The sequence below is a fragment of the Staphylococcus condimenti genome (assembly GCF_001618885.1).
Classification (GTDB): domain Bacteria; phylum Bacillota; class Bacilli; order Staphylococcales; family Staphylococcaceae; genus Staphylococcus; species Staphylococcus condimenti.
Genome location: NZ_CP015114.1, coordinates 1209811 through 1267481, shown reverse-complemented (window position 1 = coordinate 1267481; position 57671 = coordinate 1209811). Strand labels below are relative to the sequence as shown.

Here is a 57671-nt window from a genome sequence, read left to right as displayed (position 1 = left end):
AAAATGGGCACCTACCTTTATCAAATTACCTATAAGGAGCTGACATAAGTGAATATTATTGATCAAGTCAAACAAACATTAATTGAAGAAATCACAGCAAGTGTTAAAGCCGCTGGACTTGCAGAAGAAGTTCCTGAAGTCAAAGTGGAAATTCCAAAAGACCCTAAAAATGGGGATTACTCAACAAACATTGCGATGGTACTTACTAAAATTGCAAAACGCAATCCACGTGAAATCGCACAAGCGATTGTGGACCATTTAGATAAATCTAAAGCAAATGTTGAAAAAATTGAAATTGCAGGTCCTGGTTTTATTAATTTCTATCTTAACAATCAATATTTAACTGCAGTAATTCCAGAAGCTTTAGAAAAAGATGAAGCTTTCGGACGTAATGAAAATCCGAAACATCAAAAAGTATTAGTTGAATATGTTTCAGCTAACCCGACTGGCGACTTGCATATCGGACATGCACGTAACGCAGCTGTCGGTGATACTTTAAGTAATATTTTAGATGCAGCAGGCTATGATGTGACACGTGAATATTACATTAATGATGCAGGTAATCAAATTACGAATTTAGCGCATTCTATCGAAGCGCGTTATGACCAAGCAATGGGCCGAGAAACAGAACTTCCTGCTGATGGTTACTACGGTAAAGATATTATTAATATTGGTAAAGATTTAGCAGAAAAACGTCCTGAATTGAAAGATCTTCCTGAAGATGAAAGATTGAAAGTCTTTAGACAATTAGGCGTTGATTATGAAATGGAAAAATTGAAAAAAGACCTTGCTGATTTCAATACTCACTTTGATGGCTGGTTCAGTGAAACAACACTGTATGATAAAGGTGAAATCAAAAAAGTATTAGAATTGATGAAAGAAAATGGTTATACGTACGAAGCAGACGGTGCGACTTGGTTACGTACAACAGACTTTAATGATGACAAAGACCGTGTCATTATTAAAAAAGACGGTTCTTACACTTATTTCTTGCCAGATGTTGCTTATCACTATGACAAATTCCATCGTGACGGTGGCCAAGATATCTTGATTAATTTATTTGGTGCAGACCACCATGGTTATATCAACCGTTTGAAAGCATCTGTTGAAACATATGGTATTGACGCAGATCGTTTGGAAATTCAAATTATGCAGATGGTACGTTTAATGCAAGATGGTGAAGAAGTGAAAATGAGTAAACGTACTGGTAATGCGATTACACTTCGTGAAATCATGGATGAAGTCGGTATTGACGCAGCGCGTTACTTCTTAACAATGCGCAGCCCGGATACACATTTTGATTTCGATATGGAATTAGCAAAAGAAAATTCAGCGGAAAACCCTGTGTATTATGCACAATATGCACATGCGCGTATTTCTTCAATTTTAAAACAAGCTGGCGAACGTGGTATCACACCTTCTGAAAATGCAGATTTCAGTGTGATTACAAACGATAAAGCTATTGATCTATTGAAAAAAGTAGCTGAATTCGAACCGATGATTGAAAGTGCTGCAGAACATCGTGCACCGCATCGTGTTACAAATTATATTCAAGAACTTGCATCAGCATTCCATAAATTCTATAATGCTGACAAAGTTTTAACAGATGATGATAAGAAAACACAAGCTTATGTTTCAATGATTGCAGCTGTACAAATTACGTTACGTAATGCATTAGCTTTAGTAGGTGTATCTGCACCGCATAATATGTAAATTGTATTCTCTAGAAGCACTTTTAAAGTGCTTCTTTTTTTATATCTTCTTTTGTTAAACTCCCTATTTCAACGCTTCTCAAATATGCTAAAATGAGATTTACAATACAATAAAATAATAGGAGAAACAAATGAAACAAAAATTATGGGTTTTCTTAATCGTCATTATCTTAATCGCTGCAGGATGTTCTGCGCCAACAAAAACAGATAAGAAGGACAATCAGGACAAAGCTGAGAATGCTCAAAAGTCTAAACCTAAGTATCATCGTATTATTTCGTTGATGCCTAGCAATACTGAAATTTTATATCAACTTGGTCTCGGTGATGATATTGTGGGTGTCTCAACTGTTGATGATTATCCTAACGATGTAAAACATAAGCAGAAATTTGACGCGATGAAGCTGAACAAAGAGCAGTTGTTAAAAGCCAAGCCAGATTTGATTGTCGCGCATGAATCGCAAAAAGGAATGGATGGAAAAGTACTGCAATCTTTAAAAAATAAAGGTATTAAAGTGGTATATATTAAAGATGCAAAGACGTTAGATGAAATTTATGATACTTTTAAACAAGTCGGCAAAGTTACTGGTCGTGAATCTCAAGCCAGTACATTGGTTTATGATACAAAACATCGTGTCGATGTGGTATTGAAAGATGTACCAAAGCATGAGAAGAAACCGACTGTCTTTTTAGAAGTTTCGCATGAACCTGAAATTTATACGGCAGGAAAAGATACATTCTTTAATTATATGTTAGAGAAGTTGAATGCAGAAAATAGTTTTAACGACGTTACGGGTTGGAAGAAAGTAAGTAAAGAAAGTATTATTAAAAAGAATCCGAATGTGTTAATCACGACAGAAGGTATTTCACGCTCAGAATATTTGAAAGTCATTCGAAAACGCGGCGGCTTTGAAGATTTAGAGGCAGTGAAGAAAGGAAGAGTTGAAGCGGTGGATGGCGACAAAATTTCACGTCCAGGTCCACGTATTGATCAAGGGCTGGAAGAGTTGCGTGACGCGATTTACCGTGATGAATAAATGATATGAGAGATAAAAAAATCATTTTGAGTTGGATGATTGCGCTTGTTTGCAGTATTGCAATCAGTCTTTTATGGCATCTTGGCAGCTGGTCAGATCCTTTAAATAACAGTATTTTATTAGAAGTGCGTTTACCGAGAATGTTAGAAGCATTATTAGCCGGTATCGGTCTTTCAATTGCTGGGCAAATGTTTCAGACAGTATTAAATAATCCGCTTGCAGACAGCTTAACGCTTGGACTTGCGAGCGGTTCTGTCTTAGGTTCGGGGATTGCAGTTTTTATAGGTTTAACGAGTTTATGGATACCGCTAGCATCTATGATAGCGAGTGTTTTAACACTTATGATTGTACTTACTTTAACATCAATCATGTCAAAAGGTTATCCGATGCGTGCCTTGATTTTATCAGGCATTATGATTGGGGCATTGTTTAACGCATTTCTTTATTTGTTGGTTTTATTAGATGAACGTCGGCTTAAAAATATAGTGATGTATATGTTTGGAGGCTTTTCAGCGGCAGAAATGCGCGAAGTTTTTGTAATGACTCCTGTTATAGCAATATGTTTAGTTTTATTGATTTTGCTGCTTCCTAAAATCAAATTATTGCAAGTCGGTGCTTTAAAAGCGCAATCTTTGAGTTTAAATGTAACGCAAGTGATGTATAGTGTGTTGGCAATTGCTTCTATCATGACAGCAGTGATTATTTCTTACACTGGCATTATAGGATTTATCGGCATGATTGTACCTCAACTGATACGCAGAACTTATCGCTTTAAACTTGGCGGTCAACTGTTGTTAAATGGTATGATTGGGGGAACAGTTATGGTATTAGCGGATAGTTTAGGAGCACAGCTTCTTGTGCCGACTGAAATACCAGCAAGTATTATTCTCGCATTATTAGGTATTCCGGTTTTGGGGTATTTAATAGCGACACAGCCGCGTTAGAAGGGTTAATCTTTTTTAAAAAGAGAAAATAAAAGATTAAAGCATGCTCATGCACGCAATTTATAGGAGAGAAGAAGCTATGAGTTTAGAAGGAATTAAAGCAGTTGTCTTTGACTTAGAAGGTACATTGTTGGATCGTAAAAAATCGAGAGATAAATTTATAGAAGAGCAGTATGAGCGTTTTCATGACTACTTTGTACATATTCAAGCACAAGATTTTAAAAAGCAGTTTATTGAATTAGATGATGATGAAGATCATGATAAACCTGAATTGTATAAAGCGATTATTAAGCGATTCCATATTGACCGTTTATCTTGGAAAGATTTATTCTCTGATTTTGAGATGCATTTTTATCGTTATGTTTTCCCTTATCATGACACACAATATACATTAGAGCGTTTAGTGCAGCGAGGTTACTTGATAGGTGTCATTGCAAACGGCAAATCGCATATTAAACAATATCGTTTAGACAGCTTAGGCATTTTGTCTTATATCAACTTTTTGTCTACATCTGAAATGGTGGGTTATAGAAAACCGCACCCTAGAATTTTTGAAGATATCATTGAGCAATTAGGGGTCAAAGCTGAAGAAGTGATGTATGTCGGTGATGATGCGTTGAATGATGTAGCCCCTGCAAGAGCGATGGGTATGGTAAGTGTGTGGTTTAACCATGAAGATGAAGAAGTTGAGTTAGCACCTGAAGAACATGAAGTGGATTATGAGATTTCAACACTTGAAGAATTATTGGAGATACTTCCAGACGTAGCACCTAATCCTGAGGAGAGTGAAGAGGCAAATGGAACTATATACGACGAAAGATGATACGGCGCTTAATTACGAAACGATGGGAAGCGGCCAACCTATTGTGATGATACATTCGGCATTTGAAAATTATTCAATCTTTAATCAAATTGCTGAAAAATTATCAAGTTCATACCAAATTGTATTAATTGATTTACGTGGGCACGGATTTTCTGATAAACCGTTGCATATTAATTTTGAAACTTATGCTTCAGACATTAAAGAATTGATGGATTTTTTATACATTCGCCATGCTTTTTTTATCGGACAAGAATTAGGCAGTTCTATTGCGGCAGATTTTGCAGTTAAACACCCAGAATATACTGATGCACTTGTATTAGTTAATCCGACAAAGGTTCAAAAAGAATTGCCAGCTGAACGTTTATTTAAAAAATATGCTGATAAAATCAGAACTTGGGAAGATGAAAAACAAGAGAAATTTTTAGATAAACATACTTATGGTTCATTGAAAAAAATAAAAAAATTCTCGAAAAATGTTGCAGATACAACCGGGCTTATGACAGATTATGAAAAAGATGCTGTAGAACAATCATTTAAGAGAGATTATATCGGTTTAGAATTAAATGAAATTAAAGCGCCGACATTAATCATAGCAGGTAAATATGACGAGCGTTCTACATCAGAAGATATCGAAACATTTTTACATGAAATTCCAGACGCGCAATTAGAAACTTTTAAACAATCTGGTTTATATCCAATGGCTGAAGAAATGAGAGGATTTTTAGAAGTGATTACAGCTTTCTTCAATGTTAAGGAAGTAATGGAAGATGAGCAAAAAAGACTTCATAATTCAAATAAATAATATTAATTTTAATCATTATCGAAAGATTAATGAAATGACACAAAATTGAAAAATATTACAAAAAGTTACAACTTCAGACTGATTACTGTAATACTATTTCAGGGTATAGTAAAATTAAGTAAAGCACGAGATACAGAAATATAGATTACAAAGGAGTTAGTGCTTATGAAAAAAATATTATCAGCAGCTATCGTTTCTGCAACAGTTATCACTGGTTTAGGTGTCAGCCAAGCAGATGCAGCATCTGGCAATACCATTCAAAATGTTCAACAAATCCATCATGGTGATCAATCACTTGAGGGTGTAAAATTAGGTCAAAATATCCAAGATGTTCTAAAAAAACAAAAAGCGACTGGATATTCATACAAACCTGATAAGACTGAACACTATTATGAATTCAAAACGGCTAAAGGTTTAATGATTGTTACAGCCAATGGTAAAAAAGATAATGGTGTAATCACAGGTATTTCTATGGGATACAATAAACCTGACGGTCCTACATTCAAAGAAGTGCGTAATCAATTAGGAAATACTGTGAAATGGCGCTATCATTTTGATGATAGAACTGGCAATTTCGGTTACATTAAAGATGGAAAAACAACATATCAATTTGGTACAGAATCTCCAAAAGATAGAAACTTAAAACTTTATCGCATTGATATCGAAAAATAATAAATAATAGTAAGAGTTGCTGATTAAATAGAAATCAGCAACTCTTTTTAATTTCTAAAGTAGAAAAAATATCTGTGAAATGATAAATTGATAGAGATAGCAAACTAAAAGGAGATGCTTTATGCGACCGAATGATAAAATTTTATTGGAAAATATAGGTGATTATTTTAATTATAAAGGCCTATCTCCTAATATGATTGATGATATTAAAGAAAATTTAAGAGAAGATCTGCATAAATCAGAAGCAAAAGATGAGGATTATATTGAATATCGTCGTAAATCGCCAGCTGAAATAATTTTGACAATACAACGTAACTTATTCGGTCTTCAACTCAATCCGATTTTGTTTTTTATCGTAAACTTTCTTTTGATTTCGTATTTGTATGATAAGCAGTTTGTTCCATTTCAAGCAGCAACAGGATTATCAATTATTTATTGTCTGCTTGTATTGCCCGCAACTGTGATGATTTACTTCAGAATTGTGAAGAAAAATTATCTCTATAGTAATCGCATCGAAGTATTATTAGGATGGATGATTATTATCATCGCTGCAATATTAGTGGGATTACATGCGTTCAATATTGATTTAGGTGTATTTGTTGTTACAAAGTATGCTCATATATTTGTATTTTTTGCAGGAATAATCATTAGTATTGCTGGATTATATTTTAAACGGTTAGAGTTTACAGGTATAGGTTTATTATTAACACAAAAAACGATTGATGCAGTTATTGTAAATCCTAATGCAGCACAAATAGGTACAGTAATTATTTGGGTATTGATTTTAGCTGTAATTATTTATTATTCTATTAGACTATCCACAAGGGATAAATAAAACGAGGTCGAAATTCAACTGGTTTTAGTTGATTTCGACCTCGTTTGTATATAAAAAAGACTTTCAATCAATAGTTGAAAGTCCCCATAAAATAGAATTAGATTTTAACTTCTTTGTTAGCTTTTACAATGCGTTCGTTAATTCTGTTTAACAACTCATTAATTTTATCGCGTTGTTTACTATTAACTAAAATTAAAACTGTTCTTTCATCTTGTTCGTTACGTTTTTTATCGAAGTAATCTTCTTGAGAAAGATTTTTTACTGCTTTAACAACTTGTGGTTGTTTGTAGTTTAAGTGGTTGATAATATCTTTAAGATAGTATTCGCTATCATCAGATTGGCTGATGAAAGTTAAAACAGCAAACTCTTCAAAGCTGATTGAGAATTCTTTCTTGATGATACTTTTCATTTTATCTGCATAAGTTACCATAGCTAGTAAGTCAGATGAATTTTTAATTTTAGAAACGGCCATGCGTAATCCTCCCTTATTATAACAGTTCCCTATATTTATTAATAACGCTCACAAGCAAGCATTTATTAACACTAATATACATAATATGAGGCTCGAAAGGCATATTAAAATATTCAAGTCTCTATTATTTATTTAATTATAACTAAATAAAAATGAAATGTAAACAAAAAAACATTATAAAAGTATAGTTTTTTCGTAAAGATGTACTTTTAAAAAGTTACCATTTTAAGCACTTAACTTATTGAACATCATTTGAATTATGAGAAATTAAATAATTAGATTCTGATTTTTGCTTGTAAACGTAATTACATAGGATAATTATATAAAATCATTAGTTAAACGTGAAGTTTTTTGATTGGGCAATAACCTTTTCGCCCGGTATTAATCCCTCACTAATAATAACCATACCCGATTTTACCCGATATTTAATAATTCTTTTAACCATTTTCTTATCTTTTTTTATTATAACCGAATTTTTATCATACAGAACATCTTTTGGTAAAGAAATCAGGCGGGTGGGAATGGAAATTTTAAAATGTGTGCCTAGTGGATAAGTTGCATCAGTAGAAATTGCAACTTTGTATTTAGCTGAAGTGTCTGATTTGGTTGAAGACATTGCAGGAAAGGTATCAATTTTAATAATTTTTCCTTTAAATGATTTGCCAAAATGAGGTTGTATATCGACTTCTTGATTGTTTTTTAGTTGATGACGTATTTTTTCATCAATGGTACATTGAATAATTCTCTTATGGCTGTAAATTTTAGCGAAAACTTCATTATTTAGTGAGGGATAAGGCTCAACAATATGCAACGTGCCTTCGAATATACTGTTTTCTTGTATTCTGAGTTTTGTTTGGGTGAGATAAAACTGCTTTTCTAAAAAAGTACGAAGAGACGATTGATCAGATTTTTGATCAAGGACAATAAGTTGCTTGCGCAGAGCTGTCAATTTCTGTTCTGCTTTAAAATTATAATATTCCAAAACAGGGGTATTCCTTTTTACAACTTTACCTGACTGAATAAACCAGTCATGAATTTTACCATTTTCAGGGTGGTATATAAGCGTTTGTGTATATTGTGCTTGTTGTTCCCCGATAAAAGTGAGAGGTTGGTTATATGTGACAGTGTATGTCTTAGGATGCTTTTGTGCCTGGAGATATTGATGTCGGAAGACGGCATAGATTCCGACGGTGATAAGTGTTAATAAGAGGATAGATATTAGCACTATCAACCGGAGAGAGTTTTTCAAAGATAAATCACCTCATAATATTTTATTTTAATATTATTATACAGTGATGTTATGATTTGTGCAACATATAAATTTACCTCTATTTTCGATAAAAAAATAGGAATTGGATCCTAGAATAATCTTAGGATAACAATTCCAATAATGATACATATGATACCAACGCATTTACGCACTGAAATGCGATTGCGCGGTGCTCCAAGTAAAGCAAAGTGATCAATTAAGACACCCATCATCATTTGCCCAAGCATCGCGATAATTGTTGTTAAAGCAGCACCTAGATGCGGCATTAAAATAATATTAGCTGTCACAAATACAACTCCTAAAATTCCACCAATAAAGTAGAACCATTTAATTTTACCGCTTTCAGGTGAATGTGCACGCATTCTCAGTGAGCGATTCATAATTAATGTGATAATGAATAATGTGATTGTACCAACAAAGAATGAAATGAAAGAAGCAAGGAATGGACTTTGTACAGTTTGTCCTAATTGACTGTTAATTGCTGTTTGGATAGGAGGCGCAAATCCGAATGAGAAACCGATGGCTAACCATAATACTAATGATAAGGGGTTACTTTGTGTTTCAGTCGCTGCTTTTTGCTTAGTATAATTCATAATAAAAATACCAAAGAAGAGAAGTAAAACGCCGCAAAGCTTCAAGAACGTGAAGGGTTCTGTATTAGCGCCGAACCAACCAAAAGTATCAATAAGGACTCCCATTACGATTTGTCCGGCAATTGTGATAATAACAGTTAGTGATGCTCCTAGTCTTGGGAATAAAATTAAGTTTCCTGTTAAGAAAATAACGCCTAAAATACCGCCTGTAATCCAAGTGTAGTTAAAATCAAAATGATAATAATTGACATTAAATACACCTGGATTAACAATCAAGTTCACAAGTACTAAGAAGAGTGAACCGACAGCAAAAGAAATAGTAGAAGCATAAAATGATGAACGAGTATATTCAATCAAACGGGAGTTGATTGAAGTCTGAATCGGAACCATTGTGCCTGCTATTAATCCTAAAAGTAATAATAGTGCCATTGAATACCTCCTTTATTATTTTTCAATCAGTTACATAACTTTATCATACTGATGAAAGGTAAACAATAATTAGATGACATATATCAACAATGACATAAATGTTTTTTTAATTTTTTGTTTTTTAAGACACTTTTTATTTGATAATTGTAAAAAATGTAGATTTTTTCAATATATCTATATATAATTTGGTAAAATAAGAGTTGAGTGAAAAAACTTAATGAAAGTAAGAAAGAGAGGATTTAATATGCATGATATTTCGATTATTCGTGTACTTGATGAAGAAACTTTCTTTATTGATGCTGGGCAGAATGCGCAAATTCAAGATCAACAATTTATTGAAGTACTCAATCCTAAACTTGCTTACAAAAATCTAGCACAGGTTATTGATGTGTATGATGATTACGCTATTTGTAAAAAACTGGGCGATAAACGTATTTTTTTCGGGGATATAGTCAAACCTAGACAAGTAGAATAAAAAGCCGAGCATACTCAAATAATGAGTATACTCGGCAATTTGTTTTAGAAGATAATATGTGTTTCTTTTTCAATGATTTGTGCACTTTTGACTGCTACGGGTTTACCAGTTGTAGGATTAAGTACATTCGTTTCCAGTAAAGTATTCATAGCATTACGTGCGCTTTCCTCACTGACATCTTGCGTTAAATCTGGAATTTGTAATTTTACAGGTTTGTTAGCTGCGTTAAGAAAAATCAGTTCTAAAGTTTTAGACATTATGTTTCCTCCTTTTATAAAGTTTCTACTGTAGTGACTTCAACATTGATGTACGTTTCTCCAGTTAATTTTTCAATCACATTTTTAAAAGTTAATAATTCTTTTGAAGTGATCTCTGGGTTCAAACGAGAGAATTTACGACGTTTTTGTACAACTTTGCTGTTTTCACCAAGTTCTTCGTGAATCAAAGTGATAGCGACATCTTTAATTTTTTTCATTTGTCTGACCTCCTTTCTCACTCTATATATCGTTTCTCGTTCAAAAAAAGCACATCTTTTTTAAAAAAAGATAAAATTTTTTTGGTGCTGTAATAAAGAAAGGAGAGAACGGGTAAAACAGTATTATCATGATTCTATTTATATAGCCTCAGAAATAACAAGGGAGCATTAATTTTCATTATTTGCTTTGTATAAATGTAGTGTGGCTGAAGTTATATAAATAGATTTTGTGCAATTAAATATTGTATTATTATAACTAGACGATAAAAACTGAATGAACCAGCTTTTATCATCCACTTCATATGATTGAACATAGAAAGAGGTGACGATTTGGAGATAGTTGAAGGTTTGCTGATATTTTTAGCAGCAATAATTGTAAGTTCCTTAATTCATTCACTATTTCTCCCTAAAGTACCTTTAGCATTTATCCAAATTGTTTTAGGGGCTTTGTTGTTCTTAACACCTATCCCAGTCAGTTTTGACTTTGATACAGAAGTATTTATGGTTGCCTTAATCGCACCATTACTATTTGTAGAAGGTGTTCAAGTTTCCCGTGTCAGTTTGCGACGGTATATAAAACCCGTCATGTTGATGGCATTAGGTTTAGTATTTACAACTGTTGTTGGTGTGGGATTCTTTATCCACTGGGTATGGCCTAATCTGCCTATGCCCGCAGGTTTTGCTTTAGCAGCAATTCTTTGTCCGACAGATGCTGTAGCAGTTTCTGCCATTACAAAAGGTAAAATATTACCGAAAGGTGCCATGACAATTTTGGAAGGGGAGTCTTTATTAAATGATGCAGCGGGTATCATTTCTTTCAAAATTGCTGTAACCGCATTGATTACAGGTACTTTTTCTATCACCCATGCTGTTGGTGAATTTTTAGTCGCAGCTATTGGTGGTTTGATTGTCGGTATGATTATCGGTATTGCACTCGTACGATTGCGCGTAACACTTTCTAGACGTGGCGTAGAAAGTAATAATATGTTTATTTTCATTCAATTACTGACGCCATTTGTCACATATCTGATTGCGGAAGTATTCCATGCTTCAGGAATTATTGCGGCTGTTGTAGCAGGTCTTGTACATGGATTTGAAAGAGATCGTATTACACATGTCAGTACACAATTACAGTTGAGTTATACACAAACATGGAACGTATTGAGTTATGCATTAAACGGTTTTGTATTTGTTATTTTAGGTTATATGGTTCCGGAAGTTGTTGTGAATATACTTAAAACAGAACCGCAAAATCTTGTGTTCTTACTTACAACAACAGGTGTTATAGCACTCGCTGTATATGTATTCCGCTTCGTATGGGTTTATGTACTTTATCCTTATTTTTACCTTCCAGTCAGTCCTTTCGAAAGAGCAATGAATGAAGGAGGGCCTCAAAAACCTTCTGAAAAACCGAAACGCAGCATGTATGCTCTAATCATGACATTATGTGGTGTGCACGGTACAATTTCTCTTGCTATCGCGTTAACATTACCATTCGTATTAGGTGAAAATGAGTCGTTTATTTATCGAAATGATTTACTATTCATTTCTTCAGGAATGGTTATATTAAGTTTGGTTATTGCACAAGTATTTTTACCGCTTGTAACACCTGCAATGAAAAAGGCGAAACTAGAAGGTATGTCATTCAAGCAGACACGCGTTTATATATTAGAGCAAGTAGTCGACTACTTAAGAAAAAATGCAACACCAGAAACTTCTTTTAAATATGGGAATGTGATTAAAGATTATCACGACCGTATTGCTTTCTTGAAAGTATTAGATGATGACGATGAAGATTCAAAAGAATTGGAACGTCTGCAAGGTATTGCTTTTGATACAGAAACAAAAACATTGGATGATTTAGCAAAAGAAGGACGAATCTCTCAAAGTGATTTTGATAACTATATGCGTTATGCAGAACGTACACAAGTTTATCGTCAAGCTTCATTATTAAGACGTATTTGGATTAGAGTTAAAACAAGTTATTTAAGACGTCGTGTGCGTATTCAAACTAATGCATCATCTTCATTGGATATTAAAGAAAACTTGAAAGAAATTTCAAAGATAATGCGTATCGTGCACTACAATGTAGTTAAACGATTATCTAAAGAAGCAAATTCAGATAATCAGTTAGAAATCAGTACAATTGCAGACAGTTATTTATTACGTACCGATAATCTGACACCATCTAATTTCTTTAATACTAAAAATCATGAATCAATGTCGAAAATCAAGCTGAATGCATTACGTGAACAACGCCATATATTAAATGAATTGGTAGATGAAGGGGAAGTAAGTGAAAAAACAGCACTTAAAGTAAGAAAAGCGATTAATTATGATGAAATGATCTTAGTAGATCGCTTAACATAAAATATCAATAAAGCTGCGAAACAAATGTTTGAAAAAGTATTGTTTCGCAGCTTTTTTATGTAAAAAAAGAGCCAGTCTTGGAGGGGACTGGCTCTTTAAAAAGCGATATCATCGCATTACCGCTTTTTCATTAGGAGTTTTCGTGGTCTCTAGGGAGGATTGTGACCACAGCTTATTATTTATGTTTAGGATAGATTATTTATGGAAGATGACGGTATTGGAATTAGGAGGTAAACCGTCATCTCAAGGATAATGTGTTATTTCATACTGTTATGGACAGTTTCAATATTAGATTCCATCATTTTGTAATAGGAATCGCCCTTACTGCCTTTTTTGCCAATAGAATCTGTATAAACTTCTCCAGAAATCGGTACACCTGTTTCTTCACTTAAACTTTGCATACTTTTGTGATCTACACTTGTTTCGACTAATAGATTTTTTAAGTGGTGTGATTTCACAAATTGAATTGCTTGTTTCATTTGTTTTGGTGTACCTTGTTTTTCTGTGTTGATTTCCCAAATATAGCCGGGTGTAATGCCATATTGTTTAGAGAAATATTTAAATGCACCTTCACTTGTTATCATGGCGCGTTGGTCTTTAGGAATGTCATCGAATTTATCGTGACTGTCTTTATTCAATTTTTCAAGTTTGCTGAGATAGTCATCACCTCGTTTTTGGTAATCATCTTGATGTGCTTTGTCATGCTTGATAACAGCTTGTTGGATTGTTTTCACATATTTCAAGCCGTTTTCCAAACTTAACCATGCATGCGGATCTTGTTTAGATGCGTCACCTTCAGCACCGTTCAAATAAATAGGTTTCACATCTTTAGAAACGCGTACGACACTTTTATCTTTTGTGTTTTTGCCAGCTTGTTCTAAAGCTTTATCAAACCATCCATTGCCTGTTTCAAGGTTCAGGCCATTATATAAGATGATATCTGCATCTGTTAATGCTTTAATATCTTTGGGCTTTACTTCGTATTCATGCGGATCTTGACCGACTGGGACAATGCTATGTATTTCAGCATGATTACCAGTTATATTTTTGGTCATATCATACAGAATAGAGTTGGTAGTGACGATTTTCAATTTATGATCAGAAGAAGATGGTTGTGAATGACCTCCTCCTCCGCAAGCAGCTAAGAATAGTAATACTGCAATTAACAAAGGTACTAACTTTTTCATGATGGAACTCCTTTTCTAATTTGTTGAGATATTTTCGAATAGATAAATGTACCTATATAAATCGCGAATGCACACAATACAATCGTTGCACCGCTTGGAATGTTATAAATATAACTGAAATACATTCCGACAATTGCACTGATAACACTAATAACACTCGCAACGATCATCATTGACCAAAGTTTTTTTGTAATCAAGAAGGCTGCTGAAGCTGGTGTAATCAATAATGCAACGACTAAGATGATACCAACGGTTTGGATGCTGGCTACAGTAACTAATGAAAGCAGCAACATCACAAAATAATGTATAAATGTAGTATTTAAACCGCTCATTCTACTAAATGTTGGATCAAATGTAGAAATCATCAACGGGCGGTAGAAAATGATGATAAGCAGGAGCACAATTATGCTGACAATAATCGTCGACCAATATGCAGTTTTGGTAATCGCTAGCAAATTACCAAAAAGAATATGATAAAGGTCTGTTGTACTATTAATCAGGCTGATAATAATAACTCCGACTGCTAAAAATGCTGTAAAACTAATTCCGATAGCTGCATCTTGTTTCGTTTTGCTTTTATCAGAAATAAATCCGATAAATAAACTTGCAAGCATTCCTGTAACAAGCGCACCGACAAACATCGGAATCTTGAACAGAAATGATAATGCTACACCGGGTAATACAGCATGGCTCATCGCATCACCCATTAGAGACAATCCTCTTAAAACAATCAGACTGCCAACCGTTCCGCAGACAATTCCTACAAAGATAGAAATGATAAGTGCACGGCTTAAAAATTGGTAATCAAATATGTGTTGTAAAAAATCAAGCATTTTTAATTCTCTCTTTCTCACTATGTTCAAACATAGTATTCTCCGTACTTTGATTCATATAGGTTTCATTTAAGCGTTCTGTTGTCATCGCTTCTTGACTTGGGCCGAAATAACGTATGGTCCGATTCAATAGCATAATACGATCAAAATATTCAGCAGCTTTTGATAAATCATGATGCACAATCAAAATTAATTTGCCTTGTGCTTTTAAACGTTGAAGTTTGTCCATTATCAATTGCTCACTGGTAAAATCGATGCCGACAAAAGGTTCATCGAGCAAATAAAGCGTACTCTCTGTCATCAATGCACGTGCTACAAGTACACGTTGTAATTGACCGCCGCTTAGTTCTGAAATTTGGCGTTTACGCAAAGAGACTAATTCCATATCTTCAAGCAAATCGTCAAGACGCTTCTTTATGTGTCGTGTTGGACGTTTGAACCATCCTATTTCTTTGAATGCTCCAGAAAGTACGACAGATTCAACACTGATAGGGAAATCTAAATCTAATTGTGTTTTTTGCGGTATGTATGTAATTTTCTTTAATTGGGAAGCAACAGGTTTCCCATTTAATCTCTTGATGCCTTCTGATTTGAATTCACCAATCAGTGTCTTGATTAAAGAAGATTTACCCGCTCCGTTCGGACCCATTATGCCGATCAATTCTCCTTGAATAGGCAATTGCAGATTAATATCTTGCAGGATATGTTTATTCCCTAGATATAAGTTAAGGTTTTTGACTTCTAAAATTATAATACACCTCCTAACTAAATTTTTAGGTTAACCTAATTTATTTCATCATAAGACATGAAATTTAGCGTGTCAAGTATTTTCGTGATACAATAAAGTGAATCTGGATGGAAGGATCGGTGACAGGATGTTAACGGAAGAAAAGGAAGATTATCTGAAAGCGATTTTGAATAATGGCGGCGCTACTTCATTCGTTACAAATAAAAAACTCTCTCAATATTTGAATATCAAACCACCATCCGTGAGTGAAATGGTTAATCGCTTGGAAAAAGCAGGCTATGTCATTACGAAACCTTATAAAGGTGTGAAGTTATCAGAAGAAGGTTTTAATCATACGTTGGAAATTATTAAACGCCATCGTTTATTAGAACTTTTTTTAATAGAGATTTTGAAATATAACTGGGAAGAAGTCCATCAAGAGGCAGAGGTGTTAGAACATCGCGTTTCGGATTTGTTTGTTGAACGCTTGGATTCACTTTTGAATTACCCTACGACTTGTCCGCATGGCGGGGTCATTCCGCGCAATGGAAAATTCGAAGAAATTTATAACGATTCATTGAAAAACTTCGAAGAAGGCGATCATGTTACGATTCGCAGGGTGCGAGATCGTACAAAATTATTGATTTATTTATCTAGCAAGTCCATTTCAATCGGTGATGAAATCGTTGTAGAATCACAAGATGATACGAATCAAGTCATTGCAATTCGAAAAGAGGATGATCCATTGATTATTCTCAGTTATGAAAATGCAGCACATATTTTTGGTGAAAAATTAAAAGCATAACTTTTAGAAATAAAGACGCAACCTTTTTTGAGAAGTTGCGTCTTTTTCAATATACAAGTATATGTGTTAACAAGAAATTAGAACTGAAAATTTATTTGCTATGATATAGAAAGCTATAAAAGTTAAATTTTACTTTGTAAAAATAGAAAAAAGCACTTCGCAGGTAACAAAACTCGCGAAACGCTTTTTTAAATCAAATATGTTTGCCCCATATACATAAATCCAGACGTTTTTCATCAATGTGTGCAATTTGCGGTAAATTGCCCCAAAGTGTATAGCCTTGTTTTTCAAAGAGTTTATTGCATGGAACATTTTGAGCAAATACATAACCGGTAAGATAGTGAATATTGAGTGATGCAGCTTCTTTTTCTAAAAGCTGCATTACTTTTGTGCCGTAACCTTGACCGCGTGTTTGTTCATCTAAATAAATACTAAGTTCTGCAGTTTCATCATAAGCAGGGCGTCCATAAAAATGGTTTAAACTTGCATAACCGATAGCTTGCCCTTGTTCATTTAAAATAGTGTACAACGGACGAGAAGTATCGTGGTTATTAAAAATGTGTGCCATTTCTTCATTTGACACTTCCTCGATATCTGCTGTGACATTGCGCATAAGAATGGCTTGATTATAGACTTTAGTGAAAACTGGTAAATCTTCTTTTTCAGCGATTTTCAATTGTATCATGGTTTATCTCCTAACCTTGGAAGAGTAAGTATTTTACGATAGCATATACGACATAAAAGTTGAAAGCAATCCAAAGCGTTGTAAAGACAACGACTGGAAGGTGTGTTAAATTGCGTAAAGCTGTACCATCCCATTCAATAGGGTATTTGGTGAAAGTCAAACGCAGCATCGTCCAAGTTGACTGCAAGAGTTCTCCGAATAATACACCTAAAATAAAGTGATAAACGATGGACAGTATCATTACAATCATTTCAGGCTGATTGTTTTGTATTAGTAAATAAATCATCAACCCAAGAAAAATAGCGATTAAAATCGGTATACCTTTGCGTGAAGTAATACAAACAAAGTAGATGAAGATGAGAAGATAACTTAAAACAAAAAGCGACGGATAGTGAAAATACGCACTGAAAATTCCGAGTGCAAGCATTAATGGCGGCATAACATAGCCACCTAATGTGGTGATAATCATTGTAGAACGACGAGATGCACGTGTGATAGCAAAACCTTGTTGCGAAGTTGCAAAGCGTTCTCTTGGTGATGTTACGATGACTAAATCTTCAGTGCGGCCTCCGCTGATTTTATTAAAAACAATATGGCCGAACTCGTGTGTCAGAACAGGGATATAATTTAAAATAATATCTGTAACTGCAAGTCCCGGACGATTACGATAATGATGCACTGTCATATAGATAATAGCAATGATGACAACCAGATAAAGGTGCAGTGTCATCGGTGTGCTGATAATTTCTTTGAATAGTTGCATAGCAGATACCTCTGAATCTTTGTAATACTATCCATTATAAATGAAAACAAGACGCCTTTGCTTGCGTCTTGAGACCTATTCTAATCTAACGGGACTTCACGAATAAAACGCGCTGGGTTACCGGCTACAACTTGATTGTCGGGAATGTCTTTTGTTACAACACTGCCCGCACCTACTACAACATTATCTCCAATTGTCACACCAGGCAGTACAATTGCACCTGCACCAATCCAAACATGATCACCAATCGTAATAGGAAAAGCAAGTTCTAATCCAGAAGCACGTTCAGCGGGATTCAACGGATGTGTTGCTGTAATGAGTTGAACATTCGGACCAAGGAGAACATGGTTACCGATTGTAATTGGGGCAACGTCTAACATAACTGGATTGAAATTGGCGTAAAAATGATTGCCGAGTGAGATGTTATAACCGTAGTCAAAATGAATATCAGGTTCGATAAATACATTATCACCGCAATGACCGATGCTTTGTCTTAATAGAAAATGGCGCTCTTTGATTGAAAATGCATTGTTGATTGCTTTTGTCGCATGACGCGCTTTATGACGTTCTTTTACAAGTTGAGGATCTCTTGAATCATAAAGTTGTCCGCTCAGCATTTTTTCTTTTTCAGTTGTCATAATTAAAAACCTCTTTGATCAATAGTGTATTAAATTCAGATTAACACTTCTTGAAAGAAATGCAATCTATCAGGTTAGTAGTGTATAATGATGTAAATGATAGGTTGATTCAACCGGATGCGCAAGTTAGGAGACTTTATTATGGAAAATCAACGAACAGCAAAGCGCGAAAAAGTAGATATCTTGTCTGTTCAATTTGATAATGTAACGATGGATGAGATGAAACATCATGTAACAAACTTTATAGAAGCTGATACGACAGATAATATGTTTGTGGTTACCGCAAATCCTGAGATTGTCGATTATGCACTCGAAGATGAAAATTATTATGATTTAATTGGAGAAGCGGACTTTATCATTCCTGATGGAACAGGGATTATACAAGCAGGCCGAATTTTAGGTACACCATTGAAGGAACGTGTGCCTGGTATTGAATTTATGGCTGCCTGTTTAGTGATAGCAGAGCGCCATCGACAAAAAGTATTTTTATTAGGTGCTTCAACGCATGTAGTGGCTGAAGCAGTAAAACATCTTCAACAGAAATATCCTCATATTGAATTTGCCTCACATCATGGTTATATCGATACTAGAGATGAAAGTGTAGCACGTCAAGTATGCAACTTTAATCCAGATTATATTTTTGTAGGCATGGGTTATCCCAAACAAGAAGAATGGATTAAACGGCACCGTCATCGTTTTCAACATACTTTGATGATGGGCGTCGGCGGTTCTATTGAAGTATATAGTGGTACAAAAAAAAGAGCGCCGCTTATCTTCCGTAAATTAAACTTAGAATGGTTTTATCGTTTGATTACAGATTGGAAACGAATGGCACGTATGCAGCGCTTACCTCGATTTGTATCCAAGGTCTTTCGAACAAGATTAAAAAAATAAAGAATAAAATCTACTGCTTTGAATGGTCTGAAGACGAGTCTAAGCAGTTTTTTTATGAGAATTAGAGTTTCGTATGAGTTAATTAAAAATAAAAGGAGGGTGAAAAAAATGAGGCATAAAATCTACGATATGGCTTTTGCCAGTGTTTATCCGCATTATGTAACGAAAGTTGAGAAAAAAGGACGTTCGCAAAAAGAATTGAATGAAGTGATTAGTTGGTTGACGGGTTATGATGAATCTGGTCTTGAAACAGTTTTAAATAATAATATCTCATTTGAAACATTTTTTGCTCAAGCGCCAAAAATGAATCCTAACCGTAAATTAATCAAAGGTGTGATATGCGGTGTTCGCGTTGAAGAGATTGAAGCACCGTTAATGCAAGAAATTCGTTATTTAGATAAATTAGTGGATGAACTTGCTAAGGGTAAGACGATGGAAAAAGTATTGCGTAAAGAATGAAAGCGTTATTAAGTTTTACAAAAATATGAACATCAAAAAATAGATTGATAAATCGTAATTATTACGATATACTATAAACAATTTAAAAATTGATTCGGTGATAAAGACAATAAATGCACAAAAAGACAGAGAGTAGAAGTCATCGGCTGTGAGCTTCTGCATTAATTGAAAGTGTATTTTACTACTTTAGAGAAGTATATGAAAATATACCGTTTAATGACATGTTACGTCATTCCAATGAGGAAATAAATGTTGCTGCAGCATAGCTGAAGAAGTTGTAATTGCTTATGTTGTTGTTTTATTTGTTTTGAATCTGGGTGGTACCACGAGCAGAAACTGCACTCGTCCCTTTATATCTAAAGGGATAGGTGCAGTTTTTTTATTTTAATCAGGAATTTAAGGAGGCAATATGTATGGGAAATCAAGTCATCGTAACTTTACCAGATCAACGCAAATTGGAGGTGGAACAAAGCACAACACTTTACCAAGTTGCACAACAAATCGGCAGTTCTTTTGCCAAAAAAGCAGCTGTAGCATCTGTAGATGGTGAATTACACGATTTGAATCATCAAATCGAGAAAGATTGCCAAGTTGAATTCTTTACTTATGAAGATGAAGAGGGCTTAGCAGCGATTCGTTATACTTTAAGTTTTTTAGTAGGGGAAGCAGCTGTGAAGCACAAAGTTGAAGTTGCAGATTTTGGTGTGAATAAAGAACAATTCTATTGTGATTTTAAAGCTGAAAACACATTGAAGGCCGCTGATTTAAAAGAAGTCGCAAAAACAATTAATAAAGCAATCAGTGCCAATCACCCTATTGAAATATATGAGTATTCAAAATTAGATGCATTAGATTTATTTAAAGATAATCCATTTATGCAGTATCACATTGAACAAGGTGAAGAACCTGTGAAAGTAGCTGTGCATGGAGATTATAAAGCAGTGATTAATCAACCACTTGTTACTAATTTATCTAAAGTTAAGAATTATAAATTGCAATCTATTTCAGCAACTAATTGGTTGCGCGATGTAAATAATGAATCATTGCAACGTATTGCTGGTTTTGCATTTGCTGATGGTGAAGCATTAGAAGAACACCAAGCTTTTATTGAAAAGTATGAACAAGTAAACCATCGTCGCTTAGGTAAAGAATTAGACATTTTCTCATTCTCAGAATATGCACCAGGTATGCCGTTTTATGCGCATAATGGACAAGTGATTCGTTTAGAATTACAAAATATGTTGAGACAATTGCAGTTTGAAGCAGATTATGAAGAAGTTTATACTCCGTTTATTATGGATGAAACTTTATGGAAAAACAGCGGTCACTGGGATCATTATCAAGATAATATGTACTTCACAGAAGTAGATGAACAAACTTATGCTTTAAAACCTATGAACTGTCCTGGTCACATGTTAATTTATAAAAATCATTTGCATTCTTATCGTGATTTGCCAATTCGCATGGCTGAATTCGGCCAAGTACATCGTCATGAATTAAGCGGTTCATTAAATGGTTTATTCCGTGTACGTACTTTCAACCAAGATGATGCACATATCTTTGTACGACGTGATCAAATTGAATCAGAAATTTTAGATGTTTTAGGATTGATTCATAAAGTTTATAGTGTCTTTGGTTTTGATTACAGTATTGAGCTATCTACTCGTCCAGATGACTTTATGGGCGAAATTGAATTATGGGATTTCGCAGAGCAATCTCTTGAGAATGTATTAAATCAACATGGATTTAAATATACTGTGAATGAAAAAGATAGTGCTTTCTATGGTCCGAAAATCGACATTCATATTAAGGATGCGTTAGGACGCAGCCATCAATGCGGTACTGTACAACTGGATTTCCAAATGCCTGAAAAATTCGATTTAACATTTATTAATCAAGCAGGTGAAAAAGAGCGTCCTGTTGTAATCCACCGTGCGATTTATGGATCAAGCGATCGATTTATCGGAATATTACTTGAACACTTTGGCGGCAATTTGCCGTTATGGCTTGCACCTGTACAAATGGAAGTTGTTCCAGTAAATGCAGATTTACATTTGGATGCAGTAAAAGATTTAAAACGCCGATTGAAAAAAGAAGGCTTCAGAGTGGAACTTGATTTGTCAGATGAAAAAATGGGCTATAAAATTCGTCAAGCGCATTTGAAAAAAATACCTTACACTCTTGTAGTCGGAGATAACGAAGTGGAGAATGGCACAGTAGCTGTTCGTAAACGTGGAGAATCTGAAGAACATAGTGTTAATGTCGAAGATTTTGTAAAACAGTTGAAACAAGAAGTTGATGTATTGAATAAAGTGCAATAAATAAAGTTTGAAATAGGGGCTGGGACATAATTCCAGTCTCAAATACAAGCCGGTGAAAACTTTTAAAGTTTTCACCGGCTTTTTTATATAAAATATACATATTATTTCAAAAAATAAAGGCCTCGCTTATAATTAGAGAATAACCACAAACCCAAATCATAGGAGGACCTTTATGTATAAAAATTATAACATGTCTCAAATCTCTCTGCCACTGACAACAGAATTTACGTTTTCCGAAAGTGATACTGCCAGCATAGTTAATGAAATCGTCGAAAAAATCCCTGAAACAGCTTTCGACAACTATAAAAATCACAGAGGCGCCCCTTCTCACAATCCACGCATGATGCTTAAAATAATATTGTATGCTTATAGTAATTCGATATTTTCCGGACGGAAAATAGAATTTGCATTAAAAGACAGTATTAGGTTTATGTGGTTGGCACAAGAACAGCAACCTTCTTATCGAACAATCAACCGTTTTCGTTCTGACTCCAGAACAAATAAGTTAATAAAAGATTGTTTTGTAGTTTTCAGAACTTTTTTAGTCGAAAATCAATATATTGATGAAGAAGCCGTTTATATAGATGGTACTAAAATCGAAGCTGATGCCAATAAGTATTCGTTGGTTTGGAGAGCGAATACTGAACGCTACAGCAAAGCCAACTTGGAAAAGTCGGAAGCTGCGTATGAAGAATTATTACAAAAGGAAATCATACCGAATATAAAAGAAGAGTCTTCAAAGGAAATACAATCTCATGAATTAGAAGCAATCGAAGATTGTTTGAATAAGAAGGTTGAAGAACTGACTGATGATATTGAATCCAGCAATGATACTGAACAAAGAAAAATATTGAGATCAGAACGCACTGAATTAAAAAAGCATAAGAAAGTAATTACAGAATGTAAAGAGAAAAAAGAAAAGTACGAGGAACAAAAGAAGATTTTAGGTACAAGAAATAGTTATTCCAAAACTGATAATGATGCCACCTTTATGCGAATGAAAGATGATCATATGAGAAACGGTCAATTAAAACCAGCATACAATATTCAAGTAGGTACAAATAATCAATTTGCTTTGGCAGTAGGTGTATATCAAAATCCGACGGATACAAGAACTTTAGAAAATTTTTTAAACAGGATTCAAGAAGTTAATAGTGACATTCCTGAGTATATAGTATGTGATGCAGGGTATGGCAGCGAAAGCAATTATGGAATAGTTATAGATATATTTAACAGAACTCCTGTAATGCCGTACGGCATGTTTTTAAAAGAACAAAAAAGAAAATATAAAAACAACCCATTCAATTCATTAAATTGGAATTACGACGAAAAAGATGACAGGTATATATGCCCGAACAATAAAATTCTATTCTTCTCTGGATACAGATACAGTACTGATAAATATGGATATCAGAGACAATTCAAAGAATATAAATGTTATGACTGCATAGATTGTCCGCTTAGACAAGAATGTATGAATCCAAAAGCCAAACCGGATACATTAAAAACAATTCGTCGAAATATGGTTTGGGAATTTTATAAGCAGTTCACTAGAGAAAAGCTTTCAGATCCGAAAACATCATCAATTTACAGCAAAAGAAAAACTGATGTTGAAACATTTTTCGGTAATTTGAAGGCTAATTTGGGTTTCACTCGAATGTCTGTAAGGGGCATTGAAAAAGTTGAAACCGAAGTTAGTATTGCTTGTATGGCAACAAACTTAAAGAAATTAACAGCTCTACGAGCTGATTTTTTCTTTAAATTATATAAAAAAGGACGATTTTCATTTTCAATTGTGAAAATCGTCCTTTTTTCGGGATTCTAGAACATTAATGTCCCAGCCCCTATTTTTTACGATACTTTTTACATTATTATTTACAAAAAGTGTTGTTTGATATTTTAGATATCTGAAAATTTGGAATAATCTGTTTACAAAGCGCTTGATTAACTGTATATTACATATATTCATTATTTTTATAGAAAGATAAAAGGACTAAAGAAAGTGTATTTATAGGGGGATGTGATTTTATGACAAGAGCACAGGAGATATTTGAACGTGATGAAAAATATTTTGCAAGAGCAGGTCGTATTCCGTACTACCCGCTTATTATTGATCACGCTCATGGAGCAGTTTTAACAGACGTCGATGGAAAAAAGTATATTGATTTGTTATCTAGTGCAAGTTCTCAAAATATTGGACACACACCAGAACGTGTTGTAAAAGCAATACAAGCACAAACAGAAAAGATGATTCATTACACACCTGCATATATGTATCATGAACCTTTAGCAGAACTTGCTGAAAAAATCTGTAGTATATCACCTGGAGATTTTGAAAAACGCGTTATATTCGGTTTAACAGGTTCAGATGCTTGTGACGGTATTATAAAATTTGCCCGCGCTTATACCGGAAGACCTAACGTAATTAGTTTTACGAACGCTTATCATGGTTCAACGTATGGATCAATTTCTTTATCAGCAATCAGTTTAAATATGAGAAGAAAAATCGGGCCATTATTACCAGGTGTTCACCACATTCCTTTTCCTGACAGTTATCGGGGGATGTTTAACAGTACAGAACCAAATACTGTAGATGAGTACTTAGCACCTTTAAAAGAAATGTTTGAAAAATATCTGCCTCCTGAAGAAGTTGCATGTATCATGTTAGAAACAATACAAGGAGACGGCGGATTATTAGAACCCGTGCCTGGTTATTTCGAAGCTTTAGAAAAATTGTGTCGCGAACATGGCATTCTTTTAGCTGTAGATGATATTCAGCAAGGTATGGGACGTACAGGCAAATGGAGTTCTATTGAGCATTTTAATTTTGAACCTGATTTAGTTGCTTATGGTAAATCATTAGCAGGCGGTATGCCGATGTCGGCCATAGTTGGCAGAGAAGAAATCATGAGTAGTTTAGATGCGCCTGCTCACTTATTTACAATGGGGGCTAATCCAGTAAGCTGTGCAGCAGCTGTTGCAACTTTAGAAATGATGAAAGAAGAAAATTTAGTGGAGGAAGCAGCAAGAAAAGGTGAATATGCGAAATCACGTATGAAAGCATGGGAAAATCAATATGAATTTATTGGCAATGTTCGTGGTTTAGGTCTATCTATCGGTGTAGATATTGTTACAGATAAACAGTCTAAAACACGTGATAACGATGCTGCATTAAAGATTTGTAATCGATGCTATGAACGTGGTGTTGTGATTATTGCTGTAGCAGGAAATGTCTTAAGATTCCAACCGCCACTTGTAATTACTGATGAGGAACTCAATCAAGCATTGACTATCTTAGAAGAAACATTTGAAGAACTTGAACAAGGAAAATTAGAAGCTTATCAAGTTACAGGACAAGGATGGTAAGGGGGTTAAGACAATGGAACAACAAATAGATTGGAAGAATGTATTGAAGTTAAGCGGAGCTTATATGGCATACTTAATCGGATCTGGTTTTGCTACGGGGCAAGAAGTGATGCAGTTTTTCGCTTCATATGGTAAAGCAGGTATCGCAGGTATCATTTTAAGTGCAATTTTGTTTTGCTCTTTAGGTGTAACACTGATGACAAGAGGCTATGAATTGCAATTAGAACATCCAGGGGATATTTTCAGGGTATATTGTGGTAAAATTATCGGACGATTGATTGAATATTTTACGTTGCTGTTCTTATTCTGTATTGTGGTTATTATGATTTCCGGTACTGGAGCAATTGCACATGAACACTTTGGTATTCCTGCAATAGTTGGCTTGCTTGGGATGGGAATTATAACTATGATAACAGTGATTTTCGGATTGAATAAATTAGTAGATATTATTGGTGCAGTCGGTCCGGTGATTGTAGTTTTAACAATTGCTATTTGTTTGGTTGTATTCTTTAAAAATATCGGTTCGTTACCATCTTTAGATACATTGCCTCAAGCAGCTAAAGATTTACAACCGGCTGGTCATTGGTGGCAATCCAGTATTTTATTCTTTTGTTACAACATTTTGGCAGGTACGATTTTCTTTACACAATTAGGACAACAATCAGGAAGTAAGAAAGAAGCAGCAGCCGCTGGAATTTTAGGTGGCGCTGGTTTGATGTTGGCAGTATTGGCTATGGTCGTTGCGATGTTTGCACATTACAATCATGTATTGAAATTAGAAGTGCCCGTTTTATATTTAGGGGATACAATTAGTCCTTGGGTAGCTATTGTATTTTCTATTTGTATTTTACTTGGGATTTATTCAACAACAGCACCAATGTACTGGTTGATAAAGAATGAATTCATGCGAATATTTCCAGCTAAATTTGGGGTTATCGTAACGATAGTATTGGGTATTGTATTTATGCTTGGCGGATCGTTGCCTTTTGGAAAGCTGGTTGCTATTATATATCCATTCGTAGGATATGTAGGACTAGCAGTAGTAATTATTATTTTTGTACGAACGATTTGGGCGAAAATGAATCCGCAAAAATCTAAAGTTTAAATGATTGAATGAGATAAAAAAGTATATAAAAAATACGCGTTGCAGTAGAAAGGGTAGCTGCAACGCGTTTTTTGTTTAAGGGTTATAGTTTTATAGTGAATGTGTATCAATTAAGTAGTTGAGGGAACTTAATTGTACACAGGTCATTCGACATTTTATTACTTTTTTATTATTGAGGGTATGTGCTCAGATTGAAGGGCTATTTACAATCTGAGCTGTCGTGTGATTTATGAGATTACGTTATAATCTCTTTTCCATATACAATTCTGCACGTGTCATCGATAGTTATAGGACAGAGCTGATTTATGACTCTGTTTAATTTAAGGGTTTGTGGGCAAGCAGCATAATAGTGTTGTATATTCAGTTTGAGTTGAGGGGTTCTGCTGGTGGTGATGAATTGTGGGAATTCAGTTCAGCAGAATACTGAGATAATAACACCTTATTATGCTACACGTACGTTTTAAAATTTTTAACGTGTTTTTAAAACTATCAATCAATATAGATGTTGTAATTCTATTTTGTGCCAACATTGAAACTTATCAGGTTTTATGAGTTGTTAGGGTTATTTTTGAGAATCAGATTTATCACTTACGCTTAGGAATTTCTTTTTCAATCACATTATTATTCGGAAAGGAGGTCGCAAGTAATAGATATTCGACGCTGATTTCAATAGATATAAAGGTGTTTGAATGGGCTGAGTAAACACTTTTATATTGAATTTGTTTTGGGCTTACTATGCCATTTACCAATAATTGTGGTGAGAGTAAATTGTCATAGTATTTTATTTTTTATAGAAATGAATGGGTTTTACAATGATAAGTTTCAACTCAATTGTATATGAAAAATAAAAACTCGATCCTGTTTACATATATCACCTCCTTGAAAGTTATTACGAGTTTCAAAGCGGGTTAGTAAACAGCACCGAGTACCTTACACCAATCCTGATTTATTCGATTGAACGGTCAAATACAAAAATTGAAATGACCTCGTCATCTTCTAGATTAACATCTGTAAATAATTTTACAAATTTTGCGCCTACCAATTCTTCCATTTCTGTTGGAGGATGTTGGTTATAAAGCTGCTTAATTTCTTCTGTACGGCCAAATTTAAGCATTCGTTCAAATTCTTTACTTTCCGTATTACGTAAGTAAAAATTTTCGACCTTACTCAAACTACCTGTCATATGTGCAATTGCCCAGTTATCTTTAAAGAAAACTTTAATTTGTTCTGGACCTTTTCCAATATGTGCTTTTCGATATGCACGCACGAGATTAGCAAATTCTTGAGTTTTATTTTTAGTATTCTTGTTAGCTATATCAATCACCTGCTTACTTGAGAAATGATATGACATAATGGATTACAGGCTCTATGTTTATCTGTGCACGCCAATACTTCTTTTCTTCATCTTGAAAAAAACTAAGCAGTGGAAAGCTGTTGTTTTAGATAGCTCTTATACAAAATGTCATTTGCTGAATGTCTGGACATTCTCGAAAATGAGCGAATTTTCAATGCCTGTTATTAATACACTTGTTCTTAATAATAATACTTTTAACAATCAATTTAAAGGGTTTTGCTTAAAAAATTGAAAAAAAGTAAGTAACGTATTTAATAACTTTAACTATGATTATATCTACCCAAACTTATGAGTGATTCAAACTCATTTATATTCTGAAAATATATAAACGAACAGAAAAATTTATTTCATTACAAATCGTGATTTGTCTAATTCTTGTTTAAACTCTTTTTGTTGTGCTTTAGATTTTTTTCTAAAATCTTTTAGGAACTGTTCGTATTTTGGCAGAATGTCATCTACATCACCGAATTCTTTAAGTCTTCCGCCTTCAATCCATGCAATTTTTGTACAGAATTCACGCACTTGCCCAATATTATGGCTGACAAAGAAGATGGTTTTATCTGCTTCTTTAAATTCATGGATTTTATCTAATGATTTCTGTGTGAAAGTTTGATCGCCAACCGATAATGCTTCATCGATTACCAAGATATCCGGATCAATTGTAACGTTTATTGAAAAACCTAATTTTGCACGCATACCGCTAGAATATTTCTTAACAGGTTGATAAATAAATTCACCTAACTCACTGAATTCAATAATTTTAGGTGTAAGTTCTTTTATTTCTTTAGGTTTGAATCCCATGCATAACATTTTGAATTCAATATTTTCTAAACCTGTCAATTGCGCATTCAATCCAGCATTGATGGCAATGACGCTGACTTCGCCGTGTTTTTCAATTTCTCCGCTTGTATTAGATAATGAGCCACCGATGATATTGCTTAGTGTTGATTTCCCAGAACCATTGATACCTACTAATCCAATAATATCGCCCTTATAAGCTGTTATAGAAACATCATTTAATGCGTAAAAAGTTTTATTTTTATGGTTGGGAATGAGAGCATCTTTGACTCTTTCTTTATTATTACGATAAATACGATATTCTTTTGTTATATTTTCCATCTTTACAGATATATCTTTCATAAAAAAACCGTCCTCATTTTACGTTGCTTAATAGTGCTGCACTACACGTGATTAACTATATTATATTATAATAATGACGTGAAAGTGAGAAAAACGCATGCATGTTAATCAATGTTCTAAATTTTACCATTAATTATGAGAAAGGTCATTATTTTAACATGTAAGATGTTTTCAACTGGAATCTAATGAAAATTGTTTCAATCTATACTATAATTACGTATAATATTAAGATGTATATATTAGGCATACGAAAATTATTACATATGGCTTGTAATGAAATGCGCAAATCGTTTGAAAGCGTGGTTTAAACATGGGAGCATTAATAACTGTTCTTAAAGAACATATTAAAGGTTTTTATTTAATTAATAGATTGGCTCAATTCGAATTGAAAATTGCCAATCATAATAACTATCTTGGAATGGCATGGGAGTTAATAAACCCGCTCATTCAAATTTTAGTTTATTGGTTTGTATTTGGATTTGGTATCCGCACGAATGCACCTGTAGACGGTATCCCATTCATTTATTGGATGCTTGTCGGTATCAGTATGTGGTTCTTTATCAACCAAGGTATTTTAGATGGAACGCGTTCGATTGTTTCAAAATATAACCAAGTTGCCAAAATGAATTTCCCGTTATCGATAATTCCAACTTATACGGTAACAGCGAAATTATATGGACACCTTGTTTTATTGTTAATTATTTTTATATTCTGTATAGCTTCAGGAATTTACCCGACTATTCATATTATTCAGTTGTTGTTGTATGTACCTTTTGCATATATTTTCACATGTGCAGTAGCGCTTGTGACTTCAACATTAGGGGTATTAATCCGTGATACGCAAATGTTGATGCAGGCATTAATGCGTGTGCTTTTTTACGCTTCACCTATCTTATGGGTAGCACAACCGGGTTCAATTGTACAAAAGATTTTAATGTTAAACCCAATTTATTTTATTGCAGAAGCATACCGTGCAGCATTGTTATATCATAAGTGGTATTTCATCGAGCATTGGGAACTCGCATTATACAATTTATTCATCGTCTTATTCTTGTTCTTTGTGGGCTCGGTTTTACACATGCGTTACAGAGACCAATTTGCAGACTTTATGTAAGTATTGATAGAGAAGATAACTCCAAGCATGTTTTCACGTGTTTGGAGTTTTTTTAAAAGAATAACAAAGGGGCATCCTTAAATGAGACAAATCATAAAGAAGGTTTATCTGCTGATTATCAGCGTTTTAAATAGTGCGTATAAAAAAAGAAAAATAAATTCAAACCACATTGTCGTATTCATGACATTTAAAGAAGATGTCATGCCGATAATTAAAAGGTTGAGTGATGAAGGATATGAGATTACTGTTATAGGTAAACCTTTAGATAAGTTAAGCATTAAACACTTAAAAAATGTAGATTTCATTGATAATAGCAATAAAATGGTCTTTGCACAAATTCATGTGCTTTCTACTGCAAAGGTTATTTTTGTAGATAATTACTATTTATTGATGGGTGGTTTTCATAAGAAGAAAGGCCAAACAGTTATACAAACTTGGCATGCAGCAGGCGCATTAAAATATTTCGGTTTAAAAGATCATGCTGTAGATTTAACAAATAAAAAAATGGTTGATCAATATATGAAAGTGTATAATGCGACTGACCGTTATCTTGTAGGCGGTAAACCGATGGAAATTTGTTTTACCAATGCATTTGGAGCTAAACCTTATCAAATGCTGCAATTTGGTTTGCCTCGTATGCTGCAATATTTTTCTAAAGATTTAGAAGCACAAAAGGTTGCTTTGAAAAATGAATATGGTATTGAAGGAAAGTTGGCAGTTTACGTACCTACATATCGCGAGCATTATCAAGCCAATCGTGAGATTAATAAGGAGAAATTTGAAGCTGCGCTTCCAGAATATACTTTAATAAATAAATTGCATCCTGCAGCGCTTAAATTAGGAGAAACTTCTAAAATTGATACACAACGTTTGTTTTTAATGGCAGACGTAATTATCACAGATTATAGTTCATTAGCTATTGAGGCAAGTTTATTAAATAAACCTGTGTTATTTTATGTGTATGACCAAGCAGAATATGAAACAGAAAGAGGACTAAATCATTTTTATTGGGAAATTCCAGAAACATATAAGGCTTATAATGAAGAAGACTTGTTGCATAAATTACAAGAGGGACCTGAATATTATCCTCCTTTATTTAAAGAATGGCATACTTTCAGCACACCTGATACACTGAATGAAATATCAAACTATATTAGAGAATTGGTGAAAAAGTAATGAAAATTTCTATAATTATTCCAGTATATAATTCAGAAGAAGTTGTGAAACGCGCAGTACGTTCTATTGATACAAAGTATAATCATGAGATTATTTGTATCAATGATGGGTCAACAGACCATACATTGCAAACATTAGAAGAATTGAAAAAAGAAAATAAGCATATAAAAATTATTAATCAAGAGAATAAAGGCGCAGCGGCAAGTCGTAATGTCGGATTATCTCAAATGACAGGCGATGTTTATATGTTTTTAGATGCGGATGATGAGTTTCTTCCAAGTCGTATAGATTTAATGGCCCGCCGTTATGAAGCTAATGATGATGTAGAAATTGTTGTAGGCCAAACAGGACGTGATTATCACGGCGAATGGCGTACGTTCCCTACACACGAAGAAATTAAAAAAGATGAAGTTGTGAATTTGTCGCAATGTCCTGCAATTTTACAATCGATTGGACCTCGAGATAAAATGTTCAGTTCACGTTTTAAAAATTTACGCTTTGAAGAAGATATCGTTTTTTGTGAAGAGCATACTTACATGGCACATGCATTTAACCAAGCAAGAGATATTCAATTATTGCCAGATATTATTGCTGGTTATAATATGCGTGAAAATTCGATTACTGCACAAAGTGTTGAACGATTCTTTCCTTATATGAGAGATGCGTATAAAGTGCGTCAACGTGTAATGGACTATTTAAGAATGCCAAATGTCCAAGAATACTATAGCTACCGTATGGATGAATTAATTGTAAGTTATATGTTGCAAGCATATATCACTGCTAAACCAAAAGTTACACAAGAATTATTGGATGTAGTGATTCAATATATCGAAGGTATGCAAAAAACTCATTATGATGGGAACGCACTTTTTAGAATTGTAAAAGTAATGGAAGGCGGCGCTATAGGCTGGACACCAGCGTTTTATCGACAATGGCGTGAAGCGCTTAATAAAGTAGGTATCGGACGACCGAATTACGTTGCATTCCATTTACAACTTGTACCGAAAATAGGTGTATTCAGAGGGCGTAATGCATTGAAAAAAGCCTTGAAAAGATAAAAATAGGCCATTTAATATGGCTTATTTTTTTATATGTTTTCATATTGAGAATGAATTTAAAATAAAATTATGGTATTTTTTAAACAGTGAAAGAAAAAAGAGGAGAGAGACTAATGAAACGTGTTATCACATATGGAACATATGACTTGTTGCATTATGGTCATATTGAATTACTTAGAAGAGCAAGAGAAATGGGCGATTATTTAATTGTTGCACTTTCTTCTGACGAATTTAACCGTATTAAAAATAAAAAATCATATTACAATTACGAACAACGTAAAATGATGTTAGAATCTATTCGCTATGTAGATCTCGTTATTCCAGAAGAAGATTGGGGTCAAAAAGAACGCGATGTAGAACGTTATGATGTAGATACCTTTGTCATGGGACATGACTGGGAAGGTGAATTCGATTTCCTTAAAGACAAGTGCGAAGTGATTTACCTTAAACGTACAGAAGGAATTTCTACGACTCAAATTAAGAAAGAATTATATGGTAAAGATGCGAAGTAATTTATCAATGAAATAAAAAAAGAGCTCATACACAGTACCTTTTAAAGATTAGCCTTTAAAAAGTACGAACATGAGCTCTTTTTATAGTTTCAATTATTTTTTTCGACGAATAAAGTCGATGATTAAGAAAATAATAATAGCAAGTGCAGCAACGATGAATCCAAAACCAATGACAGTTAGTACTGGATGTTCAGAAAATGATGTTTTAGCAAAAGACGTTGCTTCGTGTGCAAGTGGTCTATTCACTTCTACAGAAGGAGGACCATATTTTTTAGAAATAAATTGTCTTGGGTAATCGATGTGTACTTTTCCGTCTTCAACTACGAATTTATAATCTTTTTTAGTATAATTTTTTGGTAAAACATCATACAAGTCTTTTTTTACATAGTATTTCTTACCATTGATTTTTTGTTCACCTTTAGAAAGAATTTTGACGTATTTGTATTGATCAAAAGATCTATTCATAATACTGTTGCCCATTTTATTACGTTCTTTCTCACCACCAAGATGTTTAAAGTCTCCTGCTCCCATAATTGTCTGGTCGATGCGGAAACCATCTCTTTTTGTCGTAATAGTATGGTTATAGTCTGCAATATCGCTCGATCCAGTTTTTAATCCATCTGTTCCTTTGAGACCTAATTCAGCACCTTCAAGCGACCAGTTAAATGTATAATATGTAACTCCGTGTTGGGTTGGAGCTAATTGTTTGGTGAAATAAAGAATTTTTGGCGTATCTTGAATAACTCTTTGAGATAAAATCGCATAGTCTCTAGCAGATGCTCTGCTCGACATTTCATTTTTATATTTCTTAGGTGCAAAACTTTGTAATAAATTATTTTCTGCACCAGTCGGGTTTACATAATGTGTATTGGTCATACCGAGTTCTTTAGCTTTTTTGTTCATTTTGTCAGTGAAATCCGATGTATTTCCAGATACCTTTTTAGCTAATATCAAAGCTGCCGCATTACTAGACGCAGATACTGTTATTTGTAATAGCTCTTTGATAGTATAGGTTTCGCCTGGATATAATTTCGTATTGCTGAGTTTTGGTAATGTAGACATACGATAGTCGTCTTCAGTGATTTTGACTTTATCATTAAGAGACAATTTATGTTCTTTAACTGCTTCTAACGTAAGATACATCGTCATTAATTTTGTCATAGATGCAGGATACCATTTTTTATCCATGTGATAATCATAAAGCACTTGGCCTGTTTGACTTATATTTACAGCACCTTCTGGATTAAAGGCATCTGATATATCGTATCCATATTCATTTGCTACTTGAGCAGGAGAAGGGGTATTGGTGTCCGCTTCCGAAAATGGTGTTATAATTGTACTTGCGAAGAATATCAGCAGTGTTAGTAATATTATTTTTTTCATAACGTAACTTTCATTCCTTCAACATTAATTTATGAACAGAACTATTCTATCACAAAAGAAGTTGGAAACAAGGTATGTACCCTTCACAGAAACTGACAATAGGGGAAAGTCAGTCTGGCGTTTGTCTAACCGAAGTGTCACCAACCTCTTATATAGCTTGTTCTGTAAATGTTATGCAAGTTCTTAATTTAGAATAAAGAAATTTTTAAAATTTAATTGAGGTAAGTGTAATGGAACAAACAAAAACGAAAAACAACCCTTTATTATTTCTACTGAAAAAATTAAAGTGGCCAATTGGTCTCATCATAGTTGCAGTTTCTATTTCTTCATTAGGAAGTATCAGTGGATTGCTTGTCCCATTATTTACCGGAAGAATGGTGGATAAATTTACGGGCGATCAATTCAATATGCAGTTTATCCTCATATTTGTTGCTGTATTTGCGCTTAATGCAGTGTTAAGCGGAATCGGTTTATATTTACTAAGTAAAATCGGTGAAAAGGTTATTTATGCAATTCGTTCAGTCGTATGGGCGCATATTATTCGTTTGCGCATGCGCTTTTTTGATGTGAACGAAAGTGGACAGCTCATGAGTCGACTGACAGACGATACAAAAGTGATTAATGAGTTTGTCTCACAAAAATTGCCGAATGTATTACCGTCCATCATTACATTAATCGGATCATTGATTATGTTATTTATAATGGATTGGCAAATGACATTGTTAACGTTTATTACAATTCCGCTATTTGTGGCCATTATGATTCCATTAGGCAGAGTGATGCAGCGTATTTCCACTCGTACCCAAGCAGAAATTGCAAATTTCAGCGGTTTGTTAGGGCGCGTGCTTACAGAAATGCGTTTAGTTAAAGTAGCAAATACAGAACAAGTTGAATTAGATAAAGCACATTTGAATTTAAAAGAAATTTACAATCTAGGTTTAAAACAAGCTAAAATTTCAGCAGTGATTCAACCAATATCTGGATTGATTATGCTGCTGACAATTGGCATCATTCTTGGGTTCGGCGGAATCAGAATTTCATCTGGCGCTATTACTGCAGGTACATTAGTGGCAATGATTTTCTATGTTATTCAATTATCGATGCCATTAGTCAATTTATCGACTTTAATGACAGATTATAAAAAAGCAGTAGGTGCCAGCAGCCGAATATATGAAATTATGCAAGAACCATTAGAAGAAGTGAAAGCACCTACAGGTCAAGAATTAGAAAATGGCAACCTTGATTTTAAGCATGTTGATTTTGGATATGATACGAAACAAGTTTTGCATGACTTGAATTTTGAAATTCCGAAAGGGAAAGTAACAGCTTTCGTAGGACCATCAGGATCAGGTAAAAGTACGATATTTAATTTGATTGAAAGAATGTATGACGTAACAGAAGGTGATATTTTACATGCAGGTGTTTCAATCTATCAACTTCCTTTATCTGACTGGCGAAACAAAATAGGTTATGTTATGCAATCGAATGCGATGATGAGCGGCACCATCAGAGATAACATTTTGTATGGTATTAACCGCGAAGTGACGGATGCCGAACTTGAAAATTATACAAAGTTAGCAAATTGTCATGATTTCATTATGGAATTTGATGAAGGCTACGATACATTAGTCGGTGAACGCGGCTTGAAATTATCTGGCGGTCAAAGGCAGCGTATTGATATTGCACGCAGCTTTGTGAAGAACCCTGATATTTTATTACTTGATGAAGCTACAGCAAACTTGGATAGCGAGAGTGAGAAGAAAATTCAAGAAGCGTTAGAGACATTGATGGAAGATCGTACTACTGTGGTTATTGCACACCGTCTCTCTACAATTATGAAAGCTGATCAAATTATCTTTTTAGATAACGGATATGTAACAGGTATGGGTAAACATAAAGAATTAATGGAAACACATACGAAATATAAAGAGTTTGTGATGACGCAAAAATTAACAGATTAAATCAGTATCACTTCCGAATAAGCAGAATTCGGAAGTGATTTTTTTATGAGTGATTACGGAAACTCGCTGAATTAGAGATGAAGTAGTTCATAATAAAAAAAGAATCAATAATTTGATGACTGCTTATAATAGTGTTTTTTGTTTGACTTTTTAAAATTGTAATTCAAAGCGACGTTTCAACATGATATACTATAAAAGCACTTAAAAATTACATTTGTAAACTCAAAAACAACAGAATTGTGAAGCGTGTTGTATAAAGTTGAGAAAGACGTCAGTATCCTTATCTTTATGCAATAAGTCATTCATACATAATTCAGAAAAAATAAAAAAGGCGGGTGTCTTATGTACTTACTGATTAATATTATCGGATTGGCAGTATTCCTAGGAATTGCAGTGTTGTTTTCAAGAAATCGTAAAGAAATTCACTGGAAGTCAGTCGTGATATTAGTTATTGTTAACTTATTTCTTGCATGGTTCTTTGTATTCTTCCCATGGGGGAACTGGTTTGTATCAAAAATGGCAGATGGTATTTCCTGGGTAATTGAATCTGCCAATGCAGGAACTAGTTTTGCATTTGCAAGCTTTGTAAATCAAAAACAAATGGATATGGCTGTGGCTGCCTTATTCCCAATTTTACTTGTAGTACCACTATTTGATATTTTAATGTACTTAAATATTCTACCTAAATTCATTGGGGCAATTGGCTGGTTGCTCGCAAAAGTTACACGCCAACCTAAGTTTGAATCTTTCTTTGGTATTGAAATGATGTTTTTAGGAAACACTGAAGCTTTAGCAGTTTCAAGTGAACAGTTAAAAAGAATGAATGAAGTTCGTGTTTTGACAATCGCAATGATGTCTATGAGTTCAGTTTCAGGCGCAATTGTCGGCGCATATGTGACTATGATTCCTGGTGAATTAGTATTGACTGCGATTCCGTTAAACATTATTAATGCAATCATTGTGACTTCGATTTTAAACCCAGTCACTGTAGAAGAACGTGAGGATATTATTTATAACCTTAAAGAAGAAGGAGTTCAACGCCAACCATTCTTCTCATTCTTAGGCGACTCAGTAATTAATGCTGGTAAATTAGTTTTAATTATTATCGCATTTGTAATCAGCTTCGTTGCTTTAGCTGATTTATTAGATCGTTTAATCAATCTTATCACTGGTATTATCGGTGGTTGGATTCACGTGAAAGGCAGCTTCGGACTCAACCAAATCTTAGGTGTATTCATGTATCCGTTCGCTTTATTACTTGGTTTGCCATGGGATACAGCATGGATTGTAGCACAACAAATGGCGAAGAAAATTGTAACAAACGAATTCGTTGTAATGGGACAAATTTCAGATGTTGTGAAATCTTATGATCCTCATAGACGTGCAGTTATTTCGACATTCCTTGTATCATTCGCAAACTTCTCAACAATCGGTATGATTGTAGGAACATTAAAAGGAATTGTAAATGCAAAAACGTCAGATTTCGTATCAAAATATGTACCGATGATGTTATTGTCAGGTATTCTCGTATCATTATTGACAGCAGCTTTTGTCGGATTATTTGCATGGTAGATCGATGTTTTTATAACGCAATGTTCAACTTAAAGTTGAGTGTTGCGTTTTTTTGTGGAGTCAAAAATTTGAATTCAACAACCGGATCAGATTAAAAGTAGAATTTGAAAATGGAAAGACCAAGTGAATGAATGTGGGGAGACACAATCATTACTTGGTCTTTTACGGGAAATGAATTTGATACACGTAATCAGTAAGGACTAGGTACTGGACGTGCATTCGAGCGAAAATTTTGTTTGTTTATTGTAAACAACACAAAGGAGATAACTTCCTTAATCTATTGACTAAGGAAGTTGAAATTTATTATAGCAAACCTCAAAAGCAAAGTAAACAAAATTTTCAGAATTATTAATAAAATAATAAGCGCAGAAATGATGAGGGCTATATTGTAGGCATGACGGGAGTTATGCTACCATTTAATTGTATATACAATTTTATAAGGGGGCGGTCATTTTGAATAAAAAAACAATGCGTGACCTTGCGCTAGTTGTTTTTGGATCGTTTGTTTTTTCGGCAGGCGTCAATACTTTCATTATTTCAGGTAAACTAGGCGAGGGCGGCGTAACAGGGCTCGCAATTGTATTATATTATGCATTTCACATATCACCTGGTATTACAAACTTTGTGTTGAATGCAATTTTAATTGTAATCGGTTATAAGTTTTTAAGTAAACGCAGTATGTTTTTGACAATTATAGCTACTGTTTTGATATCTGTGTTCTTGGGGTTGACGGAATCATGGCATATCGAAACTGGAAATGTTGTGGTGAATGCAGTCTTTGGGGGTTCTTGTGTTGGACTTGGTATCGGTGTCATTGTCTTAGCTGGAGGAACAACTGCCGGAACTACAATTTTAGCTCGGTTAGCGCATAAGTATTTAGATGTAAGTACGTCATACGCTTTGTTATTTTTTGATTTAATTGTAGTTGCAATTTCAATTACTGTTATTCCGATGGATAAAATTTTAGTAACGATTATTTCGTTATACATCGGTACTAAAGTGATGGAATTCGTAATAGAAGGTTTGAATACAAAGAAAGCAATGACAATTATTTCAAGCCGCCCCGATGAAGTGGCTAAAGTAATTGATGAGAAAGTTGGTCGTGGGGTAACGATTATAGACGGCCGCGGTTATTATTCTAAAGAAGATAAAGAAATTTTATATGTAGTTATTAGTAAAACACAAGTATCTAAAGCGAAACGACTTATTCGCAGTTTAGATGAAAATGCATTCTTAGTGATTCATGATGTGCGTGATGTCTATGGAAATGGATTTTTAGCAGATGAATAATATAAATCCGGGGGCGTGTACCTCGGATTTTTTCATATTTAAAATAAGGATTTGTTAGGAAAATGTGTGTTGAGGTGTTATAATATACTCTATGATAATGATTATCAATTACATTTTTGTAGTTGATAAAGTACTTTAGATAAATGTTAATAGATTGAATTTAAACGTAGTATGATTCAATCTCACGATATAAATAAGATTAAAGATATGAAAGGAAATTTGGGGAAGTCTTGAAATGGGTCAGAGTTATAGAAGTTATCTGAATTCAAGACTGGTTCAAACGTTTTCAAAATGGAAGGATGAAAGAAATTGATGAATCGTTTAAACGGTCAACAAGTAACAATCGGATATGGGGAACATGTTATTGTTAGTGATTTAGATGTTGAAATTCCTGATGGTAAAGTGACATCCATTATCGGACCGAACGGTTGCGGTAAATCGACGCTATTAAAAGCGCTGTCACGTTTGCTTTCTGTAAAGAATGGTAAAATTTTATTGGATGGTAAAAATATTCACACGCAATCCACAAAAGAAATTGCTAAGAAAATTGCTATTTTACCTCAATCACCAGATGTAGCTGATGGGTTAACAGCTGGAGAATTGGTATCTTACGGACGTTTTCCACACCAAAAAGGCTTCGGTCGTTTGAGTACAGAGGATAAAGAAGAAATTGATTGGGCTTTAAAAGTGACTGGAACGTATGACTTTAAGCATAGAGCAATTAATGATTTAAGTGGCGGTCAAAGACAACGTGTTTGGATTGCGATGGCTTTAGCACAAAAAACAGATATTATTTTCTTAGATGAACCTACAACATATTTAGATATCAGCCACCAGTTAGAAATTTTGGAACTCGTACAAGAGTTGAACCGTGAACATGGTACGACGATTGTGATGGTATTGCACGATATTAACCAAGCTATTCGCTTTTCTGATCATTTGATTGCTATGAAAGGCGGAGACATTGTTTCTTCAGGTGAAACACAAGAAGTATTAACAAAAGAAATTTTAGAAAAAGTATTCAATATTGATGCTGAATTAAGCACAGATCCGCGTACGGGCAAACCGATGCTTGTCACATATGACTTATTATGTAAGCATTACTCAAAAGTGTGAGGAAAGTTAAATGACACAAAAGCAGAAAAAACAAAAACAAATTAATTTTACATCTGCGTTTATCTTATCTTGTCTTTTACTTTTCGTTATGTTGTTGATATCTATTTTGTACGGTGATGCGAGAATTCATTTATCTACGATTTACCAAGCAATCTTCCATTATAATCCAAACATTGAACAACATAATATTATAAGTGAAATCCGAATACCGCGCGATTTAGGCGCGGTATTAGTCGGTATGGCACTTGCAGTGGCAGGTGCTGTAGTACAAGGTGTGACTAAAAACGGATTAGCAGACCCTAGTTTGATTGGTTTGAATGCAGGTGCAAGCTTCATGTTGGCTGTGACTTATGCATTTTATCCAAGTGCTAATTTCAGTATTCTAATGCTGGCTGGGTTTATAGGTGCTATTTTAGGAGGCACGATTGTTCTTTTAATGGGGCGCACACGCCAAGATGGGTTCAATCCAATTCGCATTATTTTAGCGGGGGCTGCAGTCAGCGCTTTCTTAACTGCACTTAGTCAAGGTATTGCACTATTCTTCAAATTGAATCAAGATATTAACTTTTGGAGTATGGGCGGTGTTTCTGGTACAACATGGATTCAATTAAAATGGAGTGCGCCCATTATTATTGCGACTGTCATTTTAATCATACTTTTAAGTAAACAGTTGACGATACTTAACCTAGGAGAAAGTTTAGCGACTGGATTAGGACAAAACGTCACAATGATTCGCACAATCAGTTTAGTATTGACGATGCTTTTAGCAGGTATCGCAGTAGCGATGGTTGGACAAATTGCCTTTGTCGGATTGATTGTGCCGCATATCGTACGCTTTTTAATCGGCACAGACTATGCCAAAGTTATTCCATTAACAGCAGTACTCGGCGGGTTCTTAGTATTGCTTGCGGATACTGTTGCGCGCATGTTGGGTGATGCGCCTGTGGGTGCAATTGTATCGTTTATCGGTGTGCCTTACTTTATCTATTTGATTAGAAAAGGAGGACGTACGATATGATTGATAATAAGTTACGTATTAAGCAACTCGTTGCTTTGGCGATTTCTATTATATTACTCTTCGCAGCATGTGCTTGGAGTGTTACTTCTGGGGAGTATCATATGTCAATCAGCACTTTTTTCAAGACTTTGTTTGGACAAGGTGAATACACAGATAGTCTGATTCTATTAGATTTCAGGTTACCTCGAATGTTGATAACGATATTAGCTGGTGCTGCTTTGAGTATGAGCGGTGCGATGATGCAAAGTGTGACCAACAACCCGCTTGCAGAACCTGGTATTTTAGGGATTAATGCAGGAAGCGGCTTTTTAATCGCGCTATTTTTAGTAGTAGGACATGTCAGTGCAGATAACTTTATTTATATTTTACCGCTACTTAGTATTATCGGCGGTATGCTAACTGCGATTATTATTTTCTATTTCAGCTGTACTAAAGAAAAAGGAATTACACCAGCAAGTATGGTGCTTGTGGGTGTAGGACTTTCTGCGGCATTATCTGGTGGTTCTCTGACATTAATGTCTAAATTTGATCGTGATCAATCAGAATTTATGGCAACTTGGCTTGCCGGAAATATTTGGGGAGATGACTGGAGTTTTGTCATCGCCTTATTACCATGGTTGATTGTGATTATTCCATTTCTATTTACTAAGGCAAATACATTGAATATCTTGAATACCAATGAGCAGATTGCCCAAGGTTTAGGAATTAATGTGCGTCGAGAACGTATGATTATTTTATTTGCAGCCGTTGCTTTATCTTCTGCAGCGGTTGCAGTAAGTGGTGCTATCAGTTTTATTGGTTTAATGGGGCCGCACATTGCTAAAACAATTGTCGGACCAAGACATCAATTGTTCATGCCGCTTGCAATTTTTATTGGTGCTTTTCTATTAGTCTTTTCTGATACAGTCGGTCAAGTCATCTTACAACCTTCTGGTATTCCAGCAGGAATTGTCGTTGCACTGATAGGTGCACCGTATTTCTTATACCTGATGTATCGCACAAAAAGTTTTTAATTAAAATATATCGCATGCACACAAGGTTATTAATGTTAATTGCAAAAGATTGTGATAGAATAACAGTAATTGCAAATAAAATCTGTTCAAATATAGGAGGACATTGCCATGCAAGATTTAATAAAGCGACATGTCTTAAACGGCGAATTTGAATCAGTAAAACAATTAATGTCCGAATCAGATTTTATGGAATTCGAAGAGGCTTACATTTCAAGTGCACACGATGTCGAAAGTGTAATGTTTTATACTTGCATTTTAGACATGATGAAAGAAGGCGAGACTGCAGAACTGCATGATTTAGCATTCTTACTGTTGGTTTATCCACTCAGTGAAGTCGAAGGCGCACTTGATTCTGCGTATTACCATGCTGAATCTTCCATAAAACTCACTGAGGGCAAAGAAGTGAAGAGCTTATTGCAAATGTTATTACTTCACGCTATTCCTGAACCTGTTATTTCAGATAAAAAAGCTTTCGATATTTCTAAACAAATCCTTAAATTGGATCCGAACAATAACGTAGCTCGTAATATTCTTAAACAAACAGCCAAACGAATGGATAATGTAGTAGTCAGCATTGATGAATTAAATCAAAATCGCGATGCAAAATAACAAACATGTGAAATGAATATGAACACAATCAAAGAACATCTTGAGCAAGGTGTTCTTTTTTTATGGGTGGGTTGATGGGAAAGATACAATTTATTTATATCCTTAAGTTTTACTTATAGATAACCTCAGTAATATTAATGAGTAATATGATTAAATAGAGGGTAATTTAAAATTGTATTTGCAAAATATGCGAAACGCGGTTTGCGCAATATAGTGATTTATTGTTACTATATACTTTTCATGGAAAAATTCATGACCTTTAAAAAAAGAGACAGAAAACGCTATGGATAGTAAGTATAATCGTTGGCAAGCATTGTTTTTAATTACACGAGGAGGTATTATACGTTATCATGACGTTTAATAAAGAAACTGTAAAAATTGGCTTTGCCTATGTCGGTGTAGTAGTCGGCGCAGGTTTTTCAACAGGCCAAGAAGTTATGCAATTTTTCACAGATTATGGATTATATGCATACATTGGTGTTTTAATAGCAGGATTAATTTTAGGATTCATCGGAAGACAAGTAGCAAAAATAGGGACAGCTTTCGATGCTGAAAACCATGAATCGACACTTTCATATATTTTTGGTAAGCAATTTGGACGAATCATCGACTATATACTCGTCTTCTTCTTATTTGGAATTTCTGTCACAATGATTGCAGGGGCAGGCGCTGCATTCCATGAAAGTTATGGTATCCCAACTTGGTTAGGTTCATTAATCATGGTAATCGCAATTTACATTACATTATTAATGGACTTCAACAAAATAGTACGCGCACTTGGTGTAGTGACACCATTCTTAATAGTTTTAGTAATTATTATTGCTGGCGTGTACTTAGTAAAAGGTCAAGTACCTATTTCTCAAATTAACTCAGTTGTACCTGAGGCTAATCCGATAAAAGGTATTTGGAGAGGTACAATTTACGGCGGACTCGCATTTGCAGTTGGTTTTAGTACAATTGTCGCAATCGGCGGTGATGCTAGTAGACGTAAAGTATCAGGTGCTGGAGCCTTGTTCGGCGGTGTTGTTTATACAATCTTACTTGCTTTGATTACGTTTGCATTGCAAACAGAATATCCAGCAATTAAAGATGCAGCAATTCCGACACTTACATTAGCACATGGTATTCACCCGATTGTTACGATTTTACTATCAATTGTTATGCTGGCTGTTATGTATAACACAATTTTAGGGTTGCTCTATTCTTTCGCTGCAAGATTTACAACACCTTACACTAAAAAATATCATATTTTAATTGTGATCATGATGCTTGTTGCATATGGATTAAGCTTCGTTGGATTCTCAAGCTTGATTAATTTCTTATATCCAGCAATGGGCTATGTAGGATTGTTAATCGTTGCTGCAGTATTAATTAAGTACTTTAAACGTAAGAAAGCAAATGAAGAGCACATTGCGTAAATAGTCAATTGTGTTAAGTTACTAGATATAGCATTGAAAATATTTAAAAGGTCAATTAACTGTAATACGCAGTTGAATGAAATTCTAAAAATAGGCACAGCATTTAAAATGCTGTGCTTTTTTACATATTATAAGTTCAGCCTTTGAGATGTATACTGATATACAGTACAATAAAGGCAAATTATAAAATGCGACAATCGACAGAGAGAGGACTTGGTGGCATGAGCAAGCGCAAAAAACGCTGGCTTATATGGAGTACAATCATAGTTATCGTTCTTTGTACTGCAGCGGGTATCAGTATAAAAAAGTACTTTGATTATCGTCATACACAAGATATGAAAGAAAAAGTACAGTTGAATAATCGAAATGTGAAAGTCTTTAATAATATTACATACGGAAAGACTTTTCCTAAAAGTCAGTTAGATATTATTACACCGGCAGAGTTGGATAAGGATGTTAAATTACCGGTTATTTTTTGGATGCATGGCGGCGGGTTTATTGCAGGAGACAAACAATATAAAAATCCGTTATTATCTAAAATTGCAGAACAAGGTTATATTGTAGTGAATGTCAATTATGCACTTGCACCAGAATATAAATATCCAACACCGCTAGTTCAAATGGATCAAGCAGTTTCTTTTATCAAAAAGAATCAGCACGAATTACCTATAGACTTTAAACAAGTGGTGTTTGGCGGGGATTCAGCCGGGGCGCAATTATCCAGTCAATATACAGCAATACAGACGGATAAATCGTTGCGTGATTCTATGGATTTCAAACAACAATTCAAACCCAAAAACATACGTGCAGCAATATTCTTCGGCGGTTTTTATAATATGAATACAGTTAAGAAAACAGAATTTCCTCGAATTCAATTATTTATGCGCAGTTATACAGGAACATCACATTGGGAATCTGAATTCAAAAATTTATCTGAAATGTCTACAGTAGAGCATGTAACACATCAGTATCCACCTACTTTTTTATCAGTAGGTGACGCAGATCCATTTGCGAGCCAAAACGCTGAATTTGCAGATGTTTTAGAACAACATGATGTACCGACAGATACATTTTTCTTCGATGGTTCTCATCATTTGCACCATCAATACCAATTTCATTTAGATAAACCAGAATCTAAAGAAAATTTAGCTGCAGTTCAGCACTTCTTAAGTCGTAATACTAGCTCGACAAATATTAAAAAACAAAATGAACAATTCGAACCTATTCAATTAAATCCGTTTTAAATTTGAATGATTTCTATAAATACCTGGACACTTGTCTGGGTATTTTTTAAATAGATAATGAAAAAAATCCTTGTACCATTCACCACAAATGGACAAGGATATGAAAAATTTATTCGGTTTATCGTAGTAATTTCGCCATCACATATTCATTGTAATATTGATTGTCGATTTTGAGTTTATCACGCATTTCGCCTTCAATTTGATAACCAGCAGATTTGAATAATTCAACTGCATGTTTATTTTGAGGCACTACAACTGCTTCTAGACGTCTGATATTATGATTTAGAGCCCATGCATCTACCGCATTTAAGAGTGATTGTCCAACGCCTTTGCTGCGATAGTGTTCACGAATACCAATGCGTACACGTGTCTCATGCTGTGTACGTTCATATTTGCGTGACGATACAATAGCAAATCCAATTAACATGCCGTCAATTTCAGCAATATAAATGGTATTAGATGGAGAAGTGATGAAGTGTTCAAGGTTTTTTAAGGCACTTGAAAGAGAAGGGACATATTCACCAGGACTATATAACATAAAGTCAGATTCATCATAGATATCTTTTAACAACTTGATATAGTCATCTGCATCGTTAATACTTATTTCTCGAATAGAATGTTCCATAGACACCCTCCATTTTATAAGGTAGTATTACACTGAGTATAACCTAACCGATTATATTTATCATTATTTTAGTTTAATTCTACTCTATTATTTTAGAAAAACAAAAAATTGAAGAAAAGCACAATCTCTAGTTTAGAAGAAAAATGTTGAAATGTAAATGAAATCATTCTGCAACATCTCTGAAATATTAACAAAAAGGTGATAGAAAATGAAAATATTACTAGTAGAAGATGATAAAACATTATTTGAACAATTAAAAAAGGAATTAGAACATTAGGATTTACATGTTGAAGGTATAGAAAATTTTGATGATGTATTATCAGAAGCCAAAACGAAAAATCCTGAAATCATTATAATGGATGTTGAATTACCAAAATATGATGGGTTTTATTGGTGTCGTCAGATACGACATGAATCCAATGTACCAATACTCTTTCTATCCGCAAGAGATAATCCTATGGATCAGGTGATGAGTATGGAATTAGGTGCAGATGACTTTATTCAAAAACCTTTTTATACCAATGTATTGATTGCTAAATTGAAAGCTGTGTATCGTCGTGTTTATCAATTTAATTTAGAAGAAAAGCGAACAATGACCTGGGGAAACATCCAAGTAGATTTAGCTAAAGGTGTTTTAGAAAGAGATGGAGAGGTTATCTATATATCCAAAACAGAAATGCTGATATTAGAAATTTTATTGAAACACCGCAATGAAATTGTCAGCAGAGATGAAATTATAACAGCATTGTGGGATGATGAAGCATTTATCAGTGATAATACTTTAACTGTTAATATTAATCGTTTACGAAAGAAATTATCGGATTTTGGATTAGATGCAGCCATCGAAACACGCATTGGAAAAGGATATATAGCCAATGACATTACTTAAACGAATATCTAGTTTCTTATTATCACGTATATATTGGATATTGCTGCTGCTTGGTTTGCAAGTGGTACTGTTAGTGGTTGGTTATTTAGATCGTGATTTATCGATAGAATCTGCAATTTATCTTGTGTTAGTTAATCTCATGATTATCATTTTGTTTCTCTTTTTGCATACTTGCGAGAGACTGCTTTTTTGAAGAAACTTTTTGAAATGCGTGAGGTTGAAGAATTGAAACATAAAGAACTAGCTAATTCACCAATGGAAAGAGAAATACTCGATTACTTATATACACAAATTGTTCGCCAGAAAAAAATTGTATCTGAACAAGCAATTGCTTTAAAAGAGCAAGAACAAAGTCTTACACATTTCGTACATGAAATGAAAACGCCATTAACTGCGATGAAATTATTGATTGAAAAAGAAAAGGATAAAAAAAACAAAAATGCATTGTTATTTGAATGGTCTAGACTAAATGAAATGTTAGATAATCAACTCTACTTAGTCAGATTGGATTCCAAAAATCGAGACACGTATTTTGAGAATGTTGATTTGAAACGCATGATAATAGAAGAAATACAAATTACGCGTCATGTCAGCCGGTTGAAAGGTATTGGCTTTGATATCGATTTTGAAGCAGATTATAGCGTTTTTACTGATATGAAATGGTGTAAGATGTTATTACGCCAACTCATTTCAAACGCGGTTAAATACAGTCCGGAAGGCTACGATATTATAATACATGCTTTTGAGCATCACGGTTATGTGAATTTAACTATAAGTGATAAAGGGCGCGGTATATCTTCAAAAGATTTGCCGCGTATTTACGAACGCGGTTTTACTTCTACAGGGTACCGAAATGAAACTACTTCATCAGGAATTGGTCTTTATCTTGTAGATCAAATAAAAAATACACTCAGTTTAAGTGTAAGAATTGATTCAATCGTTAATCATGGAACAAAAGTTACAATTATATTCCCAAAACAAAATGAAATTACTGAACGTGAAGCTGAAGTGACAACTTTGTCACTTTAAAAGGATGTTTTGTTATCTCAATCAAACGACCCTCCTAGCTTAAATATGTAAACTGAAAATATAAATGAATGATTAAAAGGAGTGGAATTGAAATGGCAATTCTTACAGTGTCTAATCTCACAAAAGTATTTGGGAATAAACATGTTGCACAAGAAGTGCTGAAAGGTTTGTCTTTCAAAGTTGAGAAAGGAGAATTCATCTCAATCATGGGGCCTTCTGGTTCTGGAAAGACGACATTATTAAATTTGTTAAGTTCAATTGACTATGTTACGCAAGGTTCGGTTGAGTTAAACGGCCATCAGCTGCAAGAACTAACGAACAAAGAACTTTCCGAAGTGCGAAAGCGTGAAATCGGATTTATTTTTCAAGACTATAATTTATTGAATACTCTATCGGTAAAAGAAAATATTATGTTACCGTTGTCGATTCAAAATTTGCCACAACAAGAAGCGGAAAAGTATTTTGATGAGGTTACTGAAGCTTTAGGTATTTCAGAACTAGCTAATAAATATCCATCTGAAATTTCAGGAGGACAAAAGCAGCGTGTGTCAGCAGCTCGTGCTTTTATAACGCGTCCTTCTATTATTTTTGCAGATGAACCAACGGGTGCTTTAGATTCAAAAAGTGCTCAGGATTTATTAAGACGCTTAAAAGCAATGAATGAACGCTTTGATTCAACAATATTAATGGTTACGCATGATCCTGCAGCAGCCAGTTATTCTAACCGTATTATCATGTTGAAAGACGGTCAAATTTATTCAGAACTATACCAAGGCAATCAAGATAAACAGTCATTTTATAAAGAAGTTATTCAAGCGCAAAGCGTCTTGGGCGGTGTTCAATATGACTTTTAAGCATATTGTTTTAAAAAATCTCAAGCAGAATTTAAGACATTACGGTTTGTATCTTTTTTCGCTGATTTTTAGTATTGCTTTATACTTCAGTTTCGTAACTTTGAAGTATACCAAAAGTATTAATAATGAGGCATCAGCTAAAATTATCCGTGAAAGTGCCGAGGTCGGAAGTATTTTTCTATTTACTATTATTGTCATTTTTTTGATGTATGTGAATCAGCTATTTATTAAACAGCGTGTAAACGAACTAGGGCTTTATCAATTAATCGGATTAACAAGAACGAATATCATCCGTATGTTGATGTTGGAACAATTTGTTATTTTTATAATGACTGGAATTGTCGGTATTATTGGGGGTTTACTTGGTTCACGTTTCTTATTATTAATTCTTGTAAAACTGATGAAGATTAAAGAAAGTATACACTTAATTTTCAGTTTTAAAGCGTTTATCGCAACGATTTTAATGCTCCTTTTGGCTTATGTGCTGATAATTATTCAAAATAGTATTTTTATTAAAAGACGTTCTATTTTAAAGTTGATGAAAACACGACAAGCAACAGATGTAAAAAACAATAAAATTACAAAGTTAGAAAGAATATTTGGTGTCGTCGGTGTGATCATGATTGCGGCAGGTTATGTATTAGCCTTAGATATTAAACTGTATGCTATTATCATTGTTCCATTACTGGTTTTGTTTTTAACAATTGTTGGAGCTTATTTCTTTTTCCGTAGTACAGTTTCATTGCTTTTTAAAACATTAAAAAACCGAAAAAACGGAAATGTGAATATTAATGATGTTATTTTCACTTCATCAATTATGCACAGAATGAAAAAGAATGCTTTATCATTGACGATTATTGCGGTTATTTCAGCAATTACTGTCACTGTATTATGTTTCAGTGCAATCACACTTAAGAGTGAAAATGATCAAATTAATTCAACAGCACCATATGATGCAACAATTCAAAAACAACAAAAAGCAGAGCAATATCGTACTTTATTAGACCAGCATAATATTCAATATCATGAAAATTATAAACAGCTACTAGATCTTCCTAGGATTAAAAACAATATATATAAAGGGAAATATTCTAGTTTAATGGGTATTCAAATAACAAGCGAGAAATATGTTGAAGGTGCACATATTACCAGAGGAAAAGGTGAATTAGTACAACCTTACGGTACCGGCTTGTCAGTAGAAGGAATAAATGAGCATACATTTGCTCAATTTGATGATAAAAATCATCATCCATTAGTACGTATTAAAGTACAACCATCAGATTTAGATATTAAATTTGCATTGGTTACTTTACGAGGTGGCTCATTATTAATTCTGAACCAAGAAGATTATAAATTAATAAAAGAAAAAGCAACATATGATAAAGATAATCTTGTAAACCAATATGGTTTTACTTTTAAAGAGAAGAATCAAGAAGTCGAAGCTACTAAACTGCTGCACCAAGTTAGCTCTAATTATGCAACACAAAAAGAAATCGCAGAACAATATCGAAGCTTCAGCAGTGTATTCTTATTTGTTTCGAGCTTTTTAGGTATAGCATTTTTAATTGCAGCCGGATGTATTATCTATATTAAACAAATGGATGAAACTGAAGATGAAATGGAAAACTTTAAGATTCTTCGTAAACTCGGTTTTACTCATGAAGATATGCGAAAAGGTTTAATGCTTAAAGTAGTGTTTAATTTCGGCTTACCATTAGTAGTAGGATTATTGCATGCATATTTTGCTTCGTGGGCTTTCTTGAAATTAATGGTATCTAGTGATCATTCTCCTGTTATTTTGGTGATGGTTCTTTATACAATTATATATGCTTGCTTTGCAATGATTGCGTATAACCACATGAAAAGAAAAATAAGACAATCTATCTAGCATATCTAGCATTCTAAATACTAAGAGGACTCAATTATTAGTTCTTTTAGTATTTTTTTGTGTAAAAGCGAGAATCTGAGGATATAACAAAATAGAACGCGCAGATGTTCTTTCATTTTAATTAATCGTATGTTTCATCTATTGTAAAAGCACGTTATAGACAAAAAGGGTGGTAAATGTAAAACATATGTCGCTATTGTTAAGATTTTGTAAATATAATTGTAGTGATGTAAATTTTATGCTATTTTCTTTTTAGGAAGGTAAATTTAGTTTGAAGCTTGCATACAAGGGTATGTACTTAAGTTTCTTACTATTTATTAGAAATTTTTGAAGAATAACAGAAAATGAATTTTCAAATTACGGAATGTGATTGGTCTCAATCGCTGAAAATGGAGGATTTTTCAATGTTTAATAAGAAAAAGGATAAGTTTATGGTTAAGTTAGAGGAAATGGTGTTTAATCTAGACCGTGCTGCTATCGAGTTCGGTAAGATGGATTTCAATACTCATTTAGATTTAAAAGCTTATTCTGATAATATTAAAACTTATGAATCGCATGGTGACGAATTAATGCATCAAGTGATTTCAGATTTAAACCAAACTTTTATTACCCCAATTGAACGTGAAGATATTTTGTCTTTATGTAACGCAATCGATGATGTATTAGATGCTATGGAGGAAACATCTGCTATGTTTGAGATGTATTCAATTGAATATTCAGATGAATACATGGCTGAGTTTGTAGACAACATTCAAAAAGCTGTTGCTGAAATGAAGTTAGCAATTGGCTTATTAGTTGAAAAGAAACTTTCGCATATGCGCATTCACTCTATCAACATTAAAGAATTTGAAACAAACTGTGATGGTATTTTAAGACAATCTATTAAACATATCTTCAACAGCGAAACAGATCCGATTACATTAATTAAAATTAAAGATATATACGAAAGCTTAGAAGACGTTGCAGATAAATGCCAAGCTGTAGCAAACAATTTCGAAACAATTATCATGAAAAATAGCTAAGGAGTTATAAACTATGGACTATGTTTTAATAATCACTGTAGCTATCGTCATTTTTTCATTGATATTTGACTTTATTAATGGTTTCCATGATACAGCCAATGCGGTAGCCACTGCAGTGTCAACAAGAGCGTTGACGCCACGTCGCGCAATTTTTCTCGCAGCCATAATGAATTTTATCGGTGCGCTTACATTCACAGGTGTAGCTGGAACAATTACTAAAGACATCGTAGATCCATTCAAATTACAGAATGGTCTTGTTGTTGTGCTGGCAGCAATTTTTGCCGCTATTTTTTGGAACTTATTAACTTGGTACTTCGGTATTCCAAGTTCATCTTCACATGCTTTAATCGGTGCAATCGCAGGGGCAGCTGTTGCTTCTCAAGGTTCATTTACGGTATTGCACTTCCAAGGCTTTACTAAAATTATTATCGTATTAATCGTTTCACCATTAATTGCATTCTGTGTTGGTTACATTATGTATACCATTATTAAGATTTTCTTTAAGAATGCAAACTTAACAAAAACAAATCGTAACTTTAGAATATTCCAGATTTTCACAGCAGCGTTACAGTCATTCTCACATGGTACAAATGATGCTCAAAAATCTATGGGTATCATTACATTAGCGTTAATCGTTGCTAATTTGCAAGACGGTAATAACGTTGAACCAGCTTTGTGGGTTAAAGTAGCTTGTGCGACTGCAATGGGTCTCGGTACTGCAATTGGTGGTTGGAAAATCATCAAAACAGTGGGCGGTAACATTATGAAAATCCGCCCGGCCAATGGTGCTGCAGCTGACTTATCATCAGCTTTAACAATTTTTGTAGCGTCATCGTTACATTTCCCATTATCTACAACACACGTTGTATCTTCATCAATCCTTGGTGTAGGTGCTTCTAACCGCGCTAAAGGTGTTAAATGGAATACAGCGCAACGTATAATTGTAACATGGGTGATTACATTGCCGATTTCAGCTATTGTAGCTGCGATTACTTATTGGATAATGCATATTTTTATATAGTTAATATAAAGAAGAACGGCCGCAGCAAGGCACTTGCTGCGGCCGTTCTTCTTTATTCATTAATTTTCTCCATTGAATTCAGATGGGTTTGGACCTATGCGCTTATTTTGATTCAAAGATGAGATTTTATCAATTTGTTCTGGTGTTAACGAAAAATCAAATACATTTAAATTTTCTTCAATACGAGAAGGTGTAACTGATTTAGGGATAGTAATGACTCCATTATCAATGTTCCATCTGATAACCACTTGTGCAGGTGACTTGCCGATTGCATTAGCAATCTCATTGACGGTTTGATCAGATAATATTTCGGCATTCATTAATGGTGACCATGATTGCATTTGTATACCTTCTTCTTTAAGGTAATTTCTTAGTGTCTCTTGTGAGAAGTAAGGGTGGAACTCAACTTGATTAATAACAGGTTGGATTTCAGAATGAGCTTTTATTGTTTCCAAATGTTCAACGTTAAAGTTGCTGACCCCGATATTTTTTACTTTTCCAGCATTATACAAGTCTTCCATGCCTTTCCAAGTATCAATCATTAAATTGTTGTCTGTTCCAGGCCAGTGAATAAGATATAAATCTAAATAATCTAATCCTAAATTTTTAAGTGAAGTTTCATAACCTTTTGCAACATTTTCACGCCCGAAATCATCTAACCATAATTTAGAAGTAATAAATAAATCTTCACGTGTGATGCCGGCAGCCTCGATTCCTTCTTGAATTCCACGTCCTACCATTTCTTCGTTACCATAAACAAGAGCAGCATCAATACTTCTGTAGCCATTTTCGATTGCATATTTTACTGCATTTTTAGCAGTATCATCATTTTCTACTCTAAATACTCCTAGTCCTAATTGAGGCATTTTATTTTCATTGTTAAAAGTTTTGTATTCCATAATTGATCACCTTTCATGTTTAAGAGATTTTATATTGTTTCTAGTTTTTGTTTAGTAGTATTGATATTTTTAATTTCAAAATGTTTTCTGATTTATTGTTTTTTATTCTACTTATCAAAGCAACAGATTATTGGTTCAATCATTAACTTTCAACTAATACTGTACTTTCTTTTTTATGAAGTAAATACATCATTCCGCTTGCTAAAATAACCATTAAGAATCCGAAATACGGTGTGGAAATGATTGAAAAATGTTCAAGAACAAAACCGCCAATTACAGAGCCTAATGTAATTCCGATATTAAAAGCAGAAATGTTTAAACTTGAAGCAAAGTTGACAGTAGAGGTATTTTCTTTTTCTGCGAATAGTACAACGATAAGCTGCAAACCTGGCACATTCATGAAAGCGAAGAGTCCCATGAGTAAAATTGCAATTAAGCCAGCTATATGGTAGTGAACTGTTGCACCTACAAGTAATAAAACAACAGCTTGAATTAAGAAAATCCATACTAGTGCTTTTGTAGGGTTGAGGTTTGTGAACTTACCGCCTAAAGTATTGCCTATAGCTACCATTACGCCATAAAGAATTAAAATAATGACAACAGCTTGATCGCTGTATCCAAGTGATTTAGTTAACAGAGTTGTAAGGTAGGTATAAACTACAAATGTACCTCCATAGCCTAAGGCTGTGATTAAGTAAACAGCTAATAATGGTTTGTTATTAAAAACTTTAAGCTGTTCAGACATTGGTGCTTGATCATATTCTGTTAAGTCGTTTGGAACAAAGATGATATTAGCAATGAGACTTAATAAACCGATGATACTAATCGCAATAAATGACATTTCCCAACCGAATTGTTGACCAATCCAAGTACCAAAAGGTACACCAGTGATTGTGGCTACTGTTAAACCTGTAAACATCATTGCGATTGCGCTTGAACGTTTATCTGGTGTAACTAAATCACTCGCAATTGCTGTTGCTACAGACATAAATACACCATGCATTAATGCTGATAAAATTCTCATCGCAAGCAGCATACTGAATGAAAATGAGAATGCTGCTAAGGCATTGGCAATAATAAATACCAACATAATACCTATGAGTAAATGTTTTCTTTTCATTTTATTAGTTAAAGGGGTCAATACAGGTGCGCCTACTGTAACGCCAATCGCATACATAGAAACAGTGAGACCAGCTAGCGGCAGAGTAACATTGAAAGCATTTTTAATTAATGGGAGAAGACCGACACTTATAAATTCAGTCATCCCAATCGCGAAGGCTGAGACAGCAAGAGCAAGAATTGCGAATTTGTTTTTATTCATTACATAGTTCCTTTCTTTTTTCTTGATATGTGTTATTATATGAGCTGTAGATATAGAAAGGAAGTACGTACTTTAAAGTGCTGTAGGCACCCGAAAGTACTATAGGTACTTTTTAGTGCCTATAGAATATGGAGGAGGTTTGAAATGAAAGAGTATAACATTGGTGTAGAAGCAACGATTGATGTTATTGGCGGAAAGTGGAAACCGGTGATTTTATGTCATTTAAAAGATGAGGGAACAATGCGTACGTCAGAATTAAAACGTGCAATTCCCAATATTACGCAGAAAATGTTGACACAACAATTACGTGAATTAGAACAAGATCAAATTATTAATAGAATTGTTTATCAGCAAGTTCCTCCGAAAGTAGAATATGAACTCTCTGAATATGGAAGCAGTTTAAATACGATTTTGACGTCTCTATGTGGTTGGGGAGAAAAACATATTGAAGTAATGAAAGAAAATGAAGAGTTAAACGTATAAGTGTAATCTCGTTTTTAATATAAGAAAAAGCTTCTTTCCACCTTTGTATAGGTATGGAAAGAAGCTTTTTAGTTTGTGCTGATTAGTGGATATAATTGTAACTAGAAACCATTGATGCAGGAATTGTACGATATCCTACTTCACCTGGAGCAGTATTGTAGTTCATTTCAGAAATTAAAATGCTGCCATCGCCATTCACTTGTTCAACGTAAGCAACATGGCCAACTGGGCCTTCGTATGTTTGTAAGATTGAACCAGCTGAAGGTTGATTATTTACTGTGAAACCATCTGCTCGAGCATTGTCTGCCCAATTTTCAGCGTTCCACCAATAAGTGCTGATAGGTTGACCTGTTTCAGCACGACGATTAAATGCATGCCAAGTACATTGACCCCAATCGTATAAGTTTTGATCATTGAATGTTGGTGTAGTGCCGTTTTCTGTTGCAGTAGGTGTGCCGCCTTGTCCGCCGCCTTGGCTACCAGAAGCACCAGGAATTGTTAAAGATTGACCTGGATGAATTAGATTACCATTCAAACCGTTTGCTTGCATAATAGCTTCAGCAGAAGTGCCATATTGTGCAGCGATAATGCCTAATGACTCACCAGCTTGTACAGTATGCGTTGCGCCGCCTTGTCCGCTAGTAGTATTTGAAGTTGAATTAGATTCTGAGCTTTGTTGGCTGCTACCATTTACTGTAATGACTTGACCTGGGAATACCATATTATTACTCAAGTTGTTATCTTGTTTAATACTGTCTACAGAAACACCATATTGATCAGCGATTGACCAAAGAGATTCACCTGATTGTACAGTGTGTTGAGTTGAAGCGTCTGCATCTTGATGAGTTAATGCTAATGCTGCACCTGTTGCAACTGAAAATGTAACTGCTAACTTTTTCAAAAGGGGTTCCTCCTTGCATGTAAATTATCATATTTATATAAATCGCTTTGTATGTAATGATAAATTTTAATTTAATATTTCTTTACTTCCACATCTTAGCAAAAAAATTCATTGCTGTGGTAAATGTCATGTTCTTGTAATATTATTTAATAAATCGCTATAGAAATTAACAGTTCTTAAGATACTGTCATATCAAAGTTCGATAGAATATTCTGAAATTATGTGAAAGAATTATCGTAATGATTGTAATATTATGTTGAGAGCTTTGATTGTTATTATTCATCATGAGAATGTGGTATTGTAATACAAAATATAATAACATTTATTGAATTGGAGGTATTATTACTTATGACACAGCACTCACAAACAATGTCGAGATCACATGCTTATGCAAAAGTATGGCTTTATTTTATGTACTTTTGGATTATTTTTGGTGTAGGCACATATTTCGGCCAATACTTGCCATTAGAATGGCGGAGACCTCTTTCAATTGGCTTAACAGTTTTAATATTAATATCACTTTTTATTAACCGTTCAAGAAGATTCGGGTTTATTATCAGTAATATTTATGCAATTGCAATTGGATTGTTAGCCTATGCCTCATTTGCAACTTATATGCAGAATTTAGGCCCAGAAATTTTTTATAAAAACGTTGCACTGGCAGTAGGTGCTTTTATAGCATTTGGAGTAATAGGTTATTTCTTTATTCAAGATGCTTCAAGCATTGGTAAGTATTTATTTGTCGTTTTAATTGCTTTAATTATTGCATCATTAATCGGCTTTTTTATTCAAAACCCTATTTTCTATACAATTATTAATGTTGTAGCTGTTGGATTATTTCTACTTTATACGTTGTACGATTTTAATCGCTTGAAAAGGGGACAGTTTGAACCTAGTGAGATGGGCTTCAATCTCTTTGTTAACTTGCTAAATATCATCATTAATATTTTAAGTTTAGCAAATCGATTTAGAGATTAATGAATAAAATATTATAATGATGTTCACAAAAATCAGTTGTTAGATTACTATATATATTAATAAAGTAATCAGCAACTGATTTTTGTATTTCTGA

Annotated in this window: 54 protein-coding genes and 2 pseudogenes (1 of these 56 running past the window's edge); 38 read left to right on the top strand and 18 right to left on the bottom strand. The window is 34.1% G+C overall.

The features are described 5' to 3' along the window. From A4G25_RS06390 to A4G25_RS06355, 8 genes are all read left to right on the top strand, one after another. Nucleotides 1-48 carry the final stretch of a YwiB family protein gene (locus A4G25_RS06390; RefSeq protein WP_047131366.1) on the top strand. It extends 369 nt beyond the left edge of the window, so the window shows 48 of its 417 coding nt (coding positions 370-417); its start codon lies off the left edge, out of view; the stop codon is at nucleotides 46-48. Then, nucleotides 49-1713, top strand: a complete 1665-nt coding sequence (gene argS, locus A4G25_RS06385) for an arginine--tRNA ligase (protein ID WP_047131365.1) — start codon at nucleotides 49-51, stop codon at nucleotides 1711-1713. Between the two features lie 130 nt (nucleotides 1714-1843). Continuing rightward, on the top strand, nucleotides 1844-2746 hold the full coding sequence (locus tag A4G25_RS06380; protein WP_047131364.1) for an ABC transporter substrate-binding protein: 903 nt from the start codon (nucleotides 1844-1846) through the stop codon (nucleotides 2744-2746). Between the two features lie 5 nt (nucleotides 2747-2751). Further along, the gene (locus A4G25_RS06375; RefSeq protein ID WP_047131363.1) at nucleotides 2752-3690 is read left to right on the top strand and encodes a FecCD family ABC transporter permease; all 939 of its coding nucleotides are present in this window, start codon (nucleotides 2752-2754) and stop codon (nucleotides 3688-3690) included. 79 nt (nucleotides 3691-3769) lie between these two features. Further along, entirely contained in the window at nucleotides 3770-4513 is a 744-nt protein-coding gene (locus tag A4G25_RS06370; RefSeq protein ID WP_047131362.1) for an HAD family hydrolase, read from the top strand. Continuing rightward, the gene (locus A4G25_RS06365; protein ID WP_047131361.1) at nucleotides 4488-5315 is read left to right on the top strand and encodes an alpha/beta fold hydrolase; all 828 of its coding nucleotides are present in this window, start codon (nucleotides 4488-4490) and stop codon (nucleotides 5313-5315) included. The genes A4G25_RS06370 and A4G25_RS06365 overlap by 26 nt, the downstream gene beginning before the upstream one ends. Nucleotides 5316-5480: 165 nt before the next feature. Then, a complete protein-coding gene (locus A4G25_RS06360; RefSeq protein WP_047131360.1) occupies nucleotides 5481-5987 on the top strand; it encodes an SA0570 family protein in 507 nt (168 codons plus the stop codon). A 121-nt stretch (nucleotides 5988-6108) separates the two neighbouring features. Then, nucleotides 6109-6822: a hypothetical protein gene (locus tag A4G25_RS06355; protein ID WP_047131359.1), complete on the top strand. Its 714-nt coding sequence runs from the start codon at nucleotides 6109-6111 to the stop codon at nucleotides 6820-6822. 97 nt (nucleotides 6823-6919) lie between these two features. Here the strand turns inward: A4G25_RS06355 and sarA are convergent, their stop codons facing one another. The 3 genes from sarA to A4G25_RS06340 form a co-directional block, all read right to left on the bottom strand. Continuing rightward, nucleotides 6920-7294 carry a global transcriptional regulator SarA gene (sarA, locus tag A4G25_RS06350; RefSeq protein WP_047131358.1) on the bottom strand — a complete coding sequence of 125 codons (375 nt, stop codon included), beginning with the start codon at nucleotides 7292-7294 and terminating at the stop codon, nucleotides 6920-6922. Nucleotides 7295-7625: 331 nt separating this feature from the next. Then, the gene (locus tag A4G25_RS06345; protein WP_047131357.1) at nucleotides 7626-8543 is read right to left on the bottom strand and encodes an efflux RND transporter periplasmic adaptor subunit; all 918 of its coding nucleotides are present in this window, start codon (nucleotides 8541-8543) and stop codon (nucleotides 7626-7628) included. 110 nt (nucleotides 8544-8653) lie between these two features. After that, nucleotides 8654-9586, bottom strand: coding sequence for a DMT family transporter (locus A4G25_RS06340; RefSeq protein ID WP_047131356.1), 933 nt, complete (start codon nucleotides 9584-9586; stop codon nucleotides 8654-8656). A 244-nt stretch (nucleotides 9587-9830) separates the two neighbouring features. Here A4G25_RS06340 and A4G25_RS06335 point away from each other — a divergent pair, with 244 nt between their 5' ends. Then, nucleotides 9831-10061, top strand: coding sequence for a hypothetical protein (locus A4G25_RS06335; RefSeq protein WP_047131355.1), 231 nt, complete (start codon nucleotides 9831-9833; stop codon nucleotides 10059-10061). A 44-nt stretch (nucleotides 10062-10105) separates the two neighbouring features. Here A4G25_RS06335 and A4G25_RS06330 read toward each other — a convergent pair whose 3' ends face one another. Continuing rightward, a complete protein-coding gene (locus A4G25_RS06330; protein ID WP_047131354.1) occupies nucleotides 10106-10318 on the bottom strand; it encodes a DUF2922 domain-containing protein in 213 nt (70 codons plus the stop codon). 14 nt (nucleotides 10319-10332) lie between these two features. Beyond that, on the bottom strand, nucleotides 10333-10536 hold the full coding sequence (locus A4G25_RS06325) for a DUF1659 domain-containing protein (RefSeq protein WP_012664299.1): 204 nt from the start codon (nucleotides 10534-10536) through the stop codon (nucleotides 10333-10335). A gap of 330 nt (nucleotides 10537-10866) precedes the next feature. Between A4G25_RS06325 and A4G25_RS06320 the strand changes: the two genes are divergently transcribed. Continuing rightward, complete coding sequence (locus tag A4G25_RS06320) at nucleotides 10867-12906, top strand: cation:proton antiporter (protein WP_047131353.1); 2040 nt, start codon at nucleotides 10867-10869, stop codon at nucleotides 12904-12906. 257 nt (nucleotides 12907-13163) lie between these two features. Here the strand turns inward: A4G25_RS06320 and mntC are convergent, their stop codons facing one another. From mntC to A4G25_RS06305, 3 genes are read right to left on the bottom strand one after another with little or no spacing between them, the layout of a single operon-like run. Beyond that, nucleotides 13164-14093: a manganese ABC transporter substrate-binding lipoprotein MntC gene (mntC, locus tag A4G25_RS06315; RefSeq protein WP_047131352.1), complete on the bottom strand. Its 930-nt coding sequence runs from the start codon at nucleotides 14091-14093 to the stop codon at nucleotides 13164-13166. Then, complete coding sequence (locus A4G25_RS06310; RefSeq protein ID WP_047131351.1) at nucleotides 14090-14926, bottom strand: metal ABC transporter permease; 837 nt, start codon at nucleotides 14924-14926, stop codon at nucleotides 14090-14092. The genes mntC and A4G25_RS06310 overlap by 4 nt, the downstream gene beginning before the upstream one ends. After that, nucleotides 14919-15674 carry a metal ABC transporter ATP-binding protein gene (locus A4G25_RS06305; protein ID WP_047131350.1) on the bottom strand — a complete coding sequence of 252 codons (756 nt, stop codon included), beginning with the start codon at nucleotides 15672-15674 and terminating at the stop codon, nucleotides 14919-14921. The genes A4G25_RS06310 and A4G25_RS06305 overlap by 8 nt, the downstream gene beginning before the upstream one ends. 127 nt (nucleotides 15675-15801) lie before the next feature. Here A4G25_RS06305 and A4G25_RS06300 point away from each other — a divergent pair, with 127 nt between their 5' ends. Next, a complete protein-coding gene (locus tag A4G25_RS06300; protein ID WP_047131349.1) occupies nucleotides 15802-16458 on the top strand; it encodes a metal-dependent transcriptional regulator in 657 nt (218 codons plus the stop codon). Between the two features lie 193 nt (nucleotides 16459-16651). Here A4G25_RS06300 and A4G25_RS06295 read toward each other — a convergent pair whose 3' ends face one another. The 3 genes from A4G25_RS06295 to A4G25_RS06285 all read right to left on the bottom strand — a co-directional run bounded on the left by A4G25_RS06295 (nucleotide 16652) and on the right by A4G25_RS06285 (nucleotide 18544). Next, nucleotides 16652-17143, bottom strand: coding sequence for a GNAT family N-acetyltransferase (locus tag A4G25_RS06295; RefSeq protein ID WP_047131348.1), 492 nt, complete (start codon nucleotides 17141-17143; stop codon nucleotides 16652-16654). A 10-nt stretch (nucleotides 17144-17153) separates the two neighbouring features. After that, complete coding sequence (locus A4G25_RS06290) at nucleotides 17154-17906, bottom strand: M50 family metallopeptidase (protein WP_047131347.1); 753 nt, start codon at nucleotides 17904-17906, stop codon at nucleotides 17154-17156. Between the two features lie 80 nt (nucleotides 17907-17986). Beyond that, nucleotides 17987-18544, bottom strand: coding sequence for a sugar O-acetyltransferase (locus A4G25_RS06285; protein WP_047131346.1), 558 nt, complete (start codon nucleotides 18542-18544; stop codon nucleotides 17987-17989). A 141-nt stretch (nucleotides 18545-18685) separates the two neighbouring features. Here A4G25_RS06285 and tarA point away from each other — a divergent pair, with 141 nt between their 5' ends. From tarA to A4G25_RS06255, 6 genes are all read left to right on the top strand, one after another. Further along, nucleotides 18686-19438 (top strand): N-acetylglucosaminyldiphosphoundecaprenol N-acetyl-beta-D-mannosaminyltransferase TarA, encoded by a 753-nt coding sequence (gene tarA, locus A4G25_RS06280; RefSeq protein ID WP_047131345.1) that lies wholly within the window; start codon nucleotides 18686-18688, stop codon nucleotides 19436-19438. A gap of 108 nt (nucleotides 19439-19546) precedes the next feature. After that, complete coding sequence (locus A4G25_RS06275) at nucleotides 19547-19897, top strand: DUF2200 domain-containing protein (protein ID WP_047131344.1); 351 nt, start codon at nucleotides 19547-19549, stop codon at nucleotides 19895-19897. Between the two features lie 413 nt (nucleotides 19898-20310). Then, on the top strand, nucleotides 20311-22218 hold the full coding sequence (gene thrS, locus A4G25_RS06270) for a threonine--tRNA ligase (RefSeq protein ID WP_047131343.1): 1908 nt from the start codon (nucleotides 20311-20313) through the stop codon (nucleotides 22216-22218). Nucleotides 22219-22390: 172 nt separating this feature from the next. Next, complete coding sequence (locus A4G25_RS06265; RefSeq protein ID WP_063164627.1) at nucleotides 22391-24043, top strand: IS1182 family transposase; 1653 nt, start codon at nucleotides 22391-22393, stop codon at nucleotides 24041-24043. Nucleotides 24044-24246: 203 nt separating this feature from the next. Then, nucleotides 24247-25584, top strand: coding sequence for an aspartate aminotransferase family protein (locus tag A4G25_RS06260; RefSeq protein ID WP_047130898.1), 1338 nt, complete (start codon nucleotides 24247-24249; stop codon nucleotides 25582-25584). A gap of 13 nt (nucleotides 25585-25597) precedes the next feature. Further along, complete coding sequence (locus tag A4G25_RS06255; protein WP_047130897.1) at nucleotides 25598-26689, top strand: YkvI family membrane protein; 1092 nt, start codon at nucleotides 25598-25600, stop codon at nucleotides 26687-26689. Nucleotides 26690-27635: 946 nt separating this feature from the next. Here the strand turns inward: A4G25_RS06255 and A4G25_RS06250 are convergent. Both A4G25_RS06250 and tagH read right to left on the bottom strand, forming a co-directional pair. Beyond that, entirely contained in the window at nucleotides 27636-28040 is a 405-nt protein-coding gene (locus A4G25_RS06250; RefSeq protein WP_012664313.1) for a Na-translocating system protein MpsC family protein, read from the bottom strand. A gap of 345 nt (nucleotides 28041-28385) precedes the next feature. Next, nucleotides 28386-29183 carry a teichoic acids export ABC transporter ATP-binding subunit TagH gene (gene tagH / locus A4G25_RS06245; RefSeq protein ID WP_047130896.1) on the bottom strand — a complete coding sequence of 266 codons (798 nt, stop codon included), beginning with the start codon at nucleotides 29181-29183 and terminating at the stop codon, nucleotides 28386-28388. Nucleotides 29184-29493: 310 nt separating this feature from the next. Between tagH and A4G25_RS06240 the strand changes: the two genes are divergently transcribed. The 4 genes from A4G25_RS06240 (at nucleotide 29494) to tagD (ending at nucleotide 33043) form a co-directional block, all read left to right on the top strand. Beyond that, on the top strand, nucleotides 29494-30297 hold the full coding sequence (locus tag A4G25_RS06240; protein WP_047130895.1) for an ABC transporter permease: 804 nt from the start codon (nucleotides 29494-29496) through the stop codon (nucleotides 30295-30297). An 81-nt stretch (nucleotides 30298-30378) separates the two neighbouring features. Then, nucleotides 30379-31473, top strand: coding sequence for a teichoic acid glycerol-phosphate primase TarB (tarB, locus tag A4G25_RS06235; protein WP_047130894.1), 1095 nt, complete (start codon nucleotides 30379-30381; stop codon nucleotides 31471-31473). After that, a complete protein-coding gene (locus tag A4G25_RS06230) occupies nucleotides 31473-32531 on the top strand; it encodes a glycosyltransferase family 2 protein (protein ID WP_047130893.1) in 1059 nt (352 codons plus the stop codon). Before tarB ends, A4G25_RS06230 begins: the two co-directional genes overlap by 1 nt. Nucleotides 32532-32644: 113 nt before the next feature. Further along, nucleotides 32645-33043, top strand: coding sequence for a glycerol-3-phosphate cytidylyltransferase (gene tagD / locus A4G25_RS06225; protein WP_047130892.1), 399 nt, complete (start codon nucleotides 32645-32647; stop codon nucleotides 33041-33043). A 93-nt stretch (nucleotides 33044-33136) separates the two neighbouring features. On the opposite strand, the gene pbp4 is transcribed toward tagD, so the two are convergent. Further along, the gene (gene pbp4, locus A4G25_RS06220) at nucleotides 33137-34426 is read right to left on the bottom strand and encodes a penicillin-binding protein PBP4 (RefSeq protein ID WP_047130891.1); all 1290 of its coding nucleotides are present in this window, start codon (nucleotides 34424-34426) and stop codon (nucleotides 33137-33139) included. A 230-nt stretch (nucleotides 34427-34656) separates the two neighbouring features. On the opposite strand from pbp4, the gene A4G25_RS06215 reads away from it, so the two are divergent. From A4G25_RS06215 to A4G25_RS06175, 9 genes are all read left to right on the top strand, one after another. Then, on the top strand, nucleotides 34657-36387 hold the full coding sequence (locus A4G25_RS06215) for an ABC transporter ATP-binding protein (RefSeq protein ID WP_047130890.1): 1731 nt from the start codon (nucleotides 34657-34659) through the stop codon (nucleotides 36385-36387). A 342-nt stretch (nucleotides 36388-36729) separates the two neighbouring features. Further along, complete coding sequence (locus A4G25_RS06210; RefSeq protein ID WP_047130889.1) at nucleotides 36730-37959, top strand: NupC/NupG family nucleoside CNT transporter; 1230 nt, start codon at nucleotides 36730-36732, stop codon at nucleotides 37957-37959. Nucleotides 37960-38427: 468 nt separating this feature from the next. Beyond that, on the top strand, nucleotides 38428-39249 hold the full coding sequence (locus tag A4G25_RS06205; protein WP_047130899.1) for a YitT family protein: 822 nt from the start codon (nucleotides 38428-38430) through the stop codon (nucleotides 39247-39249). Between the two features lie 312 nt (nucleotides 39250-39561). Next, entirely contained in the window at nucleotides 39562-40365 is an 804-nt protein-coding gene (locus A4G25_RS06200) for an ABC transporter ATP-binding protein (RefSeq protein ID WP_047130888.1), read from the top strand. A gap of 10 nt (nucleotides 40366-40375) precedes the next feature. Then, nucleotides 40376-41383 (top strand): FecCD family ABC transporter permease, encoded by a 1008-nt coding sequence (locus A4G25_RS06195; RefSeq protein ID WP_047130887.1) that lies wholly within the window; start codon nucleotides 40376-40378, stop codon nucleotides 41381-41383. Next, a complete protein-coding gene (locus tag A4G25_RS06190) occupies nucleotides 41380-42396 on the top strand; it encodes a FecCD family ABC transporter permease (protein ID WP_047130886.1) in 1017 nt (338 codons plus the stop codon). The genes A4G25_RS06195 and A4G25_RS06190 overlap by 4 nt, the downstream gene beginning before the upstream one ends. A gap of 108 nt (nucleotides 42397-42504) precedes the next feature. Beyond that, nucleotides 42505-43005, top strand: a complete 501-nt coding sequence (locus A4G25_RS06185; RefSeq protein WP_046100190.1) for a hypothetical protein — start codon at nucleotides 42505-42507, stop codon at nucleotides 43003-43005. 350 nt (nucleotides 43006-43355) lie between these two features. After that, nucleotides 43356-44423: a YkvI family membrane protein gene (locus A4G25_RS06180; RefSeq protein WP_047130885.1), complete on the top strand. Its 1068-nt coding sequence runs from the start codon at nucleotides 43356-43358 to the stop codon at nucleotides 44421-44423. A gap of 221 nt (nucleotides 44424-44644) precedes the next feature. Continuing rightward, nucleotides 44645-45667, top strand: a complete 1023-nt coding sequence (locus A4G25_RS06175) for an alpha/beta hydrolase (RefSeq protein ID WP_047130884.1) — start codon at nucleotides 44645-44647, stop codon at nucleotides 45665-45667. 118 nt (nucleotides 45668-45785) lie between these two features. On the opposite strand, the gene A4G25_RS06170 is transcribed toward A4G25_RS06175, so the two are convergent. Further along, complete coding sequence (locus A4G25_RS06170) at nucleotides 45786-46292, bottom strand: GNAT family N-acetyltransferase (RefSeq protein WP_047130883.1); 507 nt, start codon at nucleotides 46290-46292, stop codon at nucleotides 45786-45788. A 208-nt stretch (nucleotides 46293-46500) separates the two neighbouring features. Here A4G25_RS06170 and A4G25_RS06165 point away from each other — a divergent pair. The 6 genes and pseudogenes from A4G25_RS06165 (at nucleotide 46501) to A4G25_RS06140 (ending at nucleotide 52995) form a co-directional block, all read left to right on the top strand. Continuing rightward, a pseudogene (locus tag A4G25_RS06165) lies at nucleotides 46501-47181 on the top strand (response regulator). Then, nucleotides 47168-48210 (top strand): annotated as a pseudogene (locus A4G25_RS06160) (sensor histidine kinase). The pseudogenes A4G25_RS06165 and A4G25_RS06160 overlap by 14 nt, the downstream one beginning before the upstream one ends. A 92-nt stretch (nucleotides 48211-48302) precedes the next feature. Next, entirely contained in the window at nucleotides 48303-49064 is a 762-nt protein-coding gene (locus A4G25_RS06155) for an ABC transporter ATP-binding protein (protein WP_047130881.1), read from the top strand. Beyond that, on the top strand, nucleotides 49054-50952 hold the full coding sequence (locus A4G25_RS06150; protein WP_047130880.1) for an FtsX-like permease family protein: 1899 nt from the start codon (nucleotides 49054-49056) through the stop codon (nucleotides 50950-50952). The genes A4G25_RS06155 and A4G25_RS06150 overlap by 11 nt, the downstream gene beginning before the upstream one ends. Before the next feature lie 404 nt (nucleotides 50953-51356). Continuing rightward, nucleotides 51357-51974 carry a DUF47 domain-containing protein gene (locus tag A4G25_RS06145; protein WP_015899564.1) on the top strand — a complete coding sequence of 206 codons (618 nt, stop codon included), beginning with the start codon at nucleotides 51357-51359 and terminating at the stop codon, nucleotides 51972-51974. Between the two features lie 13 nt (nucleotides 51975-51987). Then, nucleotides 51988-52995: an inorganic phosphate transporter gene (locus tag A4G25_RS06140; protein ID WP_047130879.1), complete on the top strand. Its 1008-nt coding sequence runs from the start codon at nucleotides 51988-51990 to the stop codon at nucleotides 52993-52995. Nucleotides 52996-53054: 59 nt separating this feature from the next. Here A4G25_RS06140 and A4G25_RS06135 read toward each other — a convergent pair whose 3' ends face one another. Continuing rightward, nucleotides 53055-53894: an aldo/keto reductase gene (locus tag A4G25_RS06135; RefSeq protein WP_047132773.1), complete on the bottom strand. Its 840-nt coding sequence runs from the start codon at nucleotides 53892-53894 to the stop codon at nucleotides 53055-53057. A 142-nt stretch (nucleotides 53895-54036) separates the two neighbouring features. Next, nucleotides 54037-55215, bottom strand: a complete 1179-nt coding sequence (locus A4G25_RS06130) for an MFS transporter (RefSeq protein WP_047132772.1) — start codon at nucleotides 55213-55215, stop codon at nucleotides 54037-54039. 144 nt (nucleotides 55216-55359) lie between these two features. On the opposite strand from A4G25_RS06130, the gene A4G25_RS06125 reads away from it, so the two are divergent. Further along, on the top strand, nucleotides 55360-55698 hold the full coding sequence (locus A4G25_RS06125; protein ID WP_047132771.1) for a winged helix-turn-helix transcriptional regulator: 339 nt from the start codon (nucleotides 55360-55362) through the stop codon (nucleotides 55696-55698). An 82-nt stretch (nucleotides 55699-55780) separates the two neighbouring features. Here A4G25_RS06125 and A4G25_RS06120 read toward each other — a convergent pair whose 3' ends face one another. Further along, a complete protein-coding gene (locus A4G25_RS06120) occupies nucleotides 55781-56599 on the bottom strand; it encodes a CHAP domain-containing protein (protein ID WP_047132770.1) in 819 nt (272 codons plus the stop codon). 348 nt (nucleotides 56600-56947) lie between these two features. Here A4G25_RS06120 and A4G25_RS06115 point away from each other — a divergent pair, with 348 nt between their 5' ends. Beyond that, the gene (locus A4G25_RS06115; protein ID WP_047132769.1) at nucleotides 56948-57577 is read left to right on the top strand and encodes a Bax inhibitor-1/YccA family protein; all 630 of its coding nucleotides are present in this window, start codon (nucleotides 56948-56950) and stop codon (nucleotides 57575-57577) included. Nucleotides 57578-57671 lie beyond the last annotated feature (94 nt).

Bases quoted from the DNA above. Each gene is read 5' to 3' on its own strand.
- A4G25_RS06155 (WP_047130881.1), top strand. From the start codon at position 48,303: ATGGCAATTCTTACAGTGTCTAATCTCACAAAAGTATTTGGGAATAAA.
- tagH (WP_047130896.1), bottom strand. From the start codon at position 29,183: ATGAAAGATATATCTGTAAAGATGGAAAATATAACAAAAGAATATCGT.
- A4G25_RS06175 (WP_047130884.1), top strand. From the start codon at position 44,645: ATGAGCAAGCGCAAAAAACGCTGGCTTATATGGAGTACAATCATAGTT.
- A4G25_RS06275 (WP_047131344.1), top strand. From the start codon at position 19,547: ATGAGGCATAAAATCTACGATATGGCTTTTGCCAGTGTTTATCCGCAT.
- A4G25_RS06325 (WP_012664299.1), bottom strand. From the start codon at position 10,536: ATGAAAAAAATTAAAGATGTCGCTATCACTTTGATTCACGAAGAACTT.
- tarB (WP_047130894.1), top strand. From the start codon at position 30,379: ATGAGACAAATCATAAAGAAGGTTTATCTGCTGATTATCAGCGTTTTA.
- A4G25_RS06380 (WP_047131364.1), top strand. From the start codon at position 1,844: ATGAAACAAAAATTATGGGTTTTCTTAATCGTCATTATCTTAATCGCT.
- A4G25_RS06330 (WP_047131354.1), bottom strand. From the start codon at position 10,318: ATGTCTAAAACTTTAGAACTGATTTTTCTTAACGCAGCTAACAAACCT.
- A4G25_RS06285 (WP_047131346.1), bottom strand. From the start codon at position 18,544: ATGACAACTGAAAAAGAAAAAATGCTGAGCGGACAACTTTATGATTCA.
- A4G25_RS06370 (WP_047131362.1), top strand. From the start codon at position 3,770: ATGAGTTTAGAAGGAATTAAAGCAGTTGTCTTTGACTTAGAAGGTACA.
- A4G25_RS06215 (WP_047130890.1), top strand. From the start codon at position 34,657: ATGGAACAAACAAAAACGAAAAACAACCCTTTATTATTTCTACTGAAA.
- A4G25_RS06340 (WP_047131356.1), bottom strand. From the start codon at position 9,586: ATGGCACTATTATTACTTTTAGGATTAATAGCAGGCACAATGGTTCCG.
- A4G25_RS06310 (WP_047131351.1), bottom strand. From the start codon at position 14,926: ATGCTTGATTTTTTACAACACATATTTGATTACCAATTTTTAAGCCGT.
- A4G25_RS06265 (WP_063164627.1), top strand. From the start codon at position 22,391: ATGTATAAAAATTATAACATGTCTCAAATCTCTCTGCCACTGACAACA.
- A4G25_RS06210 (WP_047130889.1), top strand. From the start codon at position 36,730: ATGTACTTACTGATTAATATTATCGGATTGGCAGTATTCCTAGGAATT.
- thrS (WP_047131343.1), top strand. From the start codon at position 20,311: ATGGGAAATCAAGTCATCGTAACTTTACCAGATCAACGCAAATTGGAG.
- A4G25_RS06200 (WP_047130888.1), top strand. From the start codon at position 39,562: ATGAATCGTTTAAACGGTCAACAAGTAACAATCGGATATGGGGAACAT.
- A4G25_RS06255 (WP_047130897.1), top strand. From the start codon at position 25,598: ATGGAACAACAAATAGATTGGAAGAATGTATTGAAGTTAAGCGGAGCT.
- A4G25_RS06240 (WP_047130895.1), top strand. From the start codon at position 29,494: ATGGGAGCATTAATAACTGTTCTTAAAGAACATATTAAAGGTTTTTAT.
- A4G25_RS06185 (WP_046100190.1), top strand. From the start codon at position 42,505: ATGCAAGATTTAATAAAGCGACATGTCTTAAACGGCGAATTTGAATCA.
- A4G25_RS06140 (WP_047130879.1), top strand. From the start codon at position 51,988: ATGGACTATGTTTTAATAATCACTGTAGCTATCGTCATTTTTTCATTG.
- A4G25_RS06180 (WP_047130885.1), top strand. From the start codon at position 43,356: ATGACGTTTAATAAAGAAACTGTAAAAATTGGCTTTGCCTATGTCGGT.
- A4G25_RS06355 (WP_047131359.1), top strand. From the start codon at position 6,109: ATGCGACCGAATGATAAAATTTTATTGGAAAATATAGGTGATTATTTT.
- A4G25_RS06115 (WP_047132769.1), top strand. From the start codon at position 56,948: ATGACACAGCACTCACAAACAATGTCGAGATCACATGCTTATGCAAAA.
- A4G25_RS06295 (WP_047131348.1), bottom strand. From the start codon at position 17,143: ATGATACAATTGAAAATCGCTGAAAAAGAAGATTTACCAGTTTTCACT.
- A4G25_RS06190 (WP_047130886.1), top strand. From the start codon at position 41,380: ATGATTGATAATAAGTTACGTATTAAGCAACTCGTTGCTTTGGCGATT.
- pbp4 (WP_047130891.1), bottom strand. From the start codon at position 34,426: ATGAAAAAAATAATATTACTAACACTGCTGATATTCTTCGCAAGTACA.
- A4G25_RS06145 (WP_015899564.1), top strand. From the start codon at position 51,357: ATGTTTAATAAGAAAAAGGATAAGTTTATGGTTAAGTTAGAGGAAATG.
- A4G25_RS06230 (WP_047130893.1), top strand. From the start codon at position 31,473: ATGAAAATTTCTATAATTATTCCAGTATATAATTCAGAAGAAGTTGTG.
- A4G25_RS06125 (WP_047132771.1), top strand. From the start codon at position 55,360: ATGAAAGAGTATAACATTGGTGTAGAAGCAACGATTGATGTTATTGGC.
- A4G25_RS06365 (WP_047131361.1), top strand. From the start codon at position 4,488: ATGGAACTATATACGACGAAAGATGATACGGCGCTTAATTACGAAACG.
- A4G25_RS06375 (WP_047131363.1), top strand. From the start codon at position 2,752: ATGAGAGATAAAAAAATCATTTTGAGTTGGATGATTGCGCTTGTTTGC.
- A4G25_RS06195 (WP_047130887.1), top strand. From the start codon at position 40,376: ATGACACAAAAGCAGAAAAAACAAAAACAAATTAATTTTACATCTGCG.
- tarA (WP_047131345.1), top strand. From the start codon at position 18,686: ATGGAAAATCAACGAACAGCAAAGCGCGAAAAAGTAGATATCTTGTCT.
- A4G25_RS06260 (WP_047130898.1), top strand. From the start codon at position 24,247: ATGACAAGAGCACAGGAGATATTTGAACGTGATGAAAAATATTTTGCA.
- A4G25_RS06205 (WP_047130899.1), top strand. From the start codon at position 38,428: ATGCGTGACCTTGCGCTAGTTGTTTTTGGATCGTTTGTTTTTTCGGCA.
- A4G25_RS06360 (WP_047131360.1), top strand. From the start codon at position 5,481: ATGAAAAAAATATTATCAGCAGCTATCGTTTCTGCAACAGTTATCACT.
- A4G25_RS06300 (WP_047131349.1), top strand. From the start codon at position 15,802: ATGTTAACGGAAGAAAAGGAAGATTATCTGAAAGCGATTTTGAATAAT.
- A4G25_RS06130 (WP_047132772.1), bottom strand. From the start codon at position 55,215: ATGAATAAAAACAAATTCGCAATTCTTGCTCTTGCTGTCTCAGCCTTC.
- tagD (WP_047130892.1), top strand. From the start codon at position 32,645: ATGAAACGTGTTATCACATATGGAACATATGACTTGTTGCATTATGGT.
- A4G25_RS06135 (WP_047132773.1), bottom strand. From the start codon at position 53,894: ATGGAATACAAAACTTTTAACAATGAAAATAAAATGCCTCAATTAGGA.
- A4G25_RS06335 (WP_047131355.1), top strand. From the start codon at position 9,831: ATGCATGATATTTCGATTATTCGTGTACTTGATGAAGAAACTTTCTTT.
- A4G25_RS06250 (WP_012664313.1), bottom strand. From the start codon at position 28,040: ATGTCATATCATTTCTCAAGTAAGCAGGTGATTGATATAGCTAACAAG.
- A4G25_RS06150 (WP_047130880.1), top strand. From the start codon at position 49,054: ATGACTTTTAAGCATATTGTTTTAAAAAATCTCAAGCAGAATTTAAGA.
- A4G25_RS06290 (WP_047131347.1), bottom strand. From the start codon at position 17,906: ATGCAACTATTCAAAGAAATTATCAGCACACCGATGACACTGCACCTT.
- A4G25_RS06170 (WP_047130883.1), bottom strand. From the start codon at position 46,292: ATGGAACATTCTATTCGAGAAATAAGTATTAACGATGCAGATGACTAT.
- mntC (WP_047131352.1), bottom strand. From the start codon at position 14,093: ATGAAAAAGTTAGTACCTTTGTTAATTGCAGTATTACTATTCTTAGCT.
- sarA (WP_047131358.1), bottom strand. From the start codon at position 7,294: ATGGCCGTTTCTAAAATTAAAAATTCATCTGACTTACTAGCTATGGTA.